This window comes from Micromonospora sp. CNZ280 (genome assembly GCF_011759515.1).
The window spans coordinates 1,744,274-1,801,753 of record NZ_JAAOYP010000001.1; the positions used below are offsets into that span (position 1 = coordinate 1,744,274).

General features: G+C 73.1%; 51 protein-coding genes, 2 tRNA genes and 1 other RNA gene (2 of these 54 only partly in view). 24 read left to right on the forward strand and 30 right to left on the reverse strand.

The features are described from left to right. The 3 genes from FHX32_RS34445 to FHX32_RS08280 all read right to left on the reverse strand — a co-directional run. Window positions 1–2,048 carry the 5' portion of a glucose 1-dehydrogenase gene (locus FHX32_RS34445; protein ID WP_208418005.1) on the reverse strand. The gene continues 319 nt to the left of window position 1, outside the view, so 2,048 of the gene's 2,367 nt are visible here — the first part of the coding sequence; its start codon is at window positions 2,046–2,048; the stop codon falls past the left edge of the window. A 158-nt stretch (window positions 2,049–2,206) separates the two neighbouring features. Beyond that, window positions 2,207–2,788, reverse strand: a complete 582-nt coding sequence (locus FHX32_RS08275; protein ID WP_167180166.1) for a TetR/AcrR family transcriptional regulator — start codon at window positions 2,786–2,788, stop codon at window positions 2,207–2,209. A 59-nt stretch (window positions 2,789–2,847) separates the two neighbouring features. Continuing rightward, window positions 2,848–4,371 carry an MFS transporter gene (locus FHX32_RS08280; RefSeq protein ID WP_167180167.1) on the reverse strand — a complete coding sequence of 508 codons (1,524 nt, stop codon included), beginning with the start codon at window positions 4,369–4,371 and terminating at the stop codon, window positions 2,848–2,850. 107 nt (window positions 4,372–4,478) lie between these two features. Between FHX32_RS08280 and FHX32_RS08285 the strand changes: the two genes are divergently transcribed. Both FHX32_RS08285 and FHX32_RS08290 read left to right on the forward strand, forming a co-directional pair. Next, a complete protein-coding gene (locus tag FHX32_RS08285) occupies window positions 4,479–5,141 on the forward strand; it encodes an HNH endonuclease family protein (RefSeq protein WP_167180168.1) in 663 nt (220 codons plus the stop codon). Continuing rightward, complete coding sequence (locus FHX32_RS08290) at window positions 5,123–5,545, forward strand: hypothetical protein (RefSeq protein WP_167180169.1); 423 nt, start codon at window positions 5,123–5,125, stop codon at window positions 5,543–5,545. The genes FHX32_RS08285 and FHX32_RS08290 overlap by 19 nt, the downstream gene beginning before the upstream one ends. A gap of 115 nt (window positions 5,546–5,660) precedes the next feature. Here FHX32_RS08290 and FHX32_RS08295 read toward each other — a convergent pair whose 3' ends face one another. The 9 genes from FHX32_RS08295 to ffs form a co-directional block, all read right to left on the reverse strand. Beyond that, complete coding sequence (locus FHX32_RS08295; protein WP_167180170.1) at window positions 5,661–6,764, reverse strand: oligopeptide/dipeptide ABC transporter ATP-binding protein; 1,104 nt, start codon at window positions 6,762–6,764, stop codon at window positions 5,661–5,663. Then, entirely contained in the window at window positions 6,761–7,876 is a 1,116-nt protein-coding gene (locus tag FHX32_RS08300) for an ABC transporter ATP-binding protein (protein ID WP_167180171.1), read from the reverse strand. The genes FHX32_RS08295 and FHX32_RS08300 overlap by 4 nt, the downstream gene beginning before the upstream one ends. A gap of 64 nt (window positions 7,877–7,940) precedes the next feature. Beyond that, complete coding sequence (locus tag FHX32_RS08305) at window positions 7,941–8,903, reverse strand: ABC transporter permease (RefSeq protein ID WP_167180172.1); 963 nt, start codon at window positions 8,901–8,903, stop codon at window positions 7,941–7,943. Continuing rightward, window positions 8,900–9,904 carry an ABC transporter permease gene (locus tag FHX32_RS08310; RefSeq protein ID WP_109904621.1) on the reverse strand — a complete coding sequence of 335 codons (1,005 nt, stop codon included), beginning with the start codon at window positions 9,902–9,904 and terminating at the stop codon, window positions 8,900–8,902. The genes FHX32_RS08305 and FHX32_RS08310 overlap by 4 nt, the downstream gene beginning before the upstream one ends. Before the next feature lie 80 nt (window positions 9,905–9,984). Continuing rightward, a complete protein-coding gene (locus FHX32_RS08315; protein ID WP_167180173.1) occupies window positions 9,985–11,649 on the reverse strand; it encodes an ABC transporter substrate-binding protein in 1,665 nt (554 codons plus the stop codon). 315 nt (window positions 11,650–11,964) lie between these two features. Beyond that, window positions 11,965–12,558: a recombination mediator RecR gene (recR, locus tag FHX32_RS08320; protein WP_088996491.1), complete on the reverse strand. Its 594-nt coding sequence runs from the start codon at window positions 12,556–12,558 to the stop codon at window positions 11,965–11,967. A 7-nt stretch (window positions 12,559–12,565) separates the two neighbouring features. Beyond that, window positions 12,566–12,874: a YbaB/EbfC family nucleoid-associated protein gene (locus FHX32_RS08325; RefSeq protein ID WP_208418492.1), complete on the reverse strand. Its 309-nt coding sequence runs from the start codon at window positions 12,872–12,874 to the stop codon at window positions 12,566–12,568. A gap of 121 nt (window positions 12,875–12,995) precedes the next feature. Further along, a complete protein-coding gene (locus FHX32_RS08330; RefSeq protein ID WP_167180175.1) occupies window positions 12,996–15,527 on the reverse strand; it encodes a DNA polymerase III subunit gamma and tau in 2,532 nt (843 codons plus the stop codon). A 183-nt stretch (window positions 15,528–15,710) separates the two neighbouring features. Beyond that, window positions 15,711–15,801: signal recognition particle sRNA small type (ffs, locus tag FHX32_RS08335), an RNA gene on the reverse strand. 81 nt (window positions 15,802–15,882) lie between these two features. Here ffs and FHX32_RS08340 point away from each other — a divergent pair. Then, window positions 15,883–15,967: transfer RNA gene (locus FHX32_RS08340), tRNA-Ser, on the forward strand. 195 nt (window positions 15,968–16,162) lie between these two features. After that, complete coding sequence (locus FHX32_RS08345; RefSeq protein WP_167180176.1) at window positions 16,163–17,839, forward strand: FG-GAP repeat protein; 1,677 nt, start codon at window positions 16,163–16,165, stop codon at window positions 17,837–17,839. A 93-nt stretch (window positions 17,840–17,932) separates the two neighbouring features. On the opposite strand, the gene FHX32_RS08350 is transcribed toward FHX32_RS08345, so the two are convergent. Together FHX32_RS08350 and FHX32_RS08355 are read right to left on the reverse strand one after the other, a co-directional pair. Then, window positions 17,933–18,181, reverse strand: coding sequence for a flavin reductase (locus tag FHX32_RS08350; RefSeq protein WP_486480961.1), 249 nt, complete (start codon window positions 18,179–18,181; stop codon window positions 17,933–17,935). Continuing rightward, window positions 18,178–18,414 carry a hypothetical protein gene (locus FHX32_RS08355; protein ID WP_167180178.1) on the reverse strand — a complete coding sequence of 79 codons (237 nt, stop codon included), beginning with the start codon at window positions 18,412–18,414 and terminating at the stop codon, window positions 18,178–18,180. Before FHX32_RS08355 ends, FHX32_RS08350 begins: the two co-directional genes overlap by 4 nt. A gap of 41 nt (window positions 18,415–18,455) precedes the next feature. On the opposite strand from FHX32_RS08355, the gene FHX32_RS08360 reads away from it, so the two are divergent. The 6 genes from FHX32_RS08360 (at window position 18,456) to FHX32_RS08385 (ending at window position 25,541) form a co-directional block, all read left to right on the forward strand. Beyond that, window positions 18,456–19,136, forward strand: a complete 681-nt coding sequence (locus FHX32_RS08360) for a DUF5753 domain-containing protein (RefSeq protein ID WP_486480962.1) — start codon at window positions 18,456–18,458, stop codon at window positions 19,134–19,136. Further along, the gene (locus FHX32_RS08365; RefSeq protein WP_167180179.1) at window positions 19,127–19,318 is read left to right on the forward strand and encodes a DUF397 domain-containing protein; all 192 of its coding nucleotides are present in this window, start codon (window positions 19,127–19,129) and stop codon (window positions 19,316–19,318) included. Before FHX32_RS08360 ends, FHX32_RS08365 begins: the two co-directional genes overlap by 10 nt. A gap of 166 nt (window positions 19,319–19,484) precedes the next feature. Continuing rightward, a complete protein-coding gene (locus FHX32_RS08370) occupies window positions 19,485–20,051 on the forward strand; it encodes a hypothetical protein (RefSeq protein ID WP_167180180.1) in 567 nt (188 codons plus the stop codon). An 80-nt stretch (window positions 20,052–20,131) separates the two neighbouring features. Then, entirely contained in the window at window positions 20,132–20,623 is a 492-nt protein-coding gene (locus FHX32_RS08375; protein WP_208418493.1) for a hypothetical protein, read from the forward strand. Window positions 20,624–20,746: 123 nt separating this feature from the next. After that, window positions 20,747–22,882 (forward strand): NACHT domain-containing protein, encoded by a 2,136-nt coding sequence (locus FHX32_RS08380; protein WP_167180182.1) that lies wholly within the window; start codon window positions 20,747–20,749, stop codon window positions 22,880–22,882. Between the two features lie 181 nt (window positions 22,883–23,063). Beyond that, on the forward strand, window positions 23,064–25,541 hold the full coding sequence (locus FHX32_RS08385) for a hypothetical protein (protein ID WP_167178316.1): 2,478 nt from the start codon (window positions 23,064–23,066) through the stop codon (window positions 25,539–25,541). Between the two features lie 36 nt (window positions 25,542–25,577). On the opposite strand, the gene FHX32_RS08390 is transcribed toward FHX32_RS08385, so the two are convergent. Then, entirely contained in the window at window positions 25,578–26,387 is an 810-nt protein-coding gene (locus FHX32_RS08390; protein WP_167180183.1) for a DUF3152 domain-containing protein, read from the reverse strand. Window positions 26,388–26,542: 155 nt separating this feature from the next. On the opposite strand from FHX32_RS08390, the gene FHX32_RS08395 reads away from it, so the two are divergent. Together FHX32_RS08395 and FHX32_RS08400 are read left to right on the forward strand one after the other, a co-directional pair. Beyond that, window positions 26,543–27,046: a SigE family RNA polymerase sigma factor gene (locus FHX32_RS08395; protein ID WP_167180184.1), complete on the forward strand. Its 504-nt coding sequence runs from the start codon at window positions 26,543–26,545 to the stop codon at window positions 27,044–27,046. Next, window positions 27,043–27,774, forward strand: coding sequence for a hypothetical protein (locus tag FHX32_RS08400; protein ID WP_167180185.1), 732 nt, complete (start codon window positions 27,043–27,045; stop codon window positions 27,772–27,774). The genes FHX32_RS08395 and FHX32_RS08400 overlap by 4 nt, the downstream gene beginning before the upstream one ends. 65 nt (window positions 27,775–27,839) lie before the next feature. Here FHX32_RS08400 and FHX32_RS08405 read toward each other — a convergent pair. Further along, window positions 27,840–27,926, reverse strand: a tRNA-Ser gene (locus tag FHX32_RS08405). A 75-nt stretch (window positions 27,927–28,001) separates the two neighbouring features. Between FHX32_RS08405 and deoD the strand changes: the two genes are divergently transcribed. The 3 genes from deoD to FHX32_RS08420 all read left to right on the forward strand — a co-directional run bounded on the left by deoD (window position 28,002) and on the right by FHX32_RS08420 (window position 29,942). Next, a complete protein-coding gene (gene deoD / locus FHX32_RS08410) occupies window positions 28,002–28,709 on the forward strand; it encodes a purine-nucleoside phosphorylase (RefSeq protein WP_167180186.1) in 708 nt (235 codons plus the stop codon). A gap of 130 nt (window positions 28,710–28,839) precedes the next feature. Beyond that, window positions 28,840–29,478 carry a TetR/AcrR family transcriptional regulator gene (locus FHX32_RS08415; protein WP_167180187.1) on the forward strand — a complete coding sequence of 213 codons (639 nt, stop codon included), beginning with the start codon at window positions 28,840–28,842 and terminating at the stop codon, window positions 29,476–29,478. Then, window positions 29,475–29,942, forward strand: coding sequence for an acyl-CoA thioesterase (locus FHX32_RS08420; RefSeq protein ID WP_167180188.1), 468 nt, complete (start codon window positions 29,475–29,477; stop codon window positions 29,940–29,942). The genes FHX32_RS08415 and FHX32_RS08420 overlap by 4 nt, the downstream gene beginning before the upstream one ends. Window positions 29,943–30,075: 133 nt before the next feature. Here FHX32_RS08420 and FHX32_RS08425 read toward each other — a convergent pair whose 3' ends face one another. From FHX32_RS08425 to FHX32_RS08440, 4 genes are all read right to left on the reverse strand, one after another. After that, entirely contained in the window at window positions 30,076–30,531 is a 456-nt protein-coding gene (locus FHX32_RS08425; RefSeq protein WP_208418495.1) for a nucleoside deaminase, read from the reverse strand. 208 nt (window positions 30,532–30,739) lie between these two features. Next, window positions 30,740–31,264: a tRNA adenosine deaminase-associated protein gene (locus FHX32_RS08430; protein WP_167180189.1), complete on the reverse strand. Its 525-nt coding sequence runs from the start codon at window positions 31,262–31,264 to the stop codon at window positions 30,740–30,742. 129 nt (window positions 31,265–31,393) lie between these two features. After that, window positions 31,394–31,561 carry a hypothetical protein gene (locus FHX32_RS08435; protein WP_167180190.1) on the reverse strand — a complete coding sequence of 56 codons (168 nt, stop codon included), beginning with the start codon at window positions 31,559–31,561 and terminating at the stop codon, window positions 31,394–31,396. A gap of 89 nt (window positions 31,562–31,650) precedes the next feature. Next, entirely contained in the window at window positions 31,651–32,040 is a 390-nt protein-coding gene (locus FHX32_RS08440) for a hypothetical protein (RefSeq protein WP_486480963.1), read from the reverse strand. A 58-nt stretch (window positions 32,041–32,098) separates the two neighbouring features. On the opposite strand from FHX32_RS08440, the gene FHX32_RS08445 reads away from it, so the two are divergent. The 3 genes from FHX32_RS08445 (at window position 32,099) to FHX32_RS08455 (ending at window position 37,070) form a co-directional block, all read left to right on the forward strand. Beyond that, entirely contained in the window at window positions 32,099–32,845 is a 747-nt protein-coding gene (locus FHX32_RS08445; RefSeq protein WP_167180191.1) for a M23 family metallopeptidase, read from the forward strand. Window positions 32,846–33,020: 175 nt separating this feature from the next. Then, complete coding sequence (locus tag FHX32_RS08450) at window positions 33,021–35,933, forward strand: glycosyl hydrolase (protein ID WP_486480964.1); 2,913 nt, start codon at window positions 33,021–33,023, stop codon at window positions 35,931–35,933. Between the two features lie 60 nt (window positions 35,934–35,993). Then, window positions 35,994–37,070 carry a PHP domain-containing protein gene (locus FHX32_RS08455; protein ID WP_167180193.1) on the forward strand — a complete coding sequence of 359 codons (1,077 nt, stop codon included), beginning with the start codon at window positions 35,994–35,996 and terminating at the stop codon, window positions 37,068–37,070. A gap of 33 nt (window positions 37,071–37,103) precedes the next feature. On the opposite strand, the gene FHX32_RS08460 is transcribed toward FHX32_RS08455, so the two are convergent. After that, window positions 37,104–38,087 (reverse strand): DMT family transporter, encoded by a 984-nt coding sequence (locus FHX32_RS08460; protein WP_486480965.1) that lies wholly within the window; start codon window positions 38,085–38,087, stop codon window positions 37,104–37,106. Window positions 38,088–38,244: 157 nt separating this feature from the next. Here FHX32_RS08460 and FHX32_RS08465 point away from each other — a divergent pair, with 157 nt between their 5' ends. Continuing rightward, a complete protein-coding gene (locus tag FHX32_RS08465; protein ID WP_167180194.1) occupies window positions 38,245–39,915 on the forward strand; it encodes a DUF885 domain-containing protein in 1,671 nt (556 codons plus the stop codon). 61 nt (window positions 39,916–39,976) lie between these two features. Here FHX32_RS08465 and FHX32_RS08470 read toward each other — a convergent pair whose 3' ends face one another. Next, window positions 39,977–41,500: a sulfite exporter TauE/SafE family protein gene (locus FHX32_RS08470; RefSeq protein ID WP_167180195.1), complete on the reverse strand. Its 1,524-nt coding sequence runs from the start codon at window positions 41,498–41,500 to the stop codon at window positions 39,977–39,979. Between the two features lie 80 nt (window positions 41,501–41,580). Next, window positions 41,581–42,192, reverse strand: coding sequence for a DUF6230 family protein (locus tag FHX32_RS08475; protein ID WP_167180196.1), 612 nt, complete (start codon window positions 42,190–42,192; stop codon window positions 41,581–41,583). 401 nt (window positions 42,193–42,593) lie between these two features. On the opposite strand from FHX32_RS08475, the gene FHX32_RS08480 reads away from it, so the two are divergent. Continuing rightward, window positions 42,594–43,337, forward strand: a complete 744-nt coding sequence (locus tag FHX32_RS08480; RefSeq protein WP_208418007.1) for a methyltransferase domain-containing protein — start codon at window positions 42,594–42,596, stop codon at window positions 43,335–43,337. A 74-nt stretch (window positions 43,338–43,411) separates the two neighbouring features. Here FHX32_RS08480 and pgfA read toward each other — a convergent pair whose 3' ends face one another. Then, window positions 43,412–44,491: a cell envelope lipid trafficking protein PgfA gene (gene pgfA / locus FHX32_RS08485; protein WP_167180198.1), complete on the reverse strand. Its 1,080-nt coding sequence runs from the start codon at window positions 44,489–44,491 to the stop codon at window positions 43,412–43,414. Window positions 44,492–44,628: 137 nt separating this feature from the next. Between pgfA and FHX32_RS08490 the strand changes: the two genes are divergently transcribed. Further along, on the forward strand, window positions 44,629–45,828 hold the full coding sequence (locus FHX32_RS08490) for an acyltransferase family protein (RefSeq protein WP_167180199.1): 1,200 nt from the start codon (window positions 44,629–44,631) through the stop codon (window positions 45,826–45,828). On the opposite strand, the gene FHX32_RS08495 is transcribed toward FHX32_RS08490, so the two are convergent. After that, entirely contained in the window at window positions 45,717–49,937 is a 4,221-nt protein-coding gene (locus FHX32_RS08495) for an alpha-(1->3)-arabinofuranosyltransferase (protein ID WP_167180200.1), read from the reverse strand. The two genes, FHX32_RS08490 and FHX32_RS08495, sit on opposite strands and share 112 nt — an antisense overlap. 126 nt (window positions 49,938–50,063) lie before the next feature. Between FHX32_RS08495 and FHX32_RS08500 the strand changes: the two genes are divergently transcribed. Continuing rightward, complete coding sequence (locus FHX32_RS08500; RefSeq protein ID WP_167180201.1) at window positions 50,064–51,254, forward strand: glycosyltransferase family 4 protein; 1,191 nt, start codon at window positions 50,064–50,066, stop codon at window positions 51,252–51,254. Here FHX32_RS08500 and FHX32_RS08505 read toward each other — a convergent pair. From FHX32_RS08505 to FHX32_RS08515, 3 genes are all read right to left on the reverse strand, one after another. Next, window positions 51,239–51,394, reverse strand: a complete 156-nt coding sequence (locus tag FHX32_RS08505; protein WP_167180202.1) for a hypothetical protein — start codon at window positions 51,392–51,394, stop codon at window positions 51,239–51,241. The two genes, FHX32_RS08500 and FHX32_RS08505, sit on opposite strands and share 16 nt — an antisense overlap. Before the next feature lie 36 nt (window positions 51,395–51,430). Beyond that, the gene (locus tag FHX32_RS08510) at window positions 51,431–53,044 is read right to left on the reverse strand and encodes an MmpA family trehalose lipid delivery protein (RefSeq protein WP_486480966.1); all 1,614 of its coding nucleotides are present in this window, start codon (window positions 53,042–53,044) and stop codon (window positions 51,431–51,433) included. Between the two features lie 94 nt (window positions 53,045–53,138). After that, window positions 53,139–53,879 carry a class I SAM-dependent methyltransferase gene (locus FHX32_RS08515; RefSeq protein ID WP_486480967.1) on the reverse strand — a complete coding sequence of 247 codons (741 nt, stop codon included), beginning with the start codon at window positions 53,877–53,879 and terminating at the stop codon, window positions 53,139–53,141. A 244-nt stretch (window positions 53,880–54,123) separates the two neighbouring features. On the opposite strand from FHX32_RS08515, the gene FHX32_RS08520 reads away from it, so the two are divergent. After that, window positions 54,124–55,443, forward strand: a complete 1,320-nt coding sequence (locus FHX32_RS08520) for a lipopolysaccharide biosynthesis protein (RefSeq protein ID WP_486480968.1) — start codon at window positions 54,124–54,126, stop codon at window positions 55,441–55,443. Here FHX32_RS08520 and FHX32_RS08525 read toward each other — a convergent pair. Both FHX32_RS08525 and nudC read right to left on the reverse strand, forming a co-directional pair. Continuing rightward, window positions 55,407–56,165: an FkbM family methyltransferase gene (locus FHX32_RS08525; RefSeq protein ID WP_208418009.1), complete on the reverse strand. Its 759-nt coding sequence runs from the start codon at window positions 56,163–56,165 to the stop codon at window positions 55,407–55,409. The genes FHX32_RS08520 and FHX32_RS08525 overlap by 37 nt on opposite strands. Before the next feature lie 34 nt (window positions 56,166–56,199). After that, on the reverse strand, window positions 56,200–57,126 hold the full coding sequence (gene nudC, locus FHX32_RS08530; protein WP_167180204.1) for an NAD(+) diphosphatase: 927 nt from the start codon (window positions 57,124–57,126) through the stop codon (window positions 56,200–56,202). Between the two features lie 182 nt (window positions 57,127–57,308). Between nudC and FHX32_RS08535 the strand changes: the two genes are divergently transcribed. Next, a protein-coding gene (locus FHX32_RS08535; RefSeq protein WP_167180205.1) for a VanW family protein crosses the window boundary here: on the forward strand, window positions 57,309–57,480 show its start. 1,643 nt of this gene lie beyond the right edge of the window; the window shows 172 of its 1,815 coding nt (coding positions 1–172); the start codon lies at window positions 57,309–57,311; its stop codon lies off the right edge, out of view.

A 57,480-nucleotide genomic window follows, 5' to 3' on the forward strand; every position in this document is an offset into this window, starting at 1 on the left:
GCACCGAGGTTCGAGGCGATGTTGACGATGACGCCGCCACCGTGGGCCCGCATGTGGGCGATCTCGTACTTCATGGCCAGCAGCGTGCCGGTGAGGTTCACCGCGACGAGGTGCTGCCACTGCTCCTCGTCGACGTCGCCGACCGGGCCGACCGCAGCCAGGATTCCGGCGTTGTTGACAGCGATGTCGAGCCCGCCGTACCGGCTGGTGGTCTCGGCCACCAGGCGGGCCAGGTCGGCCGAGCGGGTGACGTCGGCGGTGACGGCCCAGGCGCGGCCACCCTCGTCCTCGATGAGCTTGACGGTTTCGTCGAGCGCGCCGAGCGTACGGCCCGCCACGACGACGGCCGCTCCCTCGCGGGCGAACGCTCGTGCGACGGCCTGGCCGATTCCTGCGCCGCCCCCGGTGACGAGGGCGACCTTGCCGGTGAATCGTGCGGTCACGGTGGTGACTCCTTCTCGGTGTCGGATCGGTGGTGCTGCTACGGTTCGCGCTGCGGTGTGCGCGGTCGGCCGAGGCGGCGGGTGATCCGCCGCTGGGCCGAGGTCGTTGTGGTCAGCCCGGCCGGTGGGGCGGTTGCGTCCGGTCACCGCGGTGACGGCGGCCAGTACGGCGAAGGCGAGCCCGGCGGCGCCGAACGCCCAGGCGTACCCGCTGGTGGTTGCGTTCGGTGGGCTGGCACCGCCGCTCTCGAGGTGGGTGGTGCGCGCCGCGGCGAGTGCGGTCAGCAGGGCGAGTCCGGCCGTCGGTCCCACCTCCATCGCCGTGTTCAACACGCCGCCGGCGAGCCCCGCTTGCCGCGGTCGTACGTCGGCGAGGGCGAGCACCGACCCGGCGGAGAAGCACAACGCCACTCCTGCCGGCAGGAGAACGAGGCCAGGCAGCAGACCGGGGCAGTATCCGGTTCGCGGGTCCAGACCGGCCAGCAGGAGCAGGCCGCCAGCCGCCAACGCGAGCCCGGTGGACGTCGTGCGTCGGGCTCCCCATCGGACGATGAGCCGCCCGGACAGCCGCCCGACGACGACGAGAACCACCGCGTACGGAGCGAACGCCAGCGAGGTACGCAGCGGCGTCCAGTCCCGGATCTGCTGGAGATACAGGACCAGCAGGAGGGAGACGACGGTGGTTCCGGCCGCGGACAGGGCGATCACGAGCAGGGCGGTCACCCGCCGGGGATCAGCCAGGAAGGACATCGGCAGGAGCGGGTCGGCACTGAGCAGTTCGACCGCGACGAACGCGCCGAGCAGAACCAGGCCCGAGGCCAGCGGGGCCAGCACCATCGCCGAGGTCCACGGGTGTTCGCCGGTCACCACCAGGCCGAGGCTGAACAGCGTGGTGCCCGTGGTGGCGAGCAACGCGCCCGGCAGGTCGAGCGCGGCCCGGCTGTACCGGGTGTCCGCGGGCAGCAACCGCGGCGCCACCACCGCCGCCACCACGGCGACCACCAGCGGGACCGCCAGCGTCCATCGCCACGACAACCAGGTGGCGACGATCCCGGAGAGGAGGCTTCCCAACGTCGCACCGAGCACCGACAACCCGCCCCAGGTCGCCATCGCCCGGCCGTGCCCGACCGGGTCCGGAAACAGCCGTCGCAGCACCGCGACGGCTGCCGGCGCGACGAGGGCGGCGCCCACCCCCTGGGCGAAGCGCGCGGCGGTGAGGATCCCGCTTCCGGGAGCGAGTGCGGCCACCATCGACGCGGCCCCGAAGACGACCAGACCGCCGGTGAGCGTCCGGCGTCCGCCGTACCGGTCCGCGAGCCGCCCGCCGAACAGCAACAGGCCGCTGAAGGACAACCCGTAGGCGGCGCTGAGGAGGACCAGGCTGGACCCACCCAGTCCCCACTCCCGGCCGATCACCGGCAGCGGTACGGAGATGACGGTGATCGTGAAGATCAGGGTTGTCTGCACGGTGGCGAGCAGGGCGAAGGCAGGGCCGGTGGCCGGCCTGCCCGGCGCACCGTCCCGACCGGCGTGACCGGATCGCGGCGAGGGGCGACGGCGGTGCGGCGCCGCGTCGGGCGGTACGTCGGGGACCGCTGTCGCCATCGTCACTCACCTCCATGATTCAGGACCGTTCGGTCTAGATTCAGCGCAGGGGTTGGCACGCAGGGTCGAAGAAGAACGTGGACACCGCGCCACCGGGCGCGAATCTCGGCGGTGGCGCGCCCGCGGGCGATCAGTGGTCCGCTTTCGGCGGCCCGTCGTCAGGCGAGCAGGGCCAGCGCCTGTGTGGCGGCGTCGCGCAGCCGCCGCGGCTCGGCCGACACCTTGCCGACCACCCGGATGCCCTGCAGCAGCACGACCAGGAGCCGGGCGAGGGCACGGGGGTCCCTGCCCGGCGCGAGTTCGCCCTGGGCCTGCGCCCGGATCAACGCGGAGGTCAGCGCGGCTTCCAGGTAGTCCCAGCTCGCCGCCACGCGACGGGCCGCCTGCCGGTCGTGCGGCGCGACCTCCACCGCCGTGTTGACGATGAAGCAGCCACGCCGGCCGCTGTCGTCGCCGGCCTCGGACGCGTAGCGCTCGACGAGCGCCCGTACGGCCGGCAGTGCCGGACCCGGCTGCGACAGATCACGCAGCAGGTGGGGGTCGACCAGCTCGCCGTAGCGGTCGAGGGCCTTGAGATAGAGGTCGTGCTTGTTGCCGAAGGTCGCGTAGATGCTCGCTCGCGCGACGCCCAGATGCTCGACCAGGTCGGCCATCGAGGTCGCCTCGTATCCCCGCTCCCAGAACAGGTCGAGTGCCGCCCGGAGCGCCGCGTCCGGATCGAACTCCTTGGTCCTTGCCACGGCTCGACTCTAACCGTTTCTAGATCGTTCGGTCAAGAATTGACCCCGCCCGTCGCTGTTCACTCCCCGGGCCGGCGTTGCCGGGCGCCGTCCCGCCGCTCGGGCGGGGTGGACACCGGCAGGGTGTGGCAGGGCTGGGCCGGCGGCGCCGACCGGGGCGGCCGGTGGATCAGCAGGCCGGCCAGTACCGCGCCGGCCGCCAGCAGCCCGGCGCACCAGAGCAACGCGCCCCGGTACGCGCCGGTCAGCTCGCCGCGCTGCTCGTAGCCGCTGCCGGAGAGCCCGACCAGCAGCGGCAGCGCGGCCACCGCGAGCAGCCCACCGGCGCGGGCGGCGGCGTTGTTGAAGCCGCTCGCGACCCCGGCGAACCGGTCCGCCACGGCGGCCAGCACCGACGCGGTCAGCGGCGCCACCACCAGGGTCAGCCCCGCGCCGAACAGCGCCACCCCGGGCAGCACGTCCCGCCAGTACGACGCGCCGGGACCGACCCCGCGCAGCAGCAGCAAACCGGCCGCGGCGACCAGCGGCCCGACGAGCAGCGGCAGCCGCGGGCCGATCCGGGCGGAGAGCGCTCCGGCCCGGGCACTGCCGACCATCAGCAGCAGGGTCATCGGCAGCAGCGCGATCCCGGTGCGGAACGCCGACCACTCGACCACGTTCTGCAGGTAGACGGAGAAGAAGAAGGTGAAGCCGCCGAGCGCGGCGTAGACCACCACGGTGAAGACGTTCAGCACCGAGAAGAGCCGGCTGCCGAACAGCCCGGTGGGTAGCATCGCGGCGTCCCCGCGGCGCCGCTCGACCAGCACGAACACCACCGTGCCGGCCACCCCGAGCAGCGCCGCGACCAGCACCGGCGGCGAGTCCAGGCCGCGCGCCGGGGCGTCGATCAGGGCGTACGTGACGCCGGCCAGGGCGAGCGCGCCGAGCAGCGCGCCCAGCACGTCGAAGCGCCGGCGCCGCCGACCCGGACCCTCGGTGCGGGAGACGTTCTCGTCCCGGCTCTCCGGCACCCAGCGCAGCGCGGCCAGCACCACCAGCACGGCCAGCGGCGCGTTCAGGAAGAAGATCCACCGCCAGGAGAGCGCGTCGATCAGCCAGCCGCCGACGAACGGGCCGAGCGCTGTCGACACGCCGGAGAGCCCGGACCAGGCGCCGATCGCCCGGCCCCGGTCGTCCGGGTGGAAGCTGGCCTGGAGCACCGACAGCGAGCCCGGGGTGAGCAGGGCGCCGCCGGCGCCCTGGAGGAACCGGGCCGCCACCAGCCACGACGTCTCCTGGGCCAGCCCGCAGAGCAGCGAGGCCACGGTGAACCAGGCCACCCCGAGCAGGAAGACCCGCCGCCGCCCGAACCGGTCCCCGAGCGCCCCGCCGAGCAGCACGAACGCGGCGAGCGTCAGCAGGTAGCCGTTGATCGTCCACTGCAGACCCGCCACGGTGGCGTCGAGGTCGGCACCGAGCCGGGGCAGCGCCACGTTGACCACGGTGCTGTCCAGGAAGACCATGCCGGAGGCGAGCACCGCCGCGAGCAGCGTGCCCCGGCCGGCCGCGGTGCCGAGGCGGAGCGCGGGAGCGGTTTCGGTCATCCGACCAATCTGCCTCGCGCCATTCTCCAGACGCCGCGAAACGCCGAAACCCGGCCCGGGTACTGTGCGGGATCGCCGGAAGCCCGCAAGCTGGAGAGGTGTCGTCTGTGCGTACCAGATCAGGACCGCGCGCCGGGGTGACGGCGGTGCTCGCCGCGGCGCTGGCGCTCGGCGCGGCCGGCTGCGTGCCGCTCGACGAGCCGGAGCAAACCCCGTCCCCCACCGCCGGCGGCAATCCGGCGCAGCTGCTCGGGCAGTTGACGGTGGCCGGCGCCGGCTCGATGAAGGGCTACAGCCGCAACCGCTTCCCACACTGGCGGGACACCGGTAAGAACTGCGACGTGCGGGACAACGTGCTCAAGCGGGACGGCGAGAACATCAAGCTCTCCGGCTGCAACGTGGTCGGCGGCCGGTGGGAGAGCGCGTACGACGGCCGCACCTTCACCGACCCGTCCGACGTGGACATCGACCACATGGTGCCGCTGGCCAACGCCTGGCGCTCCGGTGCCGACGAGTGGGACGACGCGAAACGCGGCGACTTCGCCAACGACCTGGACCGGCCGCAGCTGATAGCGGTTTCCGCGACCTCCAACCGGGCGAAGGGTGACCAGGACCCGTCGCAGTGGAAGCCGGCGAACCGGTCGTACTGGTGCCAGTACGCCGCGGACTGGGTACGGGTCAAGCACCACTGGGGGCTCACGGTGACCACCGCCGAGAAGGCCGCCCTGACCGACATGTTGGAGGACTGCACATGGGCGAGCAACCCGTGACCGGGGACCGGGCGACCACGGCCGGCATGACCGCCGACGGCGCGACCGCCCCGGCGGTGCCGGGGGCCGGGATGAGCGCGGACAGCCCGGACGCGCCGTCCGCCGCAGCGCCGGGGGCGGGCATGGCCGCCGACGCGAACGCGGCGAGCACCGCCACCCAGGAGCGGACGGCCGACGTCGTGCCCGGCCCGGGTGGGGTGATGACCGACGAGGTCGGCGTGGTCACCGGCGAACTGACCCTGCGCACCGAGTACGCCGACGGCCAGGTGACCCTGCGGGTTCAGTACAAGGACGCCGACGAGTGGTACGTGGTGACCGGCGGCCGGACACCGCTGGCCGACCCGGCCGGCCTGGACGCCGTGCACGCGATCGCGGTCGCCCTGCTCAACCGCCCGGAGGGCTGATCGCTCCGGGCGGTCGCGCTACACCGGGACCGGCACACGAAGAAGCCCGGGTCGGCCGACCCGGGCTTCCGCGTGCTCCCAGCGAGCGGGCCGCCACGGCGGCCCGCTGGCGGCTTCAGACGTACGAACCGGGCTCGCTGGGGGCGGAGACCGCGGCCGGCGACTCGCCCTCGTCCTCGGGGCGGACGATCTGCACCTCGACCTTGTGCGGGCGCAGTTCCCCACTGGCGATCTGCTCGGCGAAGTGGCAGGCCACCCGGCTACCGCCGATCTCCCGCAGCACCGGCCGCTCGTCGGCGCAGCGGGTCGGCTGCGCCCACGGGCACCGGGTGTGGAACCGGCAACCCGACGGCGGGTTGGCCGGCGAGGGCAGGTCGCCGGCGAGCAGGATCCGCTCCCGCCGGTCCTCCACGTCCGGGTCCGGCACCGGCACCGCCGACATCAGCGCCCGGGTGTACGGGTGCAGCGGCTCGGTGTAGAGCTGGTCGCTCGGCGCCTCCTCGACCAGCGCGCCCAGGTACATCACGCCGACCGTGTCGGAGATGTGCCGCACCACCGCCAGGTCGTGCGCGATCACCAGGTAGGTCAGGCCGAGGCTGTCCTGGAGTTCGTCGAGCAGGTTCACCACCTGGGCCTGGATCGAGACGTCCAGAGCGGAGACCGGCTCGTCGGCGACGATCAGCTCGGGCCCGAGCACCAGGGCCCGGGCGATGCCGATGCGCTGCCGCTGGCCGCCGGAGAACTCGTGCGGGTAGCGGGAGAGCGCCCAGCGGGGCAGCCCGACCTTGTCCAGCGTCTCGCTGATGATCTTGCGCCGCTCGTCCCGGTCGGCGCCGATCCCGTGGGCCTGCAGGCCCTCGGTGAGGATCGACTCGACGTTCTGCCGCGGGTCCAGGCTCGACATCGGGTCCTGGAAGATCATCTGCATCCGCCGGCGCATCGACCGCAGCTTGCCCGCCGGCAGCCTGGTCAGCTCCACGCCGTCGAAGTCGACCTCGCCGTGGGTGGGCGGGGTGAGCTGGAGCAGCGCCCGGCCGAGCGTCGACTTGCCGCAGCCGGACTCGCCAACCAGGCCGTACGTCTTCCCGCGCGGGATGCGCAGGTCGACCCCGTCGACCGCCTTCACGTGGCCGACCGTCCGGTCGAAGAGCACCCCCCGCTTGATCGGGAAGTGCACCTTCAGGTCGCGTACCTCGACGAGGATGTCGGTGTCGGTCACGGCTTCTCCTCCTCCCGCGGGGCGGGGCCGAAGCCCTGCACCGCCGGCGGGTCGTTCGGGACGGCCTGCGCCGGCACGGAGCCGGGCCGGGCCTCCGTGGGCACCGCGCCGCGGACCTCCTGGCCCGGTTCGACGCCGGGCAGCGGCGCCGGGTTGACGCACCGGTAGCTGCGGCCGTCGTGGGCGAGCACCAGCTCCGGCGGCTCGCCGACGCAGGCGTCGATCCGCCGCGCGCAGCGCGGCGCGAAGGCGCAGCCGTCCGGCCAGGGCAGCACGTCGCGGACCGAGCCGGGGATCGGGTTCAGCCGCTCGCCGCGCCCGGCGTCCAGCCTCGGCACCGAGCCGAGCAGCCCCACCGTGTACGGGTGCCGCGGCTCGCGGAACAGCGGACGGCGGCGGGCCGTCTCCACCACCCGGCCGGCGTAGAGCACGTTGATGGTGTCGCACATGCCGGCGACCACGCCCAGGTCGTGCGTGATCATCACCAGCGCGGTGCCGGAGTCCCGGACCAGCTCCTTGAGCAGCTCCAGGATCTGCGCTTGGATGGTGACGTCCAGCGCGGTGGTCGGCTCGTCGGCGATCAGCAGCCGGGGTTTGCAGGCCACCGCCATGGCGATCAGGGCGCGCTGGCGCATCCCGCCGGAGAGCTGGTGCGGGTACTCCTTCAGCCGCCGCTTCGGGTCGGGGATGCCGACCCGGTCCAGCAGCGCCGCCGCCTCCTTCGCCGCCGCCTCGCCCTTCATCCCGCGGTGCCGGGCGAGCACCTCGGTCACCTGCAACCCGATCGGGACGACCGGGTTCAGCGAGCTGAGCGGATCCTGGAAGATCATCGCGATGTCCCGGCCCCGGACGTCCCGCCGGGACCGGTCGTCGAGCTGGAGCAGGTCGGTGCCGTCGAAGACCGCCTTGCCGCCGACCCGCAGGCCGGGCTGCTTGGGCAGCAGACCCATGATGGCCAGCGAGGTGACGCTCTTGCCGCAGCCGGACTCGCCGACCAGACCGACCACCTCGCCGGCGTCGACCGAGAAGGAGACCCCGTCGACGGCGTGCACGGCGCGCTGACCACGCCGGGCGAAGGTGACGGAGAGGTCGTCCACTTCGAGCAGAGACATTACCGGCCTTCCGTTCGCGACTGCGGGGCTCGCAAGCTCACTCCTCGCGCTTCACACATGTGACCTACTTCCGCAGCTTCGGGTCGAGGGCCTCGCGCATCGCCTCACCGAGCAGCGTGAAGCCGAGTGCGGTGACGATGATGCCGAGGGCCGGCAGGATGGCCAACCGGGGCGCCGCGTCGAGGTAGCGCTGGGCGTCGGCGAGCATGACGCCCCACTCCGGGATCGACGCGTCGTTGTTGCCGAGGCCGAGGAAGGAGAGCGCGGCGGCCTCGATGATCGCGGTGGCCAGGGTCAGCGTGGCCTGCACGATGACCGGGGCGAGCGAGTTGGGCACCACGTGGGCCAGGGCGATCTTCGGCTTCCGGACCCCCAGCGAGGTGGCGGCCAGCACGTAGTCGCTGTTCGCCTGAGCGATCATCGAACCGCGCAGCAGCCGGGCGAAGACCGGCACCGAGACCACACCAACGGCGATCATCACCGTCTCGAGCCCGGCACCGAGGATGGCGGCGATGCTGATCGCCAGGAGCAGGCTCGGCATCGCCAGCAGCATGTCGACGAAGCGCATGAGCACGTTGTCGATGGCCCGGCCCCAGCGGCCGCCCAGGCCGGCGGACGCGCCCGCGACGCCGCCGATGAGCGAGCCGACCGCCAGACCGATCAGCGTGGAGACCACGCCCACCAGCAGCGTCTGCCGCGCGCCGACGATCATCCGGCTGAACTCGTCCCGGCCGATGTGGTCGACGCCGAACCAGTTCTCCGCACGCGGTCCGGGGAAGTAGCCGATGTTGTCCCGGATCTCGCCCTTCCACAGCTGGGCGTCCGGCGGATGCGGGACGAGGAACGGACCGACGATGGCGATGAGGAGGAAGAGCGCCAGGATCACCGCGCCGACGATCGCCGCCGGGTTCCGCCGCAGCCGGCGGAACGCCTCGCGCCAGAGGCTGACCCCCCGCTCGTCGTCCCGGGCGGCCAACTCGGCGAGCCGGTCGATCTTCTCCCGCTTCTTGCCGCTGGTGATCGTCATCGGACCCTCACCCTCGGGTCGATCAGGCTGTAGGAGAGGTCGACGATGAGGTTCACCAGCACGTACACCACCGCGATGATCAGGATGAAGCCCATCAGCACCGGGTAGTCCCGCTGGCTGATCGCGTCGTAGATGAAGGCGCCGATGCCGCTGAAGGCGAAGACGGTCTCGGTCAGCACCGCGCCGGAGAGCAGGCCGCCGGTGAGCAGGCCGATCGAGGTGACCACCGGCAGCATCGAGTTGCGCAGCACGTGCCGGCGGCGGACGACCCGCTCGGTCAGGCCCTTGGCCTCGGCGGTGCGGACGAAGTCCTCGTTGAGCACCTCCAGCACGCTCGCCCGGGTGATCCGGACGATGATCGCCAGCGGGATGCTGGCCAGCGCGACGGCCGGGAGCACCAGGTGCCAGAGCGCGTCTGCGGCCGCGTCCCACTCCCGGGTCATCAGCCCGTCGAGGACGAAGAAGTTGGTGATCCGGGTGGCCCCGAGCGTCGGGTCCTGCCGGCCGCTGGACGGGAACCAGCCGAGGTTCTCCGCGAAGATCGCCTTGAGCACGTAGGCGAGGAAGAAGACCGGGATGCAGATGCCGATCAGCGACCCGCCGACGGAGGCGTGGTCGAGAAACCGGCCGCGTCGGCGGGCGGCCAGGTAGCCCAGCGGAATGCCGAGCCCGATCGCGATCAGCATGGCGCTGATGGTCAGCTCGACGGTGCCGGGGAAGCGCTCCAGGAACTCGGTGACCACCGCGCGCTTGGTGGAGGTCGAGGTGCCCAGGTCCAAGCGGATCAGCCGCCGTACGAACCGGCCGTACTGCACCAGGATCGGCTCGTCGAGGCCCATGTTGCGGCGGATGGCGGCACGCATCTCGGGCGTACCGCGCTCGCCGAGGATGGCGGTCTCGGGACCGCCGGGCAGTCGGCGGAGCCAGATGAAGAGCAGGAGGGAGAGCCCGAACAGCGTCGGTATCAGCTGAAGCAGGCGTCTGACGATGAACCGGAACACGGTGGCCTCGAAAGGGGTGTGCGGAGGGTCACGGGCGGGCGCTGAAGGATCCAGCGCCCGCCCGCGTTCCTTGCGTCAGGTCAGGACTTGAACTCGGCGTTGGCGTACCGCTCGTCGGTGAGCGGGCTCGCCTTGACCCCGGTCACGTCCTTGCCGAACACGATCGCCGGCGGCGAGTGCGACACCGGGACACCCGGCAGGAAGTCCATGATGGCCTTGTTGATGGCCTTGTACTTCTCGGTCCGGGCCGCGATGTCGGCCGTGGTGTCGGCGTCCTTGAACTGGTCGAACAGGGCCTTGTTGTTGAAGCCCCACTCGTCCTTCGGCCGGTCGAAGAAGGTGCCGATGAAGTTGTAGCCGTCGCCGTAGTCACCGGTCCAGCCGAGGAAGTGCAGGTCGTGCTTGTTGCCGGAGGTGGTGGCGTTCAGGTAGTCCGGGCTCCACTTCAGCGGGATGGCCTGGACGTTGATGCCGACCGCCTTCAGGTCCGCCGAGAGCAGCTCGAAGATGTCCTTCGGGTTCGGCATGTACGGCCGGGTGACCTCGGTCGGGTAGTGGAACCGCAGGGTCAGGTTCGTCGCGCCGGCCTCGGCCAGCAGCTGCTTGGCCTTCTCCGGGTTGTAGTCGTACTTGGTGACGTCGCCGTTCCAGCCCTCGACGGTGTCCGGCATGAAGTTGTCGGCGACCTTGGCGCCCGGGGGCAGCTTCGAGTCGACCAGCGCCTGGCGGTTCAGCGCGTGCGCGATGGCCTGCCGGACCTTGATGTCGGCGAGCTTCGGGTTCCCCTTCTGGTTGATCGCCAGGTAGAGGATGTTGAACGCCGGGCGGGTCAGGACGTTGAAGCCCTCACTCTTCAGCGGCTCGACGTCGGCCGGGCCGACCAGGTCGTACCCCTGGATGTCGCCGGAGCGCAGCGCCTGCTTGCGCGCGTTCTCGTCGGAGATGGTCTTGAAGATCAGGGTCTTCAGCTTGGCCTTCTGGCCGGCGTAGTCGTCGTTCCGCTCCAGGGTCAGCGTCTTGTTGGCGACGTCCCAGGACTTGAACTTGAACGGACCGGTGCCGGTCGGGTGCTCCATCGCGTACGACGGGTACTTGATGTCCTCGGCGGTGCCGGTGACGTTGCTGGCGTCGTACTTCTCCAGCGCCGTGGGGCTGTGGATGGAGAACGACGGCAGCATCAGCGCGGCCGGGATCTTGCTGGAGACCCGGGTGAAGGCCAGGTCGACGGTGGTGGCGTCCTTGGCGGTGCAGGACTTGAAGAGGCTCGGCGGCAGCTCCGGGTCCTCGTTCTTGGCGAAGCCGCCCATGACGTCCTGCCAGTACGCGGTCACGTCGGGGCTCTGCATGAGGCCCTTGGCGTTGTACCAGCGGTCGAAGTTCTTGCAGACGGCCTCGGCGTTGAAGTCGGTGCCGTCGTGGAACTTCACCCCGGAGCGGAGCTTGAAGGTCCACGTCGTGCCGGCGGCGTCCGGAGTCCAGGACTCGGCGAGCCCGGGAGAGACCTTGGTGCCACCCTCCTCGGGACGGACCAGCGTCTCGAAGACCTGACGCGCGACGCGCAGCGACTCACCGTCGCTGGCCATGGTCGGGTCGAGCACCTTCGGGTCTCCGGCTACGCCGAAGACGAGGGTGTCCTTCTTGCTACCGCCGGAACTGTCATCGCGGTTGCTCTCGGCGCAGCCTGCTACCGCGAGGGCCGCGACCGCGACGGCCGCGATCGCGGCCTTCGGCCTGGATGCACGCATGGTGCTTCACCTCGTCCTTGGGGGTACGGACAACGTGGTGACAGGGGTCACCGATGTGCGGTGACCTTAGCTTCCGTCCGGGACTGCGGGAAACTCTTGACGAAGCGGTTGGTACCGGATCGTGTCTTAACCGATGCGCCCCGCGCCGACGGGCGTTCCGGACCGCCATCAAAGGGCCGCTTTGTCCGGGTTCAGCGATGCAAATTTGTTACATCGACCGTCGCCTGGTTAGCCCACATGTCAGAACACGCCGTGCACCCGCACCGGGTACGCCGATGGCCGGCGCCGGTCACCCGGCACCGGCCATCGCGGGTTTCAGACGGCCCGACGGCCCTCGAAGGCCCGGCCGAGGGTGATCTCGTCGGCGTACTCCAGGTCGCCGCCGACCGGCAGGCCGCTGGCGAGCCGGGTCACCGCGATGCCCATCGGCTTCACCATCAGCGCGAGGTACGTCGCGGTCGCCTCACCCTCGGTGTTCGGGTCGGTGGCGAGGATCAGCTCCCGCACCGCACCGCCGCCGAGCCGGGTCATCAGTTCCCGGATGCGGAGATTGTCGGGCCCGATCCCCTCCAGCGGGTTGATCGCCCCGCCGAGCACGTGGTAGCGGCCACGGAACTCACCGGTCCGCTCGATCGCCACCACGTCCTTGGGCTCCTCGACCACGCAGAGCACCTCGTCGCTGCGGCGCGGGTCGCGGCAGATCCGGCACTGCTCGCTCTCGGCGACGTTGTAGCAGGTGGTGCAGAACCGCACCAGCTCCTTGACCTTGCGCAGCGCGCCGGCCAGCCGGTTCACGTCGGCCGGGTCGGCGGACAGGACGTGGAAGGCGATCCGCTGGGCGCTCTTCGGGCCCACCCCCGGCAGCCGGCCCAGCTCATCGATCAGGTCCTGGATGGCACCTTCGTACATCTGCCGCTCAGAACCCGGGCAGGCCGAGGCCGCCCATGCCGCCGGCGACCGGGCCCATCTTCTTCTCGGTCAGCTCGCGGGCCGCCTCGGCGGCGTTGTGCAGGGCCGCGACGACCAGGTCCTCCAGGGTCTCCACGTCGTCCGGGTCGACCGCCTTCGGGTCGATCTTGATGCTCTTGACCTCGCCGGTGCCGGCCACGGTCGCGGTCACCAGCCCACCGCCGGCGGTGCCGGTCAGCTCGGCCTCGGCGAGCTCGGCCTGCGCCTTGGCGATCTGCTGCTGCATCTTCTGCGCCTGCTTCAGCATCTGCTGCATGTTCGGCTGTCCACCTGGGCGCACGGGATGGCTCCTTCTCGCACTCGTCTGCTCGGCCGCCGCCCAGCCTAGTCGCCAGGTGTGACCGGCCCCGCCCCGCTCGCCGCTTCGCCGGGCGGCGTCAGCGGGCGTCGAACTCGTCGATCTTCTCGGCGCCGAACGCCTCGCGGAGCAGCCGGACCGCCTGCTCCTCGCTCGACTCCCGGGCGGTCTTCTCGTCGATGACCTCGTCCAGCGGCTCGTCGCCCGGGTCGAAACCCTCGTAGACCGGGGTCGCCGGGGCCGCCGGCCGGGCCGCGCCGGGCCGCACCGGGCCGTCGTAGTCCGGGTCGTACGGCGGCTCGCCGGCCCAGTCGGCGTCCGCGGTCTGCCGGGCCCCCTTATCGGTACGCGTACCGCGCCCGGCCGCCGCCGCCCGGGCCGCCGCGATCGCGCTGCTCACCGGGGCGCCGTTGGCGTTGGCCGGCTGCCCGGCGGTGGGCTGCCGGGGGGCGCTCGCCGGGCCCGCGGGTGCGGCGGTCGACGGGGCCACGGGAGCGGACCCGCCGGACGGGGTGCCACCCGGGCCGGCGGGAGATCCGCCGCCGGACGGGGCGCCGCCGGGGCGGGCCGCCTCTGGCCAGTCGTCCGCACGCTCGGCGTTCCGGCCGGGCGGTGTCGCGCCGGAGCCGCCGGGTCGGGCCGGCTCGGGCCACTCCTCGTCGTCGGCCGGCGCGGCGCCCGCACCGCCGGACCGGCCGCCGCCGGCACCCGACCGGGGAGCGGCCGGCGGCGGCGCGCTCGGCTGGGCGGCCGGCCGGGCCGGGGCGGGCGGGGCAGCGGTCGGCGTCGCGGCGCGCGGGCCGGACAGCGACACGCCGCCCCGTTCGCCGGCCACCTCGCAGCGGATCTGCCAGCGCCCGCCCAGCTCCTCGTAGAGCGCGTCGGTGAGCACCGCCGCGTGGTCGGACATCATCTTGGCCAGCACCGCCGACTTCACGGTCAGCACCAGCGTGTCGTCGTCGAGGTCGCGGACCACCGCGTCGCGCATCAGCGCCGCGATCCGCTTGTTGGTGCGGTTGACCTTGCCGACCACCTCGGGCCAGACCCGGCGCACCGCGACCGCGTCGAGCGCGCCGGGAGCCGACGCGCCGGGGCGGGGCGGGGCGGGGGTGGCCGGGTCGGGCATCACCGCCTCCGGGCGCACCGCCCGCCGGGGTGCGGCGGTGGGTGGGGTCGCGTCGTCGACCGGCGCGTCGGCGGGGTGCGCCGCCGGGCGGGGTACTCCGGCCGCCGGGGACGGCGGGCCGGTCACGCCGGAGCCGGGAGCCGGCTGCGGGGCGGTCGCGGAGGTTCCGGGGGCGGCAGCCGCCGGCGGGCCGGCGGTCTCCGGGTGCGGCGCGGCGCCAGCCGCGGCCGGGGCGGGCGACGCCGGGCGTACGGCCGGGGCGTCGGCTACCGGCGCGGCGGCGGCGGCCGGCGCGGCGGCGGGCGGGGCCAGGTCGGCGCCGCCGAGGGTGAGTCGGCGCTCCATCCGCTCCAGGCGCTGGAGCAGGCCGCCGGTCGAGTCGTCGGCGCCGGGCAGCAGCATCCGGGCGCAGACCAGCTCCAGCAGCAGCCGGGGCGCGGTGGTGCCGCGCATCTCCACCAGCCCGTTGTGCACGATGTCGGCGCAGCGGGACAGCGTGCCCGGGCCGAGCCGCTGGGCCTGCGCGGTCATCCGCTCGATCTGGTCGGCCGGGCCGTCGATCAGGCCCTTCGCGGCGGCGTCCGGCACCTGCTGGAGCACGATCAGGTCGCGCAGCCGCTCCAGCAGGTCGGAGGCGAAGCGGCGCAGGTCGTGGCCGGCCTCCGCGACCCGGTCGACGGTGGCGTACGCGGCCGCGCCGTCCCCGGCGGCCAGCGCGTCGCACATCTCGTCGATCAGCGCCGAGTCGGTGACGCCGAGCAGCGCGGCGGCCCGGGAGTAGGTGATGCCCTCCGGGCCGGCGCCCGCGATGAGCTGGTCGAGCACGGAGAGGCTGTCCCGCATGCTGCCTCCACCGGCGCGTACCACCAGCGGGAAGACCGCCGGCTCGACGATGACCCCCTCCGCCTCGCAGAGCTGCTCCAGATAGGGGCGGACCACCTTCGGCGGGAACAGCCGGAACGGGTAGTGGTGGGTCCGCGACTTGATCGTGCCGAGGACCTTCTCCGGCTCGGTGGTGGCGAAGATGAACTTGACGTACTCCGGTGGCTCCTCGACCAGCTTGAGCAGGGCGTTGAAGCCGGCCGACGAGACCATGTGCGCCTCGTCGATGATGTAGATCTTGAAGCGGCTGCGAGCCGGCGCGAAGAACGCCTTCTCGCGCAGCTCCCGGGCGTCGTCGACACCGCCGTGGCTGGCCGCGTCGATCTCGATGACGTCGATCGACCCGCCGCCGTCGGGGGCCAGCCCGCGGCAGGACTCGCACTGCCCGCACGGCTCGGGGGTGGGGCCCTGCTCACAGTTGAGCGAGCGGGCCAGGATCCGGGCGCTGGAGGTCTTGCCGCAGCCCCGCGGGCCGGAGAAGAGGTAGGCGTGGTTGAGCCGCCCGCTGCGCAGCGCCTGCGACAGCGGCTCGGTGACCTGCTCCTGGCCGATCATCTCGGCGAAGGTACGCGGCCGGTACTTGCGGTAGAGCGCCAGCGTCACTCGTCCCGCCTCCTCTCGACCGAGCCATTCTGCGCCGGTCCGCCCCGGCTGACCACCCACCCCGCCGGGCCCGGGGGCCATCGTCGCGGCTTGATCGACACGATCTCGGGGACAGGGCGGTTTCGCGGCGCCCCGGACCCGTCGGATCGCCGACACGGCGAGGGTAGCGGGGGCGGCAGACAGAAAGGCCCCCCGTGCACCCGTCAGAGCCCGCTTATCCTTGCTGCCTTCCGGCCCTGGGGAGGTTCACGAGATGCACGCCGCACGGGGGGTGTGTCAAGCGTACCCGACCGCCGGCCCGACCACCGGGGGTGGTGGGGTGGGCGATCCGGCCGGGACCTGTATCCTGTTCGGCGGAGGATTCGCCTAGAGGCCTAGGGCGCACGCTTGGAAAGCGTGTTGGGTTAACACCCTCACGAGTTCGAATCTCGTATCCTCCGCTCGCCAGAGCAGCACTCAGGGCCGGCCCCGCGACGGGGCCGGCCCTGAGTCGTCTCTCGGGTAACGCCCCGGCTCCACCGTCCTTCTGGTGGTCGACCGTGCCCGGTGGTCGCCCGTCCTGCCCGTTCGCCTGGTTACGGACGTGGATCCGCCCCTCTACGGTGTCGGGGCATCCATCACGAGCGGGGGTTCTGATGCGACGAAGCATCGCGAGCGTATCTGTGCTGGCCGTCCTGGCCGGCTTGGCGATCGGTGTGCCAGCGCAGGCCGCGGAGGGCGTCCAGACCATCACCCGGGACGGCGTCGTCATCGCCCACCACCGGGTGGCGAAACCGAGCACCCCGATGCGGGGGTTCGGCGGCACCCGATCCGACTTCGACGGCGACGGCGTCGACGACGTGGCGGCCACCGCCGACCCCTCCGACTACAACGGCCTGCCCTACCCCGCGATGGGTGTCGTCTCCGTGCGCTACTCGTCCGCGCCGCAGGTCGACTACTTCATCGGCCTGATGTCGCAGTCCGACAGTGGGTGCTCCTGCTTCGGCATGGCTCTGGTGGCGGGAGACTTCAACGGCGACCGCTACGACGACCTGGCGATCGGCGACCCGGACGAGGTGGATCCCGGGAACAAGGCCCACGGCGGCGGGGTCTGGATCATTCCGGGCAGCAAGGCGGGCCTGGTGCCGAATTCGGCGATCCACTTCAACCAGAGTTCCGCGGGCGTTCCCGACGTCGCGGAGACCTGGGACCGGTTCGGCGCCGCGCTGGCAGCCGGTGACATCAACGGGGACGCCCGCGACGACCTCGCGATCGGAGCGTACGGGGAGTCGGTCGGGAGCAAGGCGGACGCCGGCGCGGTCACCGTCCTGTTCGGTGGGGCGACCGGCCTCACGACCACCGGCGCCCAGCACCTCCACCAGGACCTGGCGGCGGTGCCCGGCGCGGCCGAGCGCAACGACCAGTTCGGCTACTCGCTGGCGATCGGGAACGTCGACGGCAACCGGTACCAGGATCTGGTCATCGGCGCTCCCCGGGAGAACGACGGAGTGTCCTGGAACGGCACCGGCATGGTCACCCTGATGTGGGGCGGGCCGGGTGGGGTCTCGACCACCGGCGCCACCTCGGTCACCGGTGCGGCCGTGGCGCCCGCGACCGGCGACGCCAACACCATCGCCTGGTACCTGGGTGACGTGCTCGCGATCGGCGACGTGAACGGCGACGGGCTCGGCGAGGTCGTCGCCGGGGCACCGGGCGCGCAGACCCCGCACATCAACGGCGGGCTCGTCGCGGTCTTCACCGGCCGGACCGGCGGCCTGTCGGCCGGCGCGGTACGGATCTTCACGCAGCGTACGGCCGGCGTGCCGGGCGACCCCGAGGACGACGACCGTTTCGGCGGGGCGCTCGCGATCGGCGACGTGACCCGCGACGGCAAGGCCGACCTGCTGATCGGCGTCCCCGGCGAGAGCATCGGCTCCCAGGCGGAGGCCGGCATGGTCGTCCTGCTCAAGGGCTCCGCCTCCGGATTGACCGGGAGCGGTGCGCAGGGGTTCGACCAGAACCACTCGGTCGTCCCGGACACCGCCGAGCGCGGGGACAGGTTCGGCGCCTCCGTCGCGCTGCTGAACCTCGACGGCACCGGCGGGCTCGACGCCCTCGTCGGGTCCGTCGGCGAAGAGGTGAGCGGCGACCTGGCCGGGTACCCGTCCGGCACCCTGGTCCCGTTCCACGGGGTCCCGCTCCCCGGCGCCCCCGGTGCGCTGACCCCGGCGAACACCTCGTGGAGCGGGCTGACCTTGCGCACCGAGGTCACCTGGCACATGCGGTACGGGCTCCGGATCGCCGGGCCGCAGAGCGGCGGCCCGCTGTTCTGACGCTCTTCTCGGCCGGATAGCGGCGCGCTCGCCAGTGCGTCGCCGAGGGGCCGGTCCCACCGCGGGACCGGCCCCTCGGCGTACGGGCAGGGGCTAGCCGCGGGGGCGGGCCCAGCTGACGAAGCGGTCGGTCAGGTTGACCGGGAGCGGACCCTGGTCGAGGGCGGCGAGGTGTTCGGCGGCCTCGGCCTGGAGCGTCGCCAGGTAGACGGTCAGCACCGCGCGGTCGTGCCGGTACTCCCCGAGCAGCCGCAGCTTCGCCGGCGAGCAGGGCCAGGCGATTCCGCAGGCGGCGCAGCGCCAGGTCGGACGGGTCGGTGCATGGTCACGGCGGCGGGTCACCACGACCACACCTCGACGGGCCGGGCCTGGTCGACCCGGACGAGGGCGGAGGACTGCCGGATGCGCAGGGTGCCGTCCGGGTGGACCTCGTGGCCGCGTACCTCGGCCCACTCGGCGCCCTGGAACGGCCCGCGCCCCAGCACCTCGGTGATCAGCAGGGTCAGCGGCCCTTCGCCGGTGCGGTATGCCTCGGCGGGCACCCGGATGGCCACACCGACCGTGAGTCGGTCCACTCGAATCACTCGCCGAACGAGTCGGTGTCGACCCGAAGACCGTGAGCCGCTGGCTGACCGAGGACCGCATCCCGCACCCGCGGCACCGGGTGGCGGCGGCGGAGGCCCTGCACAAGGACATCTCGGACATCTGGCCGGACACGTCGAGACGTCGTGACCCCATCTGGTTCCGGCCCTGGCAGGAGATCGAGCGCGAGGCGGTGTCACTGCGGTCGTACGAGTCGGTGGTCCTGCCGGGCCTGCTCCAGACCGAGGCGTACGCCCGGGCCGTGCTCGGCGGCGCCGGGCTGATCCCCCGCGCCGATGTCGAACGGCACCTGATGGCGCGGCTCGCCCGGCAGGGCGTGCTGAAGCGGGACGACCCGCCGCAGTTCACCGCCGTGGTGGACGAAGCGGTGCTGCGGCGGCCGGTCGGCGGCCGGGCCACCATGCACGAGCAACTGCGGACGCTGATGGCGGTGTGCGCCGAACCGCACGTGCGGATCCACGTCGTGCCGTCGACGGTCGGTGCCTACGCCGGCCTGAACGGGCCGTTCGTCATCGCCACCAGCGCCGACCACCGGGTCGCCGGTTACCTCGACAACCAACTCCAGGGACAAGTGGTTAGCGACCCGGACGACCTCGCGGCCATGATGGCAGCGTGGGAGAACGTGCGCGGCGAGGCGCTCACCCACTGGCAGTCAGTCGACCTGATCAGGGAAGTGGCGGAGACATGGAGCTGAACGGCGCCCGGTGGCGCAAGAGCAGCCGCAGTAGCGGCAACGGCGGCAACTGCGTGGAGGTCGCCGACAACCTGCCCGGTGTGGTCGGCGTCCGCGACTCCAAGGACCCGACCGGCCCGGCGCTCGTCTTCCCGCCCGCGGCCTGGCGGGCGTTCGTCGCGCGCGTCCCCGAACGGAGCTGACCGGCCGCCCGCCCGCTCCGGCGACGGGCCGCCCCCGCGCCCCGGCTGCGCCGGGTCGATGATGTCCCGAGGCAGCGACGCTCCGCCGGCCCCGGGCCGCACGCCGAGCGGCGGATCCCGTCGTACACATGTTCCATCCACAGCCTGTGGATGCCGGAGGGTTCGGATGAGTTACCAGCTCAGCGCCGTGGTGGCGGACGCCGCGCTGCTCGCCGAGCAGACCGGCGAGCTGGACCACGCGGTGCTCGGCGAGTTGCGTCAGGACTTCGCGCTACTGCCGGTCACCCCGCAGTTGGTGACGGAGCTGACCGGCGCGCTGCCGGACTTCTCGGTCGCCGACCGCGACGCCGAGCACCCGTTCCACCTGGTCCTCTCGCCGGCGCTGAGCGAGGTGCTGGCGCGCTGGTCGCGGCAGGGGCCGGTGGCCTACCTGGAGGCGGAGTTCGCCGGGGGCGCCGGCTACCAGTCGGCGGCGGTCTGGCTCGGCGGCGAGTTGAGCTGGGGGCCGCGCGTCGACAGCGTCTTCGACGGACCGCGAGCGGAGTGGCCGCTCAACGCCGCGCTGGTCCGGCTGGGCGCGGAGCCCGGCGCGTGGATCGACCCGTTCGCGGAACTGGGGCTGCACGTGGAGCGGAGCACCGAGGGCTGGCTGGCGCACGGGCGGCGGCGGCTGAGCGCCGACTACTGGGACGAGCTGGCCGAGGAGTGGGAAGACCGGCAATCTTCCGGTTAGCAGCAACCTGAACGCCCCGGCCCCGTTGGAGACCCGGGGGAGTCATGAAATTGCGACAATTCGCCTTTCTTGCGGCGCTGCTGACGGCTGCCTCCGTGGCCGGCAGCGGCGTCCATCCAGATAGGTCGGTCACCGGTCGACCGGCCGGCGCGGTGCAGGTCGTCGGCCTCGACGGGCTGCCCGACATCGAGTTCGGCGACACCGAGAGCGAGCTGACCCGGCGGGGCATCCTGCGTACCGACGTGGTGGCCTGCGGCCCGATGCTGGCCGGACACGAGACGGTCAGCCCGGTCTTCGTCGAGGACCGGCTGGTGCTGCTCTGGCTCGGCGACCCGGCACGCACCCCGGAGGGCGTCACCGCCGGCACCCCGGTGGAGCAGGTCCGGGCCCACTACCCGGCGGCCGTCCGGCTGCGCGCTCCACAGGGGACGTACCGGTTCGACGGGCTGCTCGCCCGCCGCGGCGACCGCGCGTACCTCTTCCTGCACGACGGCCGCACGGTCCGCAAGATAATCACCGGCTACGCCGACTGGGCCCAACGCCTCTTCACCGAGGGCCACGACCCCTGCTGAACCCCCGCCCCACCGCCGCGTCGATCATGAGGTTGGCCGCGGCGGGAAGCGTTTTCACGCCGCCAACGCATGATCAACGTTGTGTGGCCGGCCGGCGGACGGTAGAGACGACGCATGCGTGGGGTGAGCAGGGTCGTCCTGTCGGTGGTCTGTCTGGCGTTGGTCGGGGTGGTCACCAACGTCGCCACCGGCGCGTTGCCGGCGGGCTGGTCGCCGTACCTCTGGCTGGCCTGGCCCCTGCTCATCCTCCTGGTGCTGGTCCTGGTGGCGGTGGAGGTCCGCGCGGCGCGCGAGCCGCGCGGCGCGACGCCGGCCGGGGCCGCGCGGGCCCGCCGGGTGCTGCTGGAACGGGTACGCCGCTACTGGGTGACCAGCGTGCTGGACCGCTCGCTGCACGAGGAGGTCCGGATCGAGCTGGGCATCACGGCCACCGCCGACGACCGCCGGCACCCGTGGACGGTACGGGCGAGCCACCACGACGGGTTCACCGGAGTCCTCGACGCGCGGACGTCCATGGCGGCGCTCTTCGACCGGCTCGACCGCGCGGTGGTGATCCTCGGCGCTCCGGGCGCCGGCAAGACGACGAGCCTGCTGGAACTCGCCCGGGACCTGCTCGACCGGGCCGAGGCCGACCCGGAGGTGCCGATCCCGGTGGTGCTCAACCTCGCCTCCTGGGCCACCCACCGCCGGCCGCTCGCCCGCTGGCTGGTCGACCAGCTCACGGAGCGGTACGGCATCCCGCCCGAGCAGGGGTCGGCCTGGGTGGCGGCCGGCGAGATCCTGCCGCTGCTCGACGGCCTGGACGAGGTGACCGACGAGCACCGGGACGCCTGCGCGCGGGCGATCGCCGACTTCCACGCCGGCCAGCCGCTCACCCCGCTCGCCGTCTGCTGCCGCAGCGCCGAGTACGAGCGGCTCGGCACCGGCCTGCCGGTCTACGGTACGGTCACCATCCAGCCCCTCGGCCGCGCGCAGATCGAGCGGTACGTGGAGGCGACCGGGCTGGCCGGGCTGCGGGCCGCGCTCGCCGCCGACCCGGACCTGTGGGACCTGGCCGACTCGCCGCTGCTGCTCAGCATCATGGCCCTCGCGTACGCCGACGGCCCCGCATCCAAACCGGACGCGGCCGGCTCCGGCCGTCAACGGCTCTTCGCCCGGTACGTCGAGACGATGCTGCACCGCCGGCCACACCCGCACTACCCGCCCGCGCGGATCACCGCCTGGCTGACCACCCTCGCCCGCGAACTCCGGGACCGTGGACAGACGGTCTTCGTGCTCGACCTGATCGACGAGACCTGGTCGCCGCGACCCGGCCGGATCGCGGTGGCGTCCCTGCTCGCCCAGGTCGTCAGCCTCGTCGCCGTGGGCGCGGTGCTCGGCCTCTGCGGTTGGTGGCTGGCCGACCCGCCCAGCCGGGTCACCGCCGCCGGCATGGTGGTCCTGGCGGTGTTCCTGTACGTCGCCCACTACAACAACCTGCGGCTGCTGGCCCACCTGCTGCGCCGGCAACGCGAGGACCTGGGCGGCTACGGCTGGTTGACGGGTTCGCTGATGAGCGCGGTGGCCGCGGTGCGGGTCGAACGGCCGACCGTGGCCACCATCGGGGCGCTCTCCGTCGCCGTCGGGGTGCTCTCCGCCCTGCCGGACGCCGCCGACCTGACCTGGACCGCGGGCATCGGCTACGGCACCGGCTTCTTCCTCGCCGCCCTCGCCGCCTTCGCCGCGCTGGACAGCGCCCACGTGCTGCTCTTCCTCCGCCCACCCCCACTCGCGGCGGACCGGCGTGAGGTGCCCAGCCCGCTGCTGCGCCGCCGGCTGACCTTCGTCTCGCGCCGGCTGGTGCCCTTCGGGCTGACCGCCGGCGGCCTGGCCGCAGCCGCCGCCGCCCCCCTGACCGGCGTGGGCGACGCGGTCCGGTTCGGGGCGCTGCTCGGCGCCGGCGCGATGCTGGTGGTGCTGGCCCTGGTGGCGCTCACCCCGGTCGCGGAGCAGTGGCTGGTGCGGCGGGGCCTCGCCCGTCGCCGGGTGCTGCCGTACCCGCTGCTGCCGTTCCTCAACTACGCCGTGCAGTGCCTCTTCCTGCGCCAGGTCGGCGACGGCTACATCTTCGTGCACCGGGAACTGCTGGACCACTTCGCGGCTGGGCTGGAGACGGTCCCCCGCCAGCCAGCGGGCCGCACGACCGAGCCGGCGGGGCCGGCGGCCGAGCCGGCGGAGCCGGTGACCGAGTCGGTCGCGAAGGGCCGGGCGACCGGCTGAACGCCCGCCCCCACCGGCTGGTCGACGGATTGCCGAAGATCATCCTCCGTGGAATCATCGCCACGCCCGCGCCGGTCGCGTGGCCTTTCACGGGGGAGTTTGACGTGAGCGCAACCCTGCCCACCGCCCGGACAGTCGAACCCGTCGGGCTTTCCCACGGCTCGCGCTGGTCGCCACGGCTGTGCTGACCGTCCCGGCGTTCCTGGTCGGACCGTCGGCCGCTGGCACCACCGGGACCACGCCGGCCGCGGCCACCGCCCGCACCTCGACCGCGACCGCCCCCACCGGCGCCGTCTCCCGGCAACCATCGCCGGCCGGCACCGCCGCCGCCCCGGCCGCGCCCGCGCCGACCGCACCCGCCCCGGTCGCATGGGGCACTCCCACGCAGGCGGGCGGGACGACCACCGGCCTGACGGCAGAACCGGCCCGGACCCGGACGGTCACCGTCACCCAGTCCCCGTGGAACCCCCGCTTCGCCTGCGGCGGAGCGCTGACCTTCGGCAAGGTCGAGACCTGCGCGTCCATCGCCTACGAGCAGAAGAGTGTCTGGACGTTCACCACGACCGCCGACTCGGACCTCCTCTACGTCCGCCTTCGGGAGGTGGCGGGCACCAGCCTCTCCGCCCGGGTCACCGGCCGGGACGGCGCGGTCCTCTGCCACATCGGCGCCTACCTCAACGAGTGCCAACTCGGCGCCGCCGGGGCCTACACGCTCACCGTGACGACCTACAACGGCCGGGGGCAGGGGTCCTACACCCTCGCCGTCGAATCGAGGCGGACGCCATCGGAATGCGAACTGCTGCCGGAGGAGTTCTTCTCCTTCGCCTCGCCTGGTGTCACGAAGACGCTGCCGGCCGGCGCGGCGCCGCACTGCTACGCCTTCGACCAGCCACTCGGCTCGGTGGTGATGGTCAGGACCGACCTCCGGATCCAGCTTCTGGACGGCCAGCACGACCAGCTCTGCGGTGGCAGCATGTGCACGCTCAGCCGCCCCGGACCGTACCGGCTCTTCCTGCACGAGCTGTACGGCGGGCAGAAGGCGTACACCCTGACGATGCCGCGACTCTCGCAGGCGGTCGGCTGCCCGGCACTGCCACTCGCGCCGTTCGGCGACCCCGGCGCGGCGGTCGGCCAGGCCCGCGTCGCTCCGGATGAGGAGACCTGCCACGCGCTGTCCATCCCCACCGCAGGCCCGGTCACGGTCCGCTTCAGTTGGATCGACGAGCAGAAGCTGTTGTGGACCTTGTACGACGACGCCGGCCAGCAGGTCTGCAGCAAGTCCTCCGCGTGGTACTGCGCGCTGCCCACGGCCGGGCGGTACACGCTGCTGGTGCGCAACGAGTACCACTACAATCCGGTGGACTACCAGGTGGCGGTGACCGCGCTGCACCGCGACGAGGGATGCGCTCCGGCCACCGGCACCTCCTGGGACCAGCCAACCCTGCAGGTGCCGCTGACCTCGCCCGTGCAGACCAACTGCCAGCCCTTCCAGGGCAACGCCGGCGACCGGGTGATCACGTACGACTTCTGGAAAGTCACCCGGCTGGTCGACGAGAGCGGCGCCGAGGTCTGCGCCCAGCCGTCCGGCAAGGACGGGTGCGTGCTTCCGGCGGACGGCACCTACCGGGTGATCTCGCTCCTCACCCCGTCGACCGGCCAGAACGGGACGTACAGGCTGCAGGTCCGGCGGCTCTCCGACGCCGTCGGCTGCCCCACCGTCGCGCCGATCAGCTACGGCGCCGCGCCGGCAGTGGGCGGCGTCCGCTGCCGCAGCCTGGACATCCCGGCGGCCGGCGAATACCGGATCCACACCGTCGACGCGAACAACCATCGCCACACGCACCGCGTGTTCGATCAGGACGGCCAGATGGTCTGCGACATCGCCGCCGGCTGGGTCGACGGCAAGTGCATGCTTCCCGCCGCCGGCCGCTACACCCTCGTGCTCAACCCGTCCAACCTGGTCGACAACGCGTACACGCACGCCGTCGCGCTCCTGCCTGCGATCCCCTCGGGCTGCGCCACGGTGTCGGACACCGGATGGCGGGACGCGCCGCACCGGGGTGGCTTCCAGGGTGTCGGGCAGGTCAACTGCCTCCGTCTGCCCAGCCCGGCCGGCTCTCGGATAGCGAAGTCGGGGCCGGGCGAGCTGGGCGGAGAACGGCCGATCGTCACTATCGTCGATGGCACCGGCACCAAGGTCTGCGGCTCCTCCTCGGAACGCGGGTACACCTGTCGGCTCAACGGGCAGGCGCCGTTCTTCGCGCTGCTCGAAGGACCGACCAACAGCCCCACCAGCACGTACGCGATGGTCTTCACCCGGCTCGACGGACCGCCCGCGTGCCCGGTGCTCCCGCTGGACGTGCAGACCACGCTGGCCACCGGACCGGACCGGTTCACGGCCTGCTTCTCGATTCCGGCCGACCAGCACGCCTCCAGAGAGAGCTTCACCTGGGCTCGCACCAGCGGCACCGGAACGGCCGAGGTGACGGTCTTCGACAGCCAGGGCGTCGAGTACTGCAGCCCGATGCTGCCCGCCGTCCAGCAGACGATCACCTGCACCACCCTGCCGGACGGGCCGTTGACGGTGCTGGTCGAGACCGATGGCGCCACGGCCACGTACGGGCTGACCCACCGGGAGGCCAGCGCCCCGACCGCGTGACCGCTCGGCGGCCCGGCTCCAGAGCCGGGCCGCCGGTCAGCCCGCCCGGCCGCGCTCGCGGGGCGGGATCGGGTCGTCGTACGCCCCGGACGGGCCCGTGTAGCGCTCGCCGTCGAGGTACGGCAGGGCGTTGGCGGTGCAGCCGTGCAGGCCCAGCGTCTGCTGCTGCATCACCGGCGCCGGCCGGCCCCGCCCCGGGCACCGCTCGTGCCCCATGCCCAACCGGTGCCCGACCTCGTGGTTGACCATGTACTGCCGATAGGTGGCGAGGCTGGCGCCGTAGCGCGGCACCCCCTTGACCCAGCGGGCCACGTTGAGCACCACCCGGCCGCCGTTGCGGCAGGAGGTGTAGCCGTCCGGCACGTCCCCGCACAGCTCGTCGCGGGTGCCGGGGGTCACCAGGTAGATGGTGAAGTCGGCCGACTGGCCCCAGCCGACCCGGCGTAGCCGCAGCGTCCCGCCCGCGGTCCAGCCCTGCGGGTCGTTCAGCGTCCGGGTCACCTCCGCCGCGAACTCCGCCACCGGGATGCCCCGGATGTCCCGCTCCACCGCCACCCGGTAGCGCCACAGCCGGCCGTTCCCAGCCGGGGCCGGGGTCTCGGCGGCGGCGCCGTACCACCGGTTGCCCCCGTCGGCCGGGTAGCTGACGGCGGCGGCCGTCGGCCGGGCGGTCACCGGCGGCGGCGCGGCGGTGGTGGCGGTGGTGGCGGTGGCGGCGGCAGTGCCTGTCGCGGCGGGCGGGGCGGGTGGCTGACCGGCCGCCGGCAGTCCGCAACCGGCAAGCATCGCGCTGAGCAGCAGCGCCGCGCCGACGGCGCGGGCCCGGCCCGTACTCTTCGTTGTCATGCGTCTCCCCTCGCCGCGCAGCGCCGGTCGCCGGTGGTGCGCAGCGGGAAGGACGGGTGGCCCGACCGGAAAGTTGATCTCGCACGGACTCAACCTTTCGCCGGCCCCACTCGTCCTGTCCGTCGTGGGATGCGCGAACGGCGGGCGGGGCGGGCATGGCTCGGGGTGACGCGGAGTTCGTCGAGTTCGCCCGGTCGGCGTCCGGTCGGCTGGTGCACGCCGCCTTCCTGATCACCGGCGACCACCACCAGGCCGAGGACGCGGCGCAGACCGCGCTGGTGCGCACCTACGCGTCGTGGTCCCGGGTCCGCGACAGCGACGCCTACGGCTACGCCCGGACCGTGATGGTCAACCACCTGGTCGACAGCTGGCGCCGGCCGATCCGCGAGTACCCGAGCGTGGACCTGCCGGAGCAGCGCCGGGGCGACGTCGCCGACGAGGTGGCCACCCGGCGCTGGCTGCTCGGCATCCTCGGCACGCTCAGCCCGCGCGAGCGCGCCATCGTCGTCCTGCGCTACTACTTCGATCTGCCGGAGCTGCAGGTGGCCCACGAACTCGACGTATCGGTCGGGACGGTGAAGAGCACGAGTTCTCGTGCGCTGGAGAAACTGCGCAAGGCCGGCGTCGACACGCCGGCGACCCACGGGGTGGGCCGATGAACGCGGCGGACCAGCTCCGGCGGGCCATGCGTGCGACCGAACGGACCGGGCCCGACGCCCTCGACCTGACCACGATCATGCGCCAGGGTCGACGCCTGCGTCGCCGCCGGCGGCTGGCCGGCACCGGCGCGGCGGCGATGCTGCTGGCGGTGGTCGCGGGCGCCACGTTCGCCGTACGGCAGGCGGCGCCGCCGGAGCCGGAACGGTCGGCCGCGCCGGCGGTCACCGCGCCGGCCGTCCGTCCTTCGGCGGAGCCCACACCAACCCCGGTGGAGCCGCGACCGGTGCCGATCGGTGGCGTGGTGGACAGCGGGATCCGGTACGGCAGCGACGAGCGGGTCTTCTACTTCGTCGCCGTCCACCTGCCCCACGAACCCCGGGTGAAGATCGGGCTGGTCGCCGGCCGGCGGGCCGCCGACGGCACGCTGACCTCGGACTTCCTGGCCAACGACGTCGAGGGCAGCGACCGGCGGCCGGGATTCCATGAGATCGGCTACGACGCGTACGTCTCCAGCCCGGACCGCCCGCCGATGCCCACCTTCGGCTACTTCGTGGGGCCGGCGAGCCGCATCATCGGCACCGTGGACGGCCGGCAGGTCGACGCCCGGTTGGCGAAGTGGAGCGAGGACCCGCGGGTGGTGATCTTCTGGTTCGACCCGCAGCGGCTGGCCCCCGGCGTACGCCTGGACGGCATCATCGCCCGCGACGCGCACGGCCGGAGGCTCTGACGGCCGGAAAGCGGAACGCCCGGCTGATCCTCGCGGATCTGCCGGGCGTTCTCGCTGTTCACGAGCGGTGGCGGCGGGATTTGAACCCGCGGAGGGCGTGAACCCTCACACGCTTTCGAGGCGTGCTCCTTAGGCCACTCGGACACACCACCGCCGAGTAGGGTACAGGACCCCAGGTTCGGACGCCGAACCGGTATCCCGGCCGGCGGCCTGGCAGGATCTTCGCCATGAGTACGCACATCGGCGCGAAGCCGGGAGAGATCGCCGAGCGGGTCCTGATGCCGGGCGACCCGCTGCGGGCCAAGTGGATCGCGGAGACCTACCTCGAGGACGCCACGTGCTACTCGACGGTCCGGGGCATGCTGGGCTTCACCGGCCGCTGGAACGGCGTCGAGGTCTCCGTCCAGGGCTCCGGCATGGGCATGCCCTCCGCCTCGATCTACGCCCACGAGCTGGTCAACGAGTACGGCGTGAAGACGCTGATCCGGGTCGGCTCGTGCGGCGCGCTGAGCGAGGACCTCCGGCTGCGCGACGTGATCGCGGCGATCGGCTCGTCCACCGACTCGAACATGAACCGGATGCGGTTCGACGGGCTGATCGACTACGCCCCGGTGGCCGACTTCGGGCTGCTGCGTACCTCGGTCGAGGTGGCCGAGCGGCGCGGCATCACCATGCGGGTCGGGCCGATCCTGGCGGCGGACGCCTTCTACACCGACCGGCCGGACCTCTACGACACCCTCGCCGACTACGGCGTGCTCGCGGTGGAGATGGAGTCCGCGGCGCTCTACACGATCGCGGCCCGGTTCAAGGCCCGCGCGCTGACCGTGCTCACGGTCAGCGACCACATCAAAACCGGCGAGAAGACCACCTCGGCCGAGCGCGAGCAGACCTTCAGCGAGATGGTGGAGATCGCGCTCGACACGATCGTCGCCTGACGTTTCCGCACCTCCGCCGCACCTCCGCCGCACCTCCGTCGCCGCGACGGCGGGGCGGCGTCGCTTAGGTGACCACCGTCACCTCCCGAAACTATACGACCGATCGTGCTTTTTTCGTACGCTGACCGACGTGACAGTCGACGGACGGCTCGCCCGGGGCGACCGGACCCGTACTGCGACGCTGGACGCGGCAGTGGTGCTGGCCACCGAGGCCGGACTGCACGGGCTCAGCCTCGCCCAGCTCGCCGACACCCTCGGGGTGAGCAAGTCGGGCCTCTTCGCGCACTGGCGGTCCAAGGAGGCGCTCCAACTCGCCGCCATCGACCGGGCGGTGGAGCAGTGGCAGGAGCGGATCGTGGCGCCCGCGCTGCACGCCCCGCCGGGCGTACGCCGGCTGCTGGCGCTGCACGAGGCCCGGATCGACTTCTACGCCGCCCGGGTGCTTCCCGGCGGCTGCTTCTTCGCCAACACCCAGTTCGAGTACAACGCCCGCCCGGGCCCGGTCCGGGACCGGCTCGCCGAGGCGTTCGGCCGCTGGACCGCGTTTCTCGACCAGCTCGTCCAGCAGGCGGTCGACGCCGGCGAGCTGGCCGCCGACACCGACGTCGCGCAGCTGGCGTACGAGATCGACGCGCTCGGGATGAGCGCCGCGATGCACTCCCGGCTGCTCGACCCCGACGCCGCCTACCGGCACGCCCGCCAGGGCCTGCTGACCCGTCTGCGGGCCCTGTGCCCCGATCCCACCCTGCTACCGGAAGGCCCGTCATGAGTCACGCCGTCGCCGACCAGCCCACCGTCGAGTTCGGTCACGTCGAGCACGTCACTGTGCACTTCGACGACCTCGACGCGATGGGCATCCTGCACAACGCCCGGTACGCGGTGCTGCTGGAACGGGCGCTCACCCCGTACTGGGCCGAGCGGGGGGTGGCCTACCGGGGTGGCCGGGACACCCCGCCCGACGTGTTCCACGCGGTCCGCGAGTTCACCATCACCTACCGCGCCCCGATCGTCGGCACCGGCCCGGTGGCCGTGCACTTCTGGCTGGAGCATTTCGGCACCAGCAGCGCCGAGTACGCCTACCAGTTCCGCTCGGTCGACGGCCACACCGTGCACGCCGAGGGCCGCCGGGCGATCGTCCGGCTCGACCCGGCCACCATGCGCCCGGCCCCGTGGACCGAGACCGCCCGGGCGGTGGCCGCCACCCTGCTCCGCCCCGCCGCCACCCCGGCCTGACCTTCGGGTGCATCTGTTGTCGTTCCAGCGACAACAGATGCACCCGAACCGTCAGACCGAGGGCGAGCCGGGCGGACCTCAGTGACCAAGCCGTGCAGCACCGACGGGCCCGGGCGGCGAGCCGCGGCGGACCTCAGCGGAAGAAGGCGCGCAGCAGCGCGGCGCTCTCGGCCTCCAGGACTCCGCCGTAGACCTCCGGTCGGTGGTTGAGCCGGCGGTCGCGCAGCACGTCCCAGAGCGAACCGGCCGCTCCGGTCTTCGGCTCCCAGGCCCCGAAGACCACCGTGCCGACCCGGGCCAGCACCAGCGCGCCCGCGCACATGGTGCACGGTTCCAGGGTGACCACCAGCGTGCAGCCGTCGAGCCGCCACCGGCCCAGCCGCTGTGCGGCCCGGCGCAGCGCCAGCACCTCGGCGTGCCCGGTCGGGTCGCCGGTCAGCTCCCGCTCGTTGCGGCCGATCGCCAGTTCGGTGCCGTCCGGCCCGTAGAGCACCGCACCGACCGGGATGTCGTCGATGCCGCCGTCACCGGCAGGGTCGGGGCCGGTGGAGTCGGGGCCGGTGGCCGCCACCTCCAGGGCCCGGCGCATCCACACCTCGTGGCGCTGCCGCCGACCGGCCCCGTCCGGGTCGGCCAGCCCCTCGTCCGCGCCCGGCCCGACCCGCCCGGCGCGGCCGGGCGTCGGCTGCCCCGGCCGTACGGTCTCCAGCGCGGGATCGGTGGCGTCGGCCGGCTCGCCGCCGTGCGGCAGGATCGGCTCCCCGCCGCCCACCGGCACCGGCCACGGCCCGGACGGGTCAGACCTCACGCAGTTCCTCGACCTCGTCGGCGCAGCCGAGCACCTGGCACACCTCGGCGGTGACGTCGGCCGGCATCATGCCCTCGTGCGCGCAGAGCGCGAGCAGCTTCTGCGCGGAGATGCCCAGATCGGCGAGGAGGTCCGCGTCGCCCACCGGGTCGGCCTCCGGGTCGACGGCGGGCTGTTCGGTGTCCTCGTCGCCGGCGGCGGGCCGCGCCTCCTCGGGCTCGTCCAGCCCGGTGACCGAGGCCTTCAGGTCACCCACCAGCAGGGCGCCCAGCCGCGACTCCTCCGCGTACGCCGAGTCGGAGCCGAAGACCCGCAGGTCCTCCCCCTCGTCCAGGCGCAGGATCACCAGGTAGGTGTCGTCCGCCTCGACGAAGAGCAGCGACAGGTCCGCGTCGGGTTCCACGTCGCGCAGCCGGTCGGCGACCTCCTCGATGTCGGTCACCCCGCGCAGACTGACCTCTTCGGCCGTCCAGCCGCTCTCGTCTCGCACCACGGCCGCAGCGAAGTACGACAACGGTCCCCCCAAGTTGCCTCGGCACAGCACGCCGACTCGTTACGCGTGCACGTTAGCCGGTCGGGTCGGCAGGCGACCGGTCAACGCCCCGACGGGCCGGTCAATCCTGGGAAACTCGGCGTCGACAGGTCAGCCGGCGACGCGACGGCGGGTGGCGATCAGCTGGCGGAGCTGCTCGGTGCGGGCCCGCTGCGGCCGCTCGCGCTGGCGTACCGCCCGGGCACCCGCCAGTTCGGCGAGGAGCTGCAGGCGACGGCGGCTTCGGTCAGGATCGAGCCGCGGGGTGGTCCAGGCCATACCGCCGAGCGTCCTCCAGTGACGGCGGCCACGTCAAGCCGGGATTCGCTGCGCAGCCGACCCACGACGCAGCGCAGCCGGGCGGGCGGTCACCACAGCGGCCAGTCGCCGGTCGCCGCCCAGCGCACCGCCACGATCGCGGCGGCGATGCTCCACCCGCCGGCGGTGACGATCGCGATGCCGGTGGCCACCCCCCGGTCGCCGTACCGGACCAGGGCCAGCGCGGTCAGCCAGGCCAGCCCGCCGGCGACCAGGGTCCACCAGGCGTAGCTGCCGACGCCCGTGCCGAGCAGCCCGAAGAGCAGCAGCCAGGTGGCGGCCGCCGCGCCGCCGGAGGCGACGCCCGCGCCGGTGACCGGGTGCGGTTCGCGGTAGGTGGGCCGGGACGGCCGCCCGGCCGGGAAGAGCCCCGAGGGGGTACGCGGCAGCGCGCGCGGCCCGGCGTCCGGGCCGGGCGGGAAGGCGGGTGGAGTGGTCACGACGTACCTCCCCGGCGACGGTTCGTCCTCACCGTACCCACTCTGCCAGGATGACCGGATGTCCTCGTCGACGATCGGGCGCCGCCGGGCGTACGCGGTCCTGCTGCTGCTCGTGCCGGCGCTGGCCACCGGCTGCGCGACCGGCCGTCCGGTGCCCGGTGGCACCCCGCCCGGCGGCGGGTCCAGCTGGGCCGCCGCCGGGCAGCCGGCGGCGCCGTCGACCACACCGGCCGCCCCGGCCCCGACCAGCGCCGGCCCGTCGGCCGCGCCGACCCGGGCCGGGCTCCGGCACGTCTTTCCGGTACGCGCGAAGAACGTCGCCTACCACCCGACCCACTCCGGGTACCCGGGGACGGACATCTTCGCCGACTGCGGGGAGCCGGTCGTGGCAGTCACCGACGGCACGATCCTGGAGGTCAGCCGGGTGGACCGGTTCGACAAGCGGGGGCCGCTCGGGCCGTACAACGGTGGCCTGTCGGTGTCGCTGCTCGGCGACGACGGGGTGCGCTACTACGGCTCGCACCTGAGCGTGGTGGCCGGCGGCATCGACCCCGGGGTGCGGGTACGCGCCGGGCAGCGGCTCGGCGAGGTGGGTCGCACCGGCAACGCGAACAACGTCTGCCACCTGCACTTCGGCATCTCGCCGCCGTGCGCCGGGCGGGACGGCTGGTGGATCCGCCGGGGGGTGGTCTGGCCGGCCCGCTACCTCGACTCGTGGCGGCGTGGCGGCAACCGGGAACCGGCCGCCGAGGTGGCCGCCTGGCACCGCGAGCACGGCTGCCCGAAGGCGCCCGCCGGCCGCTGACCCGGGCGCCGCGGATTGGCGGCATCCGCGCGCCCGCACTCGGAAACATTGACGCAGGTCTTGCCAGTCGGTTAACGTCCCGCGTCAAGAGAGCGCTCTCTGAGGTAACTTACTTCACAATTCCGACTCAAGCGCCGCGGCCCGGCTACCGGCGCCCGGCGCGATGGGAGGCACCGTGACACCTCCTGCGCCACACCGTCCCTGGGTCCTGGCGGCCACCACCGCCCTGGCCCTCGTCCTCGGCGGCCTGGCCGTCGTCACCACCACCCCCGCCGAGGCCGCCACCGTCGGCGCCGGCAGCTACACCACCACCCCGGTCGGCCCGCTCCCCGCCGGCTGCGGCCAGCTCGCCACCAACCCCCGGCAGTTCGTCACCGCCGACGCGCCCGCCGGGGCCGTCCCCACCAACGACTGGTGGTCGTCGCTGCTGTTCAAGCGCACCGACTGCGCGTTCAGCGAGCCGCTGCACGCCCACCCGCTGTCGTACGACACGTTCACCGACGGGCTCGGCTTCTCGGCCAACTCGACCCCCGCCATCAGCGGCACGGCCACCGGCGTGGGCGAGTTCCACTACCCCTACGTGCAGGACATCCGGGTCGGGGTGGCCGGGCTCGCCGCGCCCCTGGTCCGGGTCGCCGACTGGTCCGACTGGACGGTCACCCCGTACTGGAGCGACGGCGCCCGGAGCCTGCGGGCCACCATCGGGCACGGCCTGCCGTTCGCGTACTTCCAGGCCACCGGCGGCGACGCGGTGATCAGCACGACCGGCACCCCGACGGTCTGGTCCAACAGCGGCACCACCGTCGGCTTCACCGTCAACGGCCACGACTACGTCGGCTACGCCCCGACCGGTGCGAGCTGGACGGTCAGCGGCGGCCGCATCTCGTCGAATCTCGCCGGGCGCGGCTACTTCTCGATCGCCCTGCTGCCCACCACGCCGCAGACCGGCGCGGCGGAGCGGGCCGGGCTGGCCGCCACCTTCGGCACGTACGCGCACGCCCACGTCACCGGCACCCGCCTGTCGTACGCCTACACCCCCGCGACGAGCACGGTCACCACCACGTACGCGTTCAGCACCACGCCCCGGGAGGGCACCGCCACCCGGACCGTGGTCAGCCTCTACCCGCACCAGTGGAAGTCGCTGACCGGGTCCACCCCGATCGCCCAGAGCTACCCGTCCGCCCGGGGCCGGATGAAGGTGCTCACCGGCGTCGGCGAGTTCCGCACCGCGATGACCTTCCACGGCGTGCTGCCGGAACTGCCGGCCGTCGGCGACGGCAGCGGCGCCGACCTGGAGACGCTGCGCGGCCACCTGGCCGCCGTCCGGGGCAACCCGATGGACCAGCGCGGCGGCGACACCTACTGGACCGGCAAAGGGCTGGGCCGGGCCGCCCGGATCGCCGAGGTGGCCGACCTGGTCGGCGACACCGCCACCCGGGACGCCGCGCTGAACGCCATCCGGAGCACGCTCACCGACTGGTTCACCGCGCCGGCCGGCAAGACGGCACGGGTCTTCTACTACGACCAGAACTGGGGCACGCTGATCGGCTACCCCGCCTCGTACGGCTCCGACCAGGAGCTCAACGACCACCACTTCCACTACGGCTACTTCATCGCGGCGGCCGCCACGCTGGCCAAGTTCGACCCCGGCTGGGCCACCGACGACCAGTACGGCGGCATGGTCGACCTGCTCATCCGGGACGCCGACAACTACGACCGGGCCGACACCCGCTTCCCCTACCTGCGGGACTTCGACATCTACGCCGGCCACGACTGGGCCTCCGGGCACGGCTCGTTCGGCGCGGGCAACAACCAGGAGTCCTCGTCCGAGGGGATGAACTTCGCCAACGCGCTGATCCAGTGGGGTCAGGTCACCGGCGACACCGCGGTGCGGGACGCCGGCGTCTTCCTCTGGACCACCCAGGCCGCGGCGATCCAGGAATACTGGTTCGACGTCAGCGACCAGAACTTCCCGGCCGCGTTCGGCCACGGCACGGTCGGCATGGTCTGGGGCGACGGCGGCGCGTACGCCACCTGGTTCAGCGCCGAACCGGAGATGATCCAAGGCATCAACCTGCTGCCGGTCACCGGCGGGCACCTCTACCTCGGCCACCACCCGGCCTACGTCCGCGCCAACTACGCCGAACTGGTGCGCAACAACAACGGCCCGCCGACCGTCTGGCAGGACATCCTCTGGCAGTTCCAGGCGCTCGGCGACGGCGACGCCGCGCTGGCCAACCTACGGGCCAACCCGGGTTACCCCCCGGAGGAGGGGGAGAGCCGGGCGCACACCTTCCACTGGATCCGCAACCTGGCCGCGCTCGGCACCGTGGACACCTCGGTCCGGGCGGACCACCCGCTGGCCGCGGTCTTCACCCGCAACGGCGCGCGGACGTACGTGGCGGCCAACCCGAGCCCGTCGCCGCTGACCGTGACGTTCTCCACCGGCACCACGCTGGTGGTGCCGGCCGGCCGGACGGCGACCACCGGCGCGTACACCTGGAGCGGCGGCAGCGCCGGCGGGGGCGTACCGCCGACGACGCCGCCACCGACCACGCCTCCGCCGACCACGCCCCCGCCGACCACCCCGCCGCCGACGACTCCCCCGCCCGGCACGCCGGACTCGCCGGTGCGGTACCTGCTCCCCGGCGGCGGCCTGGCGGCGGCCGGCGACCCGGCGACCGCCACGGTGGCCAGCGCCAACGGCACCAACCACGACGGCACGCCGAACAACCCGCAGGTGTTCACCGCCACCGGCCTCGACCTGACCTACGCCGGTGGGCAGACCGCCTTCGACCTGTTCCTCGACGCCGGCACGGCGGTCGGCAACGGGGTGCAGCTGCGGGTCTCCTACGACCTGACCGGCGACGGCGGCTGGGAACGGGTGGAGACGTACCGCTACTTCGCCACCGACCCGATCCCCGGCTATGAGCGCTACACCCAGCAGGCCGGCCTGCACTCGGCCACCGGCACCCTCGGCAACCTGGTCGACGGCCGGGTACGGGTCGAGGTCTGGTCGGCGATCGGCACCAACCCGAGCACCCTCGGCATCGGCGACCGGTCCGTCGTCCGGCTGCCGTACTCCTGATCCCGCCCGCCGCGCCGCCGGTCGTCCCGCGACCGGCGGCGCGCGGGTAGGTTGCACAGAATGAGCGCCCGGGACCCCATCGCCGACCTGCGCCGGATCGCGTTCCTGCTGGAACGGGCGAACGAGGCCACCTACCGGGTACGCGCCTTCCGCTCGGCGGCCAAGGCGCTCGCCGCCCTTCCCCCGGCGGAGGTGGCGCAGCGGGCCCGGACGGGCAAGCTCACCGAGCTGGCCGGCGTCGGCGACGTGACCGCCCGCTGCGTGGCCGAGTCGATCGCCGGCGAGGAGCCGGTCTACCTGCGCCGGCTGGTCGCCACCGAGGGCAGTGACCTGGACGCGGCGGCGACCGACCTGCGCACCGCGCTGCGCGGCGACTGCCACACCCACTCCGACTGGTCCGACGGCGGCTCGCCGATCGAGGAGATGGCGCTGGCGGCCGTCGAGCTGGGCCACGAGTACCTGGTGCTGACCGACCACTCGCCCCGGCTGAAGGTCGCCCGGGGGCTGACCGCCGACCGGCTGCGCCGCCAGCTCGACCACGTCGAGCAGGTCAACGCCGCGCTGCCGGAGGGATTCCGGATCCTCACCGGCATCGAGGTGGACATCCTCGCCGACGGCTCGCTCGACCAGGACGAGGAGCTGCTGGCCCGGCTCGACGTGGTGGTCGGCTCGGTGCACAGCGGCCTGAACGACGAACGGTCGAAGATGACCCGGCGGATGCTGGCCGCCATCGCCAACCCGCACCTGGACATCCTCGGCCACTGCACCGGGCGGATGGTGTCCTCCCGGCCGGCCGGGGTGACCGGGCCGGGCGACCGCGGGCACCGGGCCCGGACCCGGAAGGAGAGCGACTTCGACGCCGACGCGGTCTTCGCGGCCTGCGCCGAGCACGGGGTCGCGGTCGAGATCAACTCCCGCCCGGAGCGGCAGGACCCGCCGAAGCGGCTGATCCGCCGGGCCCTGGAGGCAGGGTGCGTGTTCGCCATCAACACCGACGCGCACGCCCCGGGTCAGCTGGACTGGCAGCGGTTCGGCTGCGAGCGGGCGGCCCGCTGCGGGGTGCCCGCCGACCGGGTGGTGAACACCTGGTCGGCGGAGGAACTGGTGGCCTGGGCCGTGGACCGCCCGGCCCGCTGACCGGCCGACCCGGCCCGAGTGCTGCCGCCCGGCTCAGCGAGGGGCGGCCACCTCGGCGGCCGGCACCGCCGGGGCGCCGACCCCGACCGGCACGGCGGGGCGACGCCGCCCGACCAGGCCCTGTGACACGGCGACGCCGAGGAGCACCACCAGCGCACCGGCCGGCTGGTGCCAGGTGAGCCGCTCGCCGAGCACCAGGGCGCCGATCAGCACCGCGAAGATCGGGATCAGATAGGTGACCGTCGAGGCGGTGCTCGCCCCGGCGACCCGGATGTTGCGCATGTTGATCACGAAGGCGATGCCGGTGCCGAGCGCGCCGAGCGCCAGCACGCTCGCCACCACCTCGACCGAGAGGTCGGTCGGGACCGGCGGCGCGCCGGCCGCCAGCGGCGCGACCACCGCGAGCTGGGCCACCGCGAGCAGCAGTTGGGCCGCCGAGAGCGACACGCCGGAGTGCGAGCTGCCGGCCACGAACTTCTTCTGGTACGGGATGGCCACGCCGTAGCAGGCCGCCGCGCCGAAGCACATCAGCTGCCCGACGAAGTGCGCCCCGCCGACGCCCTGCCAGACGCCGAGCACCACGAGCACCCCGACGAAGCCGAGCGCGAGCCCGACCGCCCGGCGTACGGTGAGCCGCTCGGTGCGGAAGACCAGCACCGCCAGCGGCAGCACGATCAGCGGCGTGGTGGCGTTCCAGATGCCCGCCAGCATCGACTCGACCCGCTGCTCGCCGTAGCCGAACAGGGTGAACGGGATGGCCACGCCGAACGCGGCGACCACGGCCAGGTGCGCCCACACCCGGGGCTCGCGGGGCAGCCGGTCGCGCAGCACCGCCAGCACCACCAGCAGGGTCGCCGCGCCGGCGGCGACCCGGTAGAGGGTGAGGTGCAGCGGATGCAGCTCCTCGACACCGACCTTGATGAACAGGAAGCTGGACCCCCAGATCGCGGCGAGGGCGACGAAACCGGGCAGCCAGCTGCGGAGCGCCGCCCTGTCAGGAGTGAAGTCCGTGGTCACTCCTGACACTCTGCCGTAGGGGTACGACAAAGTCCCGCGACTTTCGGACCTGGTGGCCAGCACCACAGGTCGCCCGCCGACGGCCCGGGTGGCGGCCGCCGGGGACACGGGTGACACGCTCGACCGCGAGGCCGTCCGGTCACGTAGGGTCGGGGCCGTGGGACGAATCGATGACCTCGCCAACCGGTACGTGGCGGACTGGGCGCCGCTGAGCCCGACCGGTGCCACCTACGTCGGCATCGCCGGCTACGACGACAAGCTCGACGACCTGTCGCCCGAGGGCTACGCCGCCCGGGCAGAGCTGACCCGACGGACCCTGGCCGAGCTGGACGTCACCGAGCCGGACACCGAGGCGGAGCGGACCGCCAAGGAGGCCATGCAGGAGCGGCTCGGCCTCGACCTCGCCCGGTACGAGGCGGGCGAGTCGACCAGCGAGGTCAACGTGATCGCCAGCGGGCTGCACGACGTGCGGATGGTCTTCGACCTGATGCCGACCGAGGGCGAGGACGCCAAGGCCAACGTCGCGGCGCGGCTGAACGGCCTCGCCGCCGCGCTGGAGGGCTACAAGACCACGCTGCGCGAGGCGGCCGCGGCCGGGCGGATCAGCTCCACGGTGCAGCTGATCGAGGTGGCCAAGCAGTGCGACACCTGGGTCGACCCGGACGGCGACAACTTCTTCCACGGCCTGGTCGAGCGGCTGGGCGCCGACGGCAGCGTGGCCGCCGAGCTGCGCCGGGGCGCGGCGGCGGCCACCGCGGCGACCGCCGAGTTCGGCCAGTTCCTCCGCACCGAGCTGGCCCCGCACGGGCGGGAGAAGCAGGCCGCCGGGCGGGAACGCTACGAGCTGGCCTCGCAGTACTTCCTCGGCGCCAAGGTCGACCTGGACGAGACGTACGCCTGGGGCTTCGCCGAGCTGGCCCGGCTGGAGGCCGAGATGCGCGACGTCGCGGCCCGGATCGTCGGCCCCGGCGCGAGCATCGACGACGCCGTACGGGCGCTGGACGCCGACCCGGCCCGCACCATCCAGGGCAAGGAGGCGTTCCGGGACTGGATGCAGGCGCTCGCCGACAAGGCGATCAGCGAGCTGCACGGCACCCACTTCGACATCCCGGAGCAGGTCCGCCGGATCGAGTGCTGCCTCGCCCCGACCAGCGACGGCGCCATCTACTACACCGGGCCGAGCGAGGACTTCTCCCGGCCCGGCCGGATGTGGTGGGCGGTGCCGCAGGGCATCACCGACTTCTCCACCTGGCGCGAGGTGACCACCGTCTACCACGAGGGCGTGCCGGGTCACCACCTCCAGGTCGCCCAGACCGCCGTCCGGGCCGACCTGCTCAACCGCTGGCAGCGGCTGCTCTGCTGGGTCTCCGGGCACGGCGAGGGCTGGGCGCTCTACTCGGAGCGGCTGATGGACGAGCTGGGCTACCTGGAGGATCCGGGCGACAAGCTCGGCATGCTCGACGGGCAGGCGATGCGGGCGGCCCGGGTGATCGTCGACATCGGCATGCACCTGGAGCTGGAGATCCCCCGGGACAACCCGTTCGGCTTCCACCCCGGCGAGCGCTGGACGCCGGAGCTGGGCTGGGAGTTCATGCGGGCGCACTGCCGGGTGCCGGACGAGAACCTGCGCTTCGAGCTGAACCGGTACCTGGGCTGGCCGGGGCAGGCCCCCTCGTACAAGGTGGGCGAGCGGATCTGGTTGCAGGCCCGGGAGGACGCGAAGGCCCGCAAGGGCGCCGACTTCGACCTCAAGGAGTTCCACCGGCAGGCGCTCGACCTGGGTTCGCTCGGCCTCGACCCGCTGCGCAAGGCGCTCGCCCGGCTGTGAGGTCGGGAGCCGGCGGCACACGAACGGGTGCCGCCGGCTCCCGAGCCGGTGGTGGGGGAATTCAGTCCAGGGTGAGCTTCAACGTCGGCCGCGCGGTCAACGTGTCGCAGGTGACGAAGGCCAGGTCCATCACCGGTTCGGTGAACGTGAGCGGGATCGGCGAGGTGATCGGGAGGCCGTCGGGCAGCGGCAGGTCCGGGGTGAGCGTCACCTTGATGCCGAGGATCTTCCCGGCGAAGCGGGTGGCGTAGAAGGCGACGTCGCCGCGGACGGTCAGCTGGTTGGTGGCGAACCGCAGGGTCCGCCCGGCTTGGCCGGGTGAACGCAGCAGGAAGTCGTCGGTGACGGCCTGCTTCATGCTGAACTTCAGCGCCCGGAGGGTGCCGTCGTCGGTGGGCAGGTCGACGATGCCGTCGAACCGCAGGCCGGTCATGGTCACCTTGGAGCCGGTCAGCTTCGACGGCTTGGTCGCCACCACCGGCTGGCCCGGCTCGGCGGCGATCCTCGGCAACGGCTTGCCCGGCTCGACCGTGCCGGTGGCGCCGGGCTTCGGCGACGCGCAGCTCGGGCCGGGCGCGGTGGGCCGGGGGCTGGCGCTCGGCCGGGCGGTGGGCGTCACGGTCGGCGTCGGGCTCGGCGCGGGCTCCTCCTCGTCGTCGTCCCCGCCGCCGAACAGGTCCCCGAGCCCGTCCAGGATGTCGGTGATGATGTTGCCGCCGGAGCTCTTCTCCGGGCTGGGCGACGGCGACGCGCCGGTTGCGCTGGGGGTCGGCTCCGCCCCGCCCGGCGATCCGCTCGGCGCCGGCCGGGTCGGGCAGGCGGGCGCCTGCGCCGGGGCCGCGCTCGCCACCGCGAGTGGCGCGGGGGCGGCCTGGGCCGGCCCGGGGGCGGGCACGACGAGCGCCGCCGCGGCGGAGAGCCCGAGCAGCACCGGCAACACGGCGTACATGCGGGGATCCCGCTGACCCGGCAGCGTCGGCGGGTCGTCGGCCAGCCGGACCGTCCGGGCGGTCTCGTCGTACGCCGCCGGCCGCGGGCCGGCGTCACCCGGCACCAGTTCGTCGACGCGGGTCGACCCGGACGCACCGCCCTCCGCCGGAACGGGCGGCTCGGCGGCGGGCGCGGCGGGCGCGGCCGGCTGGTCCGCGGCCGGCTCCTCCGTCGCGGGTACGGGCGGCGGGTCGCCGGCCGGGCCGGTGCCCGGGACCCAGGCGAAGCCGAGGCCGGCGCCGACCATGCCGAGCAGCAGGCCGACGAAGAAGCCGCCGAGGTTGACCCCGATCAGCGAGAAGACCGCGGTCACCGCGGCGACCACGGCGTAGAAGATCCGCTGCTGCGGGGTGAACCACATCAGCGCGCCGCAGGCGACCAGGATGGTGGGGATCAACCAGGAGAGGAATCCGGTCGGTCCCATCTGGAAGGAGAGACCGCCCAGCGACATCTGGGTGGTGCCGAAGATCTCCAGGCCGGCCAGCACGGTCAGCAGGCCGCCCCAGAACGGTCGGGTCCGCCGCCAACGGCGGAACCGGCGCCACGCCGCGCTGATCCGGCCGTGCCGGGCGTGCTGCGGGTCGGCGGTTGTCACGTACGCCTCCTGCCGGGGCTGAGGGGGACGGGGGCAGGGAACGGGCCCGCGGAGGACGCCCTCCGCGGGCCCGGGTCAGCTCAGAAACATTCCTTGGCGTTCGCGCCCACGTTCACCCGCAGGTCGAGCCCGGTCAGGGTGAAGGTGCCCGCGTGGGTGGAGCGGGCCACCTGCTTCAGGTCCTTGATGACGACGGTGTCGGACTGCTGCCCGAAGGCCTTCTTGTCGCCCTTGGCGCCCTCCGGACCTCCGGTGAGGGTGGCGGCGTCCTGCCCGATGTTGATGTTCTTGAACTCGGCGTCGCCCTGCAGCGAGTCCATGTCGATGAGCAGCCCGCTGGCCACCGCGGGCTTGCCGCCGCCACCGGCGTTGATGGTGAGCACCACCGGCGCGCCCGGCACCTTCACCGACTGGCAGAGGTCGTAGAGCTTGGCGTTGCGGATGCCGGAGACGGCCACCGGGTGCTTCGTGCCGTCCGACTCCTCGGCGATGCCGCCGTACTGGACGAAGCCCTCGCCGCGCAGTTCCGAGGCGGAGACCTTGAACGTCTGGCCGGAGACGGCGAACGAGGCGGCGATCGCGCCGTTGGCCATGCCGAAGACGATCGCGCCGGCGACGGCCGTCGCGGGCACCATCAGGGCGGCGAAGCGCCGCCACCGGGTACGACCCCGGTTCTCGATCCGATCCTGCACGTGCTCCTCCTCAGGGGGTGTGGCGGCGGCGGCCGGTCGGCGGAGGTGCGGGCCCCGCACCGGGCCCCAGGCTTCTGCTACCGGCGGGTAACGAGCGTGCCGATGATGGTGCACCTACGGAGGCGTAGGTCACAAGGCCCTAGCTACCTGCCAGTAACACGGGGGCGACGGATCGCGGCACTCTGATTACGGAGCGCAGGGGACGACCGTCCGAGGATCTTCGATTACGGCAGCAAAGCCGACATAAGCCCTCGGCGCCGACTACCCGTCGTGGCAGCCGATAGACCGATTACAATAAGATAACGGATGTAAAGCGGCGCTCGCGCCCACCGTGCGACGGAGTCAGTCCGACGGCCGTCCGACCTCCCGTCCGGCCAGGCCACGGGTCTATGCTCTGCGGCGTGCCGCTGATCGATTACTACGGCCCGCAGGGCTGGGGCAGCCAGTCGCCCCCGTTGCGGCAGCGTCAACACGTCGCCACCAGCCTGATCGCCGACGCGCTCGCCGGCCGCCCGGAGCAGCCGGCGACGGTGCTCGACGTCGGGTGCGGCGACGGCAGTTTCCTGGCCCACCTGGCGTCCACCGTGACCGGGCGGGACGTCCGTTGGATCGGCGTCGACTACTCCGAGCACCAGCTCGCCCGGGCGGCCGAACTGCCCTTCGAGTTCCACCGCTGCGACCTCGGCGAGGGCATACCGCTACCGGACACCTCGGTCGACCTGGTGCACGCGGGTGAGGTCATCGAGCACCTGTACGACCCGGATCGGCTGCTGGAGGAGTGCAGGCGCGTGCTCCGCCCGGGCGGTCACCTCGTGCTCACCACACCGAATCTGCAGGCCTGGTACAACCGGGCGCTCTTCCTGGCCGGTGTCCAGCCGATCTTCTACGAGACCTCCACCCGGTCAACCGAGGTCGGCGCCGGAGCGCTGCGTCGACTCAAGACCGACACCATGCCGGTCGGGCATCTGCGCCTGTTCAACCGCACCGCGCTGCTCGACCTGCTGCGCCGGGAGGGATTCGAGCCGGTCAGCCTGCGTGGGGCCGGGTTTCACGGGGTTCCGTCGGCGATGGCCTGGCTGGACGCCGCCATGTGCCGGCGCCCGTCCCTCGCCTCGATCCTCGTCGTGCTGGCGGTCAGGCGCTGAAAACACTCGGTGGGACCGGCGAACCGGTCCCACCGAGTTTCCCGCCTCCGGGCGATGCGTGCCCGGTCCGATCGTCAGAGTGCCGCCGGCCGCTCGGTGGACGACCGCTGATCCGGCACCGACGGCCCGGTCGCGTCGTCTTCCGCCTGGTCCGCGCGGTGGCTACCGAACTTCTCCTCCCCGCCCGGCTCGACCGCCGCGGGCGTACGGGGGCCGCGCAGTGCGAGCCACCCGCCCACGACGATCGCGAGCAGACCGAGCACGCCGAGACCGATCGGCGCCCACAGCCGCAGGAGCCCGATGGAGCTGGCGTTGTCCGCGGCGCGTTCGGCGCTGGCCTTCACGGTCGCCTCGTTGTAGCGGAAGTCGGCGTTCAGCAGCACCGTCCGCGGGCCCACGTCCGGCACGAGTTCCTTGCGAGGCTGGTCGCGCACGTCCACGTAGGAACCGGTGACCGGCTCCACCCAGAAGGTACGGGTGTTGCTGTACATCAGCCTGGCGGTGGTGGCCTCGGGAGCGAACCGCGCCAGCAGCACCTTGAGGTTCGCCTCCGCCAGCGGCAGCTGCTCCTCGGGAATCGTCTGCTCGAAGCGGTAGACCTCGACGCCCTGCACCTCGGTCACCTCTTTGAACTGCGCGGGTACCGCGCGGCGCAGGTCGCGGTCGAAGACCGGGTAGTCCTTCTTCTCGGTACCGAACGGGAACTTGTAGACCTGGCCCTCGTAGTTCGCCGGCTGACCGGTCCCGTCGTCCAACCAGGCGTCGTTCCACTTGGCGGCGGCACCGCTACGGCGGTCAGTGGCGAGTTGGGTGCTGTAGGCGTTGATCGCCTCGTTGTTGTCGACGCGCCGGACCGTCTGGTAGACGTCCCAGACGACCGCCTTGCCCTCGAGGTCGCCCGTCATCTTCTCCTCGGTGACCTTGGGCTGCGGCACCACCTCCACAGTCGTCCTCAGGGCACCTCGCTCGATGTTGGCGACACCGGCCTTGATCTGGAGGAACTCGGAGTTGGCCGATTCGGCCACCGACTTCGACCTTTCCAGGTCGTACGGCAGTTGACTGACGGCGGGCGCGACATACAGTGGCAGCCCCACCGCGGCAACGACCATCAGCACGCCAAGGCCGAACAGCGTGGCGCCGACAATCCTCTTCACTGATCCTCCTTCGATGACAGGGCGAAAGGGCGCCAGCCAGCCATGTGCTCACGACTTCGCCGTCGCCGAGTACACGTCCCTGGCATGGCGGCACGTTACTCTCCAGTCACCTCTCTCCGCGACCCCCAGGAAGTCTGATGTTCACTGCCGCCACGACACCAGCGCTTCCGCGCCTTCCCGCCCTCGACGGGGTGCGCGTGGTCGGCGCAGTTGCGGTAATCGCGCAACACGTCGGTTTCATCACGGGCGTCACGACCCGGGAGAGTTGGGGCGGTTGGATCGCCATGATGGACTTCGCCGTGGCGCTGTTCTTCGTACTTTCCGGCTTCCTGCTTTTTCGCCCGTGGGCGCGCGCGGCCGCCACCGGTTCGCCCGCGCCCGGCGTCCGACGCTTCTACTGGAAGCGGGCGATTCGCATCCTGCCGGCCTACTGGCTGGCCGTCATCGTCTGCCTCACGTTCCTTCCGGAGCGCGGCGTCGCTCCGGCCGGCGACTGGCTGCGGCACTTCACGTTCACCCAGATCTACGAGGCCGCGCAGATCAGGCGAGGGCTCGGGCAGACCTGGAGCCTCGCCACCGAGGTGGTCTTCTACCTGGTGCTGCCGCTCGCGGCGGTGGCCCTGGTCGGGAAGCGGTGGCGTCCCGTCCGGACGGTGACGCTGGCCGGTGTCGGGCTGCTGATCACCGAAGGGTGGATCACCGCGATGGGAACGGGCCACCTGGACACCGGGCTGCACATCATGTGGTTCCCCTCCTACGCCGTGTGGTTCGCGGCGGGCATCGCCCTCGCCACCATCCATGTGGCCCTCCGGACGTCGACGGCCCCCCGGTCGTGGCGCGTCTTCGACCAGCTCGCGTCCGCACCGCTGGCCTGCTGGGGCATCGCGCTCGGGCTGCTCGCCGTGGCCAGCACCCCGGTGACCGGGCCGCGCGGCCTCGCCGCCCCGACGGCCGGGCAGTTCGCGACCCAGTTGGGGCTCTACCTCGGCGTGGCAGTGATGATCATGATTCCGCTCGTGTTCGGCCCCGCGACGCTGGCCTCCCTGGCGCTCGGCAGCACGCCGATCCGGTGGCTCGGCACGCTCTCCTACGGGATGTTCCTCTGGCACCCGCTGGTGCTCGACCTGATCTACCGCGTCGAGGGCCGTGCCTACTTCACCGGCAACCCACTGCGCATCTACGCCCTCACCGTCGCCGGCGCCATCGTGTTCGCGGCGGTCAGCTACTACGTGGTCGAACGGCCGGTGCTGCGCTGGGGATCCACGATCGCCCGGCGCCGTACGGGCAGGACGGTGGAACACCAGAGCGCCGTGGCCGCAGCCAGCGCCACCAGCTGAGGCGCGGCGGACGTGTGCCGGAGCGGGTCGTCGAGCGAGATCCACCCCGCCACGCCGAAGCAGAGGGCCGGGAAGAGCCAGGCCGACAACCGGGTGATCCGGCGCAGGATGCGTCGCTCGCTGCCGTGCAGCCGCGGTGCGAGCCGCCCCACGGCGACCACGACCGCCACCCCGAGGGCCGCCAGCAGGACCGGCCACAGGCCGCCGACGGTGAGCAGCGCGACGGCACCGACGGTCGCCGGCAGCAGCCGGTCTCGGCTACGCCGTCCACCCGCCACCGCCACCGCCATCGGCGCTGGCGGCCGGCGGCTCGGCAGCACCGCGAGCAGCAGGACGACCCCGAGCAGGACCCCGCCCGCCACCAGGCCCGCCCGGTAGGTGCGATCGGGCAGGAACCGCAGCACCACCTCGCCCCCGACGCCCGGGGGCAGGAGCCAACCCTGCTGCCATCCGTCCACCACGATGGGGCGGAGTTGCTGACCGGCCAGGGTCGCCTGCCAGCCGGGGTTGGTGTTCTCCCGGACGGCGAGCACGGTGCCGCCGGGACTTGACGCGACGTGCAGCCGCCGCTCCGTCGCCGACCAGTCGAGGATCCGGACGGGGCTGGGTGTCGCGCTCGGAGCCGTCGACCCGGCCGGCTCCAGCAGCACCCTGGTCGGCGTGGCCAGCTCGCTCGCGATTGCCACCACCCGCAGTTCGCCGGTGTAGAGGTCGAGTTGCGGCGACCTCCGCTCGCCGCACGGCACGGCCGGCACCTCCCGCAGTTGCAGCAGGTCGCGGCGGGTGGCGGTGATGGACGTGCGCATCTGCTCGCCGTCGACTTCCACGGCGGGCCCGCTGCCGCACGGCAACGTCACCCGCTCGTCGAGGTCGACCCTGACCCGCGGCGACGCGGGCAGTGTGGTCACCTCACCGATGCCGATCGGCAGTTGCTCGAACCGGCCCTTGTACGGGTCGTAGCTCCGGGCCGGGGTGGACGCGCGGAACAGGATGGTGATCTCGTCGGTGCGCAGCGGCCGGTCGAACCTGAGCGTTCCGTCCGCACCGACGACGCCGCTGCGCACGCCACCGTCGCCGATGACGGTGACCCGCCAGGGTTGCGCCCGAACGACGGATTCCGCCGACCACAGCCGCAGCCCGCTGATCGTGCGGGTGGTGAGCCAGTTCAGCTTCAACCACGGGTTCGCGTCCTCCGCCGCGGGCAGCCAGGCGGTGGCTGGATCACCATCGAGGACGGCTCCGGGCCGCGCCGCCGGATCGGGCACCCCGGTCGACGACGCGGTGACTCGCGGCGCCAAGGTGTGCGGCCAGGACTTCGCCACCTCCTTGTCGAGCAACGCGCTCAACTGGGGCCCAGCCTTCGGCCGGGCCCAGACCGCCGGCGTGTACGACCCGTTCTCCGGCAGCTGCACCGTGCGGTCGAGCTGGGAGCCGTCCTCCGAGGCCCGGCTCACGCCAGCGCCACAGCGCGGTACGTCGTCGAGGAAGAAGCACGAATCGACGGTGGGCGCGGCGGTGAGCACGACGGTGGCGGGCCGGTCCGTGTCCGGTCCCTGCGGCGTGACCAGCGTCCGCGCCGGCCGTAGCTCGGGAATCTCCAGCTCCGCGATGCCGACCCGGCCCTGCCCGGATCGGACGGGCAGGGCCGATTCGATGGTGACCCGGAGCCGGGTGCTCGCGTGCACGGCGGGCAGCCGCACAGTCAGCGCCGGCTCGAAGGAGTCGACGGTGACCCGTTCCACGCCGCTGCGCACGGTCACCTTGGTGGGCAACGTGTCGGCCTCCGTGTCGAACCGCAGCCGCACCTCGGAGATCTTCCGCGGCTCGGTGAACTCGACCTCCAGCCACTGTCGGGTCCCGGCGCTGGGTGAGGTGCGCCAGGAGGTCGCCGGGTCCCCGTCGATCGCCGCGTACGGATGATGGGCCGGGCGGGATCCGGTCAGCGGGTGGGTCTGGGCCCAGGAACTGGAGGCGGTGACGCCGTTGATGCCGCGGTACCGCACCACGGTGGCGTACGCGTCTCCCCACGGCGGCAGGTAGTCGCGGGCGACGCCGCCGAGCAGCGCCCGCTGGTCGGCCTCGGTCGTGGCCGACGCGTTGTCGTGCAGCAGCCCGAACGTCACCTCGCGGCGGCGCATGCCATCGGTCAGCACCACCGGCCCGAGCGCGCGCCCGTCCGGCAGGTCACCGGCGAGCACCGTCGGCGCGCTGCCGAGCCGGCCGGCGGCGGCGACGTCGAGCAGTGACTCCGGCCCGCCGACCACCGTCGAGATCGCCGCGGCGTCGTAGGCGACGACCGGCTGGACGGACCGCTCGACCTCGTACACCTCCAGGGCCCTCGTGGGAACGTCCAGACCCTGGTCCTGGTAGCCGCCGTAGGTCCGGCTGCCGCCCAGCGTCGGGCCGAAACCGACGACCGGCCGCAGGCCCGGTGAGCGGTCGAGGGCCTGCCTGACCTGCACGGGGCGGGCGGCCCGGGACGACCCGTAGTCCAGGTCCGAGCGGAGCAGGACGTACCGCACACCGGAGCGGGCCAGCAGGTCGGCCAGGCCGGCCGAACCGGCACCGTTGGACACGACCGACTCCACGGCGTCGAGGAGCCGGATCGTGGTCGGCGGGGCGAGCGGGATGGAGTTGCGCACCGCCCAGGAGCTCTCCAGCAATGGCTGGGTGATCTCGTCCGCGGGCCGGCCCCAGCGATAGTTCGGGAAGCGGGCGCCCGGCACCACCAGCACCCGGTCACGCCCCAGGTTGGCGTCCAGCCACGCGCCGGCCTCCCGCCAGTAACCGGGAACGCTGTCGAAGCTGCCCCTGGTGGGCAGTTGACCGGCGAGCGCGGGGCTGCCGACGGCGACGATCCCGGCCAGCGCCACGATCTTCACCACGAGCGCTCGCCGCTGCGCCGGCTGCCACCGGCTGCCGGCCGCCGCGGCCGCGCGGGCCAGCACACCGAGCAGGTGGGCGAGGCCGAGGATGAGCGGCAACCGCAGCACCACGTCGAACTTGTGCACGTTGCGCAGCGGCGCGCCCGCGCGGTCCAGGAACGAGCGCTGCCACTCGGCGAAGAGGCCGTCGACGGCGGCCACGTGCCCGAGTCCGACCAGTGCGATCCCGACGAGCAGCCCGGCGACGAGGAACCGGCGGTGCGGCATGCCCCGCCGGGCGAGACCGGCGAGGCCGAGACCGGCGACCACGACGGTGGCGACGATCAGCGCGGGTTCCATGGCGAGTTGCGCACCGGCTTCCCAGGACCGGCCGTAGGCGAGCCAGTGCGACGCTCCGCGCACCGTCGTCACCACGTCGGTCACCCGCGTGGTGACGTTGGCGGTCTCGATGTAGTCGAGGAACGGCGGGCTGTACCGGCCGAGCACCAGCAGCGGCACCAACCACCAGGCGGTCGCGGCGGCGACCGCCACCCCCCACGCCCCGATCGCGACGAGCCGGCGTCGCGCCGGCTGGAGCATCGCCAGCCAGAGCACCGCCAGCGGCACCACCGCGAGCACGGCGGTGGCGTTGACGCCGCCGGCGCAGGCCACAGCCAGGGCGGACCGGGTGACAGCGCGACGCACCGGAGCGCCGTGAGCCAGCCCGACCAGGGGTACGAGCACCCAGGGAGCAATCGCGCTGGGCCACGCCTCGACCGAGATCGGGCCGAGTTCGGTGATGATCCGCGGGGAGAGCGCGAACGCGACGCCGGCGATGATCCGCGCGGCCGGCGTACCGATGGCCAACCGCTCCGCCAGCTGGATGACGCCGAGGCAGGCGACGCACATCAGCAGCGCCCACCACAGGCGTTGGACCACCCAGGCCGGCATGCCCAGGAAATCGCCCGCCGCGAAGAACGGGCCCATCGGCCACAGATAGCCGTACGTCTGGTTCTGCAACTGGCCGAACGACCCCGCCGGATTCCAGACGTGCAGCGATCGCTCGAGCCACCCGACCGGGTTGACCGCGAGGTCGACCTTGGTGTCCATTACGATCTTGCCGGGTTCCTGAAGGAACGCCAGCGCCGTGAGTGCGACGCAGACCGATGCCGCGCGCAACCGCCACACCGCGGTGGAGGCGGCGCCGGACGCCTTCGTCCCCACCGGTTGCGGTGCCTTGCGCATCTCGCCTCTCCCGTCTGCTGCCGGCCGTCTGGTGCACCCGGGCTGCCGCGCCAACCCATTGCGAGTTCGGACGCGAGCGCCTTAGGGTGGCGCGATCGCGAAGACTACTCGGCAGTAGGAGCAGAGGTGCAGACCCTCGACGGCCCTGGACGGCACGTACTGTTCCTCAACTGGCGTGACACGCGCAATCCGGAGGGCGGCGGCTCGGAGGTGTACGTCGAGCGCATCGCCGAGGAGCTCATCGCGCACGGGCACCGCGCGACGCTCCTGTGCGCCGGCTATCCGGGCGCGCCCAGCGAGGAGACCACCGCTGCTGGGATACGCATCCTGCGCCGGGGCCACCGCCACACGGTCTACCTGCGGGCCGCGCTCGTCTACCTCGCCGGCCTGGTCGGATTCGGCCCGCTGGCGACCCGGTCGCTCGGCCGACCCGACCTGATCGTCGATGTCTGCAACGGCGTGCCCTTTCTCTCCCCGCTCTACGCGCGTTGCGCGGTCATCATCCTCGTGCACCACGTACACCGGGAGCAGTGGCCGGTGGTCCTCGGCGCCTGGGGAGCCCGGGTCGGGTGGTGGATCGAGTCGAGCCTCGCCCGCCGGGTCTACCGCAGGTGCCGGTACGTCACGGTGTCCGCCGCCACCCGCCAGGAACTCGCATCGCTCGGCGTCGACGCCGGTCGGGTCACGGTGGTCTACAACGGCACGCCGGAGATCGCCCCGGGGGTGACCTCCCGGACGCCCTATCCCTCGCTGCTGGTGCTCTCCCGGCTGGTGCCGCACAAGCGGGTGGAGATCGCGCTGGAAACGGTGGCCCGGCTCGCCCCCGACTTTCCGGCTCTGCGACTGGTCATCGCCGGTCAGGGCTGGTGGGAGACCCGGCTGCGGGAGCTCGTGGACGAGCTGGAGATCAGAGATCGGGTGCACTTCGCCGGCTTCGTCACCGAAGCGGAGAAGGGTGACCTGCTCCGCTCGGCCTGGGTCGCCCTGACCCCCTCGCTGAAGGAGGGGTGGGGTTTGACGATCGTCGAGGCGGGAGCAGTGGGCACACCGACGGTGGCGTTTCACGACGCGGGGGGTGTCGCCGAAGCGGTCGTCGCCGGAGAGACCGGGTTGCTCGCGCATGACACCGCCGACTTCGTCGAGGGTGTCCGGCGACTGCTCGCGGACGACGCGTTCCGTCAGGAAATGGGTAGGGCGGCGCAGGCACACGCCGCCCGCTTCACCTGGGCCGCGTCGGGAGACCGCTTCGCCAACCTCGTCCTGGCGGTCACGGGCGGCGTCCCGACGCCCGCCGCCGAGGGCTACCTGCTGCCGTAGTCTTCCGGGGCGAAGTCGTCGGCGCTGCTCGCGGCCCGGTCCGAGGTGACGACGATCTGCTGAGTCACGGCACCCAGCGCCAGCACGGCCAGCACCGCCCCGACCACAGCCGCCAGCATCAAGGTGAGCGGCTTCGGCATCGTGCACCCTCCTCCATCGAAACGCGTGGCGGCACGTTACCACGCGGTAGGACGAAGCGACAGGCTCCCGATCGCGGCGAGGAGGACGGCCAGGGCGGCGCAGCCGCCCAGGATCAACAGCCACCCGTCGGGCCGCCGCTCGTCGGCGGCCGGCGCCGCCGGATTCCGGTAGAGGGTCAGCAGCGGCCCTTGGTGGACGATCTCAAGCCCTGCCAGGACCTGCGGCGACACACTCCCCCCGGACGGGTGCTGGACCACGACCCACCGCAGGTCGGTGCTCGCCAGCGGACGCCGTTGCGCGAGTGTCGCGCGGAGGTCCGCGACCCGTCGGCCCTCCCCGGCCACCACCAGGTCCCCGACGATGAGGGTGTCGTCCGTGATCACCTCCGCCGGCAGGTACCGGGGCATCGGATCGATCACCACGGTGCCGCGATTCCAGGCGTAGGACCGGTACATGCTCATCGGCAGCGACAGGGTCGGCCCGGGGTCCCGCGCGACCGCCCTCGCCACCGCGGCCCACTCCTGTGGATACCGGACCGGCTCCAACCGGCCGGCGGCGCCGTACGCCAGATCCGGCAGAACCGCGACCGGCAGCAATACGAGCCCGACCAGCGCCACCCGATCGCCTGGACGCCCGAGCCGGCCGGCGACCCGTTCCCCGCCGAGGGCGGCGCACAGCACCAGGCAGAGGGCGTACGGAATGAGCAGCTTCTGCCCGTCGCGGAACAGCCCGCCGCCGGGGACCTCGGCCACCAGCCACCGTAGGAAGTCCCTGCCCCCCGGCAGGGCCCCGACCGCAGCCGCCAGGAACGAGCCCACGGCGAGCAGACCCAGCCGGTTCGCGGCACCGGCCGGCCAACGGTCGCGCAGCACCGGAAAGCCGACCGCGGCGAGGGCGAGCAACCCCACGGTGACGACGGGCACCAGCACCGCCCCGCGACTGGCCGGCGTCGTGAGCGCGTTCCAGATTCCACCGGTGCCGAGGAGGGCCACCACCGGGCCGCCCCAGTTCTCGCCGCGGGCCGCGAAAGCCGCCACACCCGTCGGGTCGGATCGACCCCCGGCCGCCGTCACCGCGGCCGCGACCAGCCACGGCAGGTTGAGCGCGGACACCGCGCCGACCGCGACGGCGGCGACCCGGCGCCCGGGCGCCCGGCCACCCACCACCAGCACCGCAACGGTGATCAGAGCCAGCAGGCCACCGGTCGGGGTGATCGCCGCGGCGCCGGCCGCGACGATCAGCCGGGGCAGCGCCCCACGGCGGCCCTCCCGGAGGCCGATGGCGGCCCGGACCAGCCAGGGCAGCGTGGCGTAGGCCAGCAGCAGTCCCCACTGGCCCAGCAGCAGCCGTTCGGCCAGGAACGGGGTCCAGGCGTAACCGACGGCTGCCACGAGTCGGGTCAGCTCCCGCCGGGCCGGAACCAGCCGGCCGGCGCCCACCACCGCGAGCCACACTGCCGCGACGAGCACGACCCGTTGCAGCAGCCAGCCCGGCACCGCCAGGTTGAGCAGCGAGACCACCGCGTCCTGGGGTACCGCGCGGGGCAGCGCGTCACCCGAACCGAGCAGGTCCCACCGCAGCGGTTGCCGAGGCACGAAGACCATGTCGTACCGCAGTACGTACCCCGGGCGGACCAGGGGCGCCAGCACGAGGAGCACGACTGCGGCGGCGACCGCATGCAGCCGGAGCCGGTCCCACCGAGACCCGTCCCGTACCGCGACCTCTCGGCCCGGCCCTTGCCGGTCAGCGCTTGCGGAGGACAAGGACCAGATTCCAGGTGAGAACTTCGCGGACGCCGGGGAGCCGGACCACGCCCTTGGCCCACCAGGGCAGGTAACGCGGAGTGATGTCGACGATGTCGGCGGCGGACTGCCGCCGCGCCCAGCGCAGCGTGTCGCCGATCGAGACCGCGAACATGCTCTCACCGAAGACGTTCTTCGGCCGCCGGCCGTGCCGCCGTTCGTAGCGTGCCGCCGCGCGGTGCCCACCCAGGTAGTGCCAGGGCGACGTCTCGTGGCCGCCCCAGGGCGAGAGCCAGTTGGTGAAGGACAGGAAGATGACGCCGCCGGGCCGGGTGACCCGAAGCATCTCGTCGGCCATGGTGAACGGACGCGGCACGTGCTCCAGGACGTTGGACGAGAAGCAGACGTCGACCGAGCCGGTGCGCAGCGGCAGTTCGAGCGCGCTGCCCATCACACCGCCCGCCGGCATCACGCCGCCCCGGGCAGACATCTCACCCGCGTCGCAGTCCACGCAGACGATCCGGGCACCGGCCCGGCCGAGCGCGTCCGCGAAGTAACCGGCGCCCCCGCCGACGTCCACCACCGTCGCCCCGGCCAGGTCGGTGTAGGTGCGCAACTGACCGACGGTGTCCTCGGCGAGCATGCCGTAGAAGAAGTCGGGGTCGCTCTGCTCCATACGGAACGCGCGGAACAGGCGCACCGACCGCGCCAGGTCGGCGCGGTGAGAACCCGGGAGCTGCACGGACGGCTCCTACTTGTCGGCCAGGACGGCGCTGTTTGCGTACGGGGTCGGGATCACGCTCGCAGCGGAGACCGTGGTCGGACCCCGCCGTGTCGGGAGACGTTAGCCCGTCCGACGGGTCCGGGTCGACCGGGTGGCTGGGCCGGCTGCCCGCCCCGTGCGCCCGCTCCGACATCGGTACCCTGAGGCGTCCGTGCCCACCCCTTCGTCGGGGCGCGGGAAGAAGCGGAGTCGAACGACCGGTATGGGCGGGACGAGCACGCAGGTCTCCGGCGCCGGGCGGCTGGCGGCCACCGGGGGAGCCGTGATGGTCGCGGGAACGCTGACCAACGGGCTCGCCTATCTGGTGCCGATGCTCGGTGCCCGCCGGCTCGCCGCCGACGAACTGGGGGCGCTGGCGACGGCTCTGGCCCTCATCACCATCGCCAGCGTGGCGGGTACCGGCCTGCAGACCGCGGTCGCCGTGCATCGCGCCCGCCAGCCGCACGCCTCGACCGCGCGGGTCGCCCACGCCACGACCGCCGTCACCGGTGGCGTCCTGCTCGCGGCCGCGCCCCTGATCGTCACGACCCTCCACCTGCCGGTCGAGGTGGTGGCCCTGCTGGTGGCCATGACGCTGGCCGTCGTCCTGGCCGCCCGGTGGCTCGGCGAGTTGCAGGGGGACCAGCGGTTCCTCCGGTTGGCGGTGGGCATGAGCGTGCTGGCCGTCGGGCGTTACGGCGGCGTGATCGCCGGCCTCGCGCTCGGCGCGGGTCTGGTCGGGTCGTTGGCGACCGGCCTGGTCTGCGGCTATTTCGCCCTGCCGCTCCTGCGGTTGCTGGCTCGGGCGGGCGCCGCCCCGCCCGGTGCCGGAGCGGGCGTGGCGGGCGGGGCACCCGCGCTGGGCGTACGGCGGGTCCTGACGGCCAGCAACGCCACCCTCGCGATGTTGGTGGTGTCGTACGCCGACCTGATCCTGGCCCGGCAGCTGTTGCCGCCGGCGGAGTCCGGCGCGTACTCGGTCGGGACCGTGCTCACCAAGGGCGCGCTGTGGGCGCCCCAGGTGGTCACCGTGCTGGCGCTGCCCCGGATGGCCCGGGCGGGCAGCGCCACGCGGACGACCGCCCTGGCCGTCGTCGCGGCGTGTGGTGCCGCACTCGTCGCCGGTTCCGCGCTGGCCGGCGGGCTGGCGTTCCGGCTCGCCGGTGGGCCGGACTACACGACGCTCGGCGGATACGCCCCGTACTTCGCCGCCACCGGCGCCCTGTACGCAGTGGCCTTCGTGCTGATCAACGCCCAGATCGCGACCGGCGCCCGGTGGCCGTCGGTGCCGCTCTGGACGGCAGCGGGCGGGCTCGTCGTGGTCACCGTCTTCGTGGCACCGCACACGTTCACCGGCATCATGTGGAGCGCCCTCGCCGCCGCCGCGGTCACCGCGCTCGCCCTGGCTTTCCTCGTCCACGCCCCCGGCCGAGCGCGGCACGGCGACGGGCCTGAACAGACCGCCACGGTGGCATCCGCGGGAGTTGGTCGTGGCCGGCTGGATCGTCAGCCGTCCCGCCGGAACAGCACCGAGTTGACGTAGCGCGGCCGAGGCAGCACCACCCGCCGCGCCAGGCTCTGCCGGACCCGCGCGATCGCGGCCCGCTGGTGGGCCTGGATGTCGAAGCCGGCGAGCGGGATCCAGTCCCGCTCCGGCAGGACGTAGCCGCGGTACCCCCAGTCACCGAGCAGGTCGATGATCGGCTCGATCGGTTGGATCCGCTCTTCGACCTCCACCAGCAGCACCGGGCCGTCCCGGTGGATCGTCTCCGCCGCACCGCGCAGCGCCGGCAACTCGTGGCCCTCGACGTCGATCTTCATGAACCGCACGTCACTGAGGCCGAGGCCGTCGATGGTCACCCGGCGCACCGGCACCGAGCGGCCATCGCCGTACTCCAGCGACGAGGTGCCGACGGCGGGTCCGTTCTCGGGCAGGAAGAGTTCCGCGCTGCCCTCGTGGTCGGACGCCACCGCGCGGACCACCCGCACGTCGGGAAACGCGCCCTCGATGCTCCGCGCGAGTTCGTCGTTCGGCTCGACGGCGACCACCCGGTCGGCGAGCCTGCGCATCCGCCGGGTCCACGGGCCGTACCAGGCGCCCACGTCCACAGCCGTGCCGCCGGCCGGCATGAAGTCCGCGATGTGGGCGAGCTCGGGCTCGACTCGGGGATAGACCGCGCGGATGGCTCCCGCGACGATCCCGTCGGGCAGCAGAGAGGCGACACGGGAACTCACCGCGGTCAGCAGACCGGTCGAAGACGGCATGAGCGGAAAGGTTATCGGTCCACGGCTCGGCAGACTAGCCGCGACGTTCCGCGAGCCAGCCGTTCAGCAGGTGACGGTCGATCGAGTCGGGGCGGCCGAGCGGCCGGCCGGCGGCCTCCCGCGCCCGCAGCTCCTCCCGGGTGAACCAGCGCGCCTCCACCAGTTCCTCCCCGTCCACCCGCACCTCCTCCGTGGCGGCGGTGGCCCGGAAGCCGACCATCAGCCCGGCCGGGAAGGGCCACGCCTGCGACCCCTGGTACGCCAGGTCGGTCACCGTCACCCCGGCCTCCTCGGCCATCTCCCGCCGGACCGCGTCCTCCAGGCTCTCGCCCACCTCGACGAACCCGGCGAGCGTCGAGTACGACCCCTCGGGCGCGCCCCGGTGCCGGGCCAGCAGGCAGCGGTCCGGGGCACCGGGGGCCTCGACCAGCACGATGATCGCCGGCTCGATCCGGGGGAAGAGCAGCCGCCCGCAGTCGGCGCCGACGCAACAGCGGACGTGGCCACCGTCGCGGGGCGTGGTCCGCGCACCGCAACTGCCGCAGTAGCGCTGCTGCCGGTGCCAGTGCAGCAGGCCGCGCGCGTACGCCTGCACGGACGCCTCGGCCGGGCCGAGCCGGCCCACCAGCGCCCGCACGTCCACCGCCGAGGCCGCGCCGGCCAGCCGGACGGCCTCCGACTCCGGGTGCCCGGACAGGTCCACGGCGAAGATCGCGGTGTCGCCGTCCAGGCCCAGGAAGACCGTCTCGTCGGCGGCGGCGAGCGCGTCCGCGGCCCGGTCGGCGGCCAGCCGCACCAGGGTCTCCCCGGCAGTGACCAGGCAGCGGTCCCGCCACAGCGGCAGCACGGCGGTGCGCGGATCGGTCAGCAGGGCGGTGATCCGGTCCGGGTCGGCGCGCAGCGGCCCCGCCCGGTCCAGCCAGCCGCCGCCGTACGCCAGGACCACGTCGTCCGCTCGCATGCCCACACCGTGCCACGCGCCCGGCCCGCTTCGGGCACCGGCCCCGGCCCCGCGACACGCCGGGGGCGACACTCGGTGCCGGCGGGCGCGGGGCGCAGACTCCCCGACCGCCCGAGCGTTGGCTACCGTAGGTGTCTCCCGGGGCGACGGCCCCCGTGTGGTATGTCCCGATCGAGGTTGCTGTGACGCTGTACGGCGAGAAAGTTCCACCTGCCGACGACCGACCCACCGTCCAGGTCACCGCGGTCAGCTGGCCCGGTGACGAACCGAAGGGCGGCGTCGCGGCCGGCCCGGCGGGCGGTGGAGCGCGGCGGCGGCGGGTCCGGATGCTGCTCGCCGGCGGGCTCACCGCGG

Coding starts and splice junctions, on each gene's coding strand:
- FHX32_RS08435 (WP_167180190.1), bottom strand. CDS start 31,561: ATGGCCTGGACCACCCCGCGGCTCGATCCTGACCGAAGCCGCCGTCGC.
- FHX32_RS08305 (WP_167180172.1), bottom strand. CDS start 8,903: ATGACGATCACCAGCGGCAAGAAGCGGGAGAAGATCGACCGGCTCGCC.
- FHX32_RS08505 (WP_167180202.1), bottom strand. CDS start 51,394: ATGCCGAAGCCGCTCACCTTGATGCTGGCGGCTGTGGTCGGGGCGGTG.
- FHX32_RS08365 (WP_167180179.1), top strand. CDS start 19,127: ATGGAGCTGAACGGCGCCCGGTGGCGCAAGAGCAGCCGCAGTAGCGGC.
- FHX32_RS08495 (WP_167180200.1), bottom strand. CDS start 49,937: ATGCGCAAGGCACCGCAACCGGTGGGGACGAAGGCGTCCGGCGCCGCC.
- FHX32_RS08420 (WP_167180188.1), top strand. CDS start 29,475: ATGAGTCACGCCGTCGCCGACCAGCCCACCGTCGAGTTCGGTCACGTC.
- FHX32_RS08395 (WP_167180184.1), top strand. CDS start 26,543: ATGGCTCGGGGTGACGCGGAGTTCGTCGAGTTCGCCCGGTCGGCGTCC.
- FHX32_RS08300 (WP_167180171.1), bottom strand. CDS start 7,876: ATGTCTCTGCTCGAAGTGGACGACCTCTCCGTCACCTTCGCCCGGCGT.
- FHX32_RS08455 (WP_167180193.1), top strand. CDS start 35,994: ATGAGCGCCCGGGACCCCATCGCCGACCTGCGCCGGATCGCGTTCCTG.
- FHX32_RS08280 (WP_167180167.1), bottom strand. CDS start 4,371: ATGACCGAAACCGCTCCCGCGCTCCGCCTCGGCACCGCGGCCGGCCGG.
- FHX32_RS08390 (WP_167180183.1), bottom strand. CDS start 26,387: ATGACAACGAAGAGTACGGGCCGGGCCCGCGCCGTCGGCGCGGCGCTG.
- FHX32_RS08345 (WP_167180176.1), top strand. CDS start 16,163: ATGCGACGAAGCATCGCGAGCGTATCTGTGCTGGCCGTCCTGGCCGGC.
- FHX32_RS08400 (WP_167180185.1), top strand. CDS start 27,043: ATGAACGCGGCGGACCAGCTCCGGCGGGCCATGCGTGCGACCGAACGG.
- nudC (WP_167180204.1), bottom strand. CDS start 57,126: ATGCGAGCGGACGACGTGGTCCTGGCGTACGGCGGCGGCTGGCTGGAC.
- FHX32_RS08315 (WP_167180173.1), bottom strand. CDS start 11,649: ATGCGTGCATCCAGGCCGAAGGCCGCGATCGCGGCCGTCGCGGTCGCG.
- FHX32_RS08425 (WP_208418495.1), bottom strand. CDS start 30,531: ATGCGCCGGGCCCTGGAGGTGGCGGCCACCGGCCCCGACTCCACCGGC.
- FHX32_RS08290 (WP_167180169.1), top strand. CDS start 5,123: ATGGGCGAGCAACCCGTGACCGGGGACCGGGCGACCACGGCCGGCATG.
- FHX32_RS08445 (WP_167180191.1), top strand. CDS start 32,099: ATGTCCTCGTCGACGATCGGGCGCCGCCGGGCGTACGCGGTCCTGCTG.
- recR (WP_088996491.1), bottom strand. CDS start 12,558: ATGTACGAAGGTGCCATCCAGGACCTGATCGATGAGCTGGGCCGGCTG.
- FHX32_RS08525 (WP_208418009.1), bottom strand. CDS start 56,165: ATGCCGTCTTCGACCGGTCTGCTGACCGCGGTGAGTTCCCGTGTCGCC.
- FHX32_RS08490 (WP_167180199.1), top strand. CDS start 44,629: ATGTTCACTGCCGCCACGACACCAGCGCTTCCGCGCCTTCCCGCCCTC.
- FHX32_RS08520 (WP_486480968.1), top strand. CDS start 54,124: ATGGGCGGGACGAGCACGCAGGTCTCCGGCGCCGGGCGGCTGGCGGCC.
- deoD (WP_167180186.1), top strand. CDS start 28,002: ATGAGTACGCACATCGGCGCGAAGCCGGGAGAGATCGCCGAGCGGGTC.
- FHX32_RS08325 (WP_208418492.1), bottom strand. CDS start 12,874: ATGCAGCAGATGCTGAAGCAGGCGCAGAAGATGCAGCAGCAGATCGCC.
- FHX32_RS08370 (WP_167180180.1), top strand. CDS start 19,485: ATGAGTTACCAGCTCAGCGCCGTGGTGGCGGACGCCGCGCTGCTCGCC.